The following is a 51,046-nucleotide window of genomic DNA, read 5'->3' as shown; positions in this document are numbered from 1 at the left end:
GCGTCGGGTTTGAGCTCGGTCACCTTGTGCACCATGAAGCCCTTGGTGAGCTGAGGCTGATAGGCAGTCCAGCGCTTGGAGCCGCCGCGATGGAATATCCAGCGATGGGCTTCGAGCCAGGCAAAAAGCTGGTTTGGCGAAATCTGGAGGTGCTTAGCGGCATCGCTGATGCAGATCGAACCGCCTGCCGCCGCGAGGCGATTAATCGCCGCGACCTTGGGGGCTTGGAGTTCGAGCACGCCTATCAGGCGCTGGGTTTCCTTGGCCTGGTCTGCGGCTAGCTGGAGCGCGTCGGCGTAATTGGCCGGGATGCGTGGAGCGCCCTGCTCTTCCAGCTCGCGCCAGCGGCGAACGACTGCCATACGAAGTGGTGCGCTGTAACCGGTGAGCAGGCAATCGGTGTGCTCACGGTCAAGCAGGTACTCAGTTTGCTTGCGGTTCATCCCGTCCAAATAGATGCGCGCAAATTTGCTCACATCTTCTTTGAGGTCGGCGGCCATCGTTTGAATGTCGCGCTTCACGTCCGGGTGCCGCTTGCCGGTCAGATCGGCAATCTCGCGCGACGACATGACCTGACGCGTCATTACTTGAGGTAGCCGTAGAACTGACGAATCAGTCCGGGTATTGCTCTGGGGGTTCTTGGTGTGCATAATCGGACCTCACAAGTGTTGTTGAAGAAGCCGGTCTAGCCACCGGCTTTTTTACTGCCTGCGATTTAGGCCGCTTTGATCGAAACCTTGAGAACGTGCAACGCCTTCTCTGCCTCGGCGATCTCGCGCATGATTCGCGCCCGCTCGACTTGATCAACGCGACCGTCAGCCATTGCGCGGTGCGTCTCCACCGTCACTTCGGAAATTTCCAGGGTTACGTGCCCCAGCGCCTGGTGAACATCGATCGCGGCGGGCTGTTCCTTAGCTACCAAGTCAAAGCCGAACCCGGCGGCGAGCGCCATCAAGGGGCGCATGTCCTGGGTGTGCAGCAGAATCCCGAAGAGGTGCTCAATGGTCAGGTGGTGAGCTGCGTTGTCCGGGTTGGAGCGCTGCAGCAGGCTCACATGGGCAAGACACATCTTCCCGGCCAGTTCCTCTGCGCCGCTCTCTTTCACCGTCGTGTGGCAAGCCCGCAAGAAATCTTCCATTCGTAAACCCTCAAATTTGTTTCAGTGGCTGCGTGCCACCACACGTTGCAAAATGTTTCCACACCTAGCGCCTATGCAGCGCCGAGCAGGACCTTGTGAGCCAGGCACAGCAAATCAGGACGAAGTCCAGCGATGGTGATCTCTCCACCCGAAGCATCCTGCAAGCGCTCGGCAAGCTCGGCAGAGGCCTTGCGATGACCGCCGGCGAGCTGCCAGAGGTGCCCAACAGTGGTGTTTGCCGCAGCTGCAACTTCTTTACGGCGCGGCGGAGGAGCGGCAGCAAGCCATTCACGCAGGTGGTGATTCATAGGGATCTCCTAAAACATAGGGGAAATTTAGCTTAGGGCTAATAATAGAGCAAGGAATATTTAGCTTTGAGCACATTTAGCATTGAGCTAAACACTGGCATCCTTGCGCGCATGGACATATATGCAATCCGCAAGCAGCAGCTGATCAACCTCATTGGAAACCAGAAGAAAGGCGCCTGCGCTGAACGCTGGGGGATGGCTCCTGCGCATTTGAGCCAGATCCTGTCTGACAAGACTGCGAAGAACCTAGGCGATGACGTGGCGCGCCGTATCGAAGCGGTTGAAGGGCTACCGAGAGGATGGTTCGACGCACTTGGAGAAGCTGGCTTGGGGGCACTTGCTCCTCAAGCTCAAGCAACCAGCCAAGCCGGCGACGAGATTCAAAATTCGACGGCAGCGGAGCTGGTCAAGAAAATGCTGGCAAAGGTGAGGGGGCTGTCGTTAGAAGCTCGGGATCGGATCGTGGCGGCGGCTGAAGAGCCAGACGAAAGTTCGTCGAGCATCCTGCCTGCCAACTTTTCCAGCCTGCGACCTACCAACGATGAGATCGTCATCCGCCAGTACGACATCCGGGCAGCGATGGGCCATGGACAGGTGCCGCCGGATTACACCGAGGTAGTGCGTAACCTGGTTGTGAGAGAAGAGATCCTTCGCGAGAAGGGTGTCAGCTACACCTCAAAGACTGCACTGGCCATGATCAGTGGCTGGGGCCAGAGCATGGAGGGAACCATCAACGATAAAGACCTAGTGATCGTCGACAAAGGCGTGCAGGACTTCATCGGGGAAGGGATCTACGTACTGACTTGGCATCAAGAGCTGTACATCAAGCGCGTAATGCGCCTGGACGAAGAGAACTACCGGCTGATCTCGGACAACCAGCATTATGAAAATCAAACTGCTCGGATCGATGACGTGACAATTCACGCAAAGGTCTTGCTAGTTTGGAATGCTAGAAAAGCTTAGCGGATTCGTAGTTGCAAAACGAAAACATAAAATTTCAAAAACCGAAGAATGGATTTCGTATGAAGAAGCCACGGACAGATTTTCGAGCAAGAGCATTGCGGAAAGAATGGAATGCTTACTGGCGGATTTTTCGTCCGAGAGGACGATCTTCGAGAACACGTTCGAATTGGGTCAGCGTACACCACGCCCCGGAAGAGTTCACCGTATTCAACGACTCTCGAGACAAGCTTCTCCCCTTCATCGAGGAGCTACGTGAAAAAGTAAAGTCTGGATGCAGATATCTGATAATAGATTTTTCTAAAACAGCGCGATTTATTTCTGGAGGAGCAATTCTTTTTTATGCAGAAATAGACAGGCTTCTCGACCTTCACCCAAAACTTAAAATTTCCTGCCGCCAACCATTCAATACCAAGGCTGCACATGTACTAAAACAAATTGGTTTTTTTAGTAGAATCGGGAAAAAAGTAACCTTGGCTCCCTGCCCACATGAAGATATTCTCAACTGGAGAGTAGCAAAAGGGCATGAGGTAATCGGGGAGAAATACGACGTCATTCTGGGCAAATATGACGGCGTCATCACCGAAGCATTACAAGAAGAGTTATATGAAGGCATTACAGAAGCAATGACGAATGCGAGACATCATGCTTATATAGCGCCCAGAAAAGACGGGATACGGTCTCCTAAGGACTACCGGCCATGGTGGATGTTTTCCCAAGAAAAGGATGGAATGCTGTCGGTGGTGTTTTGTGACTTAGGTATCGGAATCCCCAACTCGCTTCCCTACAGCGACGACGCGGGATGGCAAAAATGGTATCTGATCATGTCCAGGCTGGGGCTGAGCACTAAGGGTGATGCAAAGCTCATCCAAGGGGCCATCAGACATAGCAAGACCCGTACACGCGAACACAACCGGGGTAAGGGCCTAACCCAGATCGTTGAAACGATTGAAGCTAGCGATGGGGGGAGCGCTATAATTCTTAGCAACAGAGGCTGGTATCAGATCCAAAAAGGAAAAGAAACCTTTGGCGACTATGACCGGTCTATCAATGGAACCATTATTTCTTGGCAGATGCCGCTTGCGGCGAGGCTTGAAAAATGACTGACATCTTCTTAGCAAAGCAATTCTCGCGCCACCCTGCCGGAAGGTATAAGACAGATGGCCCTTATAGCGGCGAGCTATTTAGGGAGGAGCATCTTATACCTGCGATACGAAACAGACAGAGAGTGGTCGTGCATTTGGATGGAGCCCGAGGCTACGGTTCGTCTTTCCTGGAGGAAGCATTCGGAGGTTTAGTCCGACTATACTCGAAAGAGCTAGTAGATTCCTTTGTGATGATTGACTCACGAGATTCAAACCTTGTCAGTCGAATTAAGCTATATATGGAAAATGCGAAGGGCAAAGATAAAGTACGCAAAACAGCCAAATGGTTTGGGGCTTGATCAATGGATACACCAAGTGGAGGCGTGCCCGTACAAGGAATTACCTGGTTTAACCTTACAACTTGGATATTGGTAGTTGCCGGCTGGATCATTTTAAACTGGCAGAATAATCGTCGAGAGGAACGCAAAGAGATTAGAGCTGCCCTTACCTATTTAGTGACTGAAATTTCGTCACTGGAAAAAATGAGCATTAAGTATCACAAGTCAACACAGCGTAATGAAAAAATCGAATTAAAGATATCATCGTTAGAAAAAAAACTAAGCGAGCATCTATCGTATTTACGGCTCCGCAACTCGGCATACACGGCAGAATATTCTGCCTTTGTAGACTCTATTATGCTTGAAAACTTTCAGTCAGCTGCTTTTACGCAGAAGAATGGAAATTCTGAATTCATCGAGCGCATTCGTGATAATGCAAGCGAACTAGAATCGGCTCTTGAACTTGAATTCAGCAACTTATTTAGAGGTAGCTTCGCAACCAGACTTACATCCTCTGTAAAGCATACATTAGAGCTTAGAGGGGCGATTCCAAGCGTCTTAAGGTTTTTGATATCACAGCAACAGGCGATTATCACCCTTTTCGCTTATATATTTTTGGCGTGCTTTTTTGGCTATGTGTTGTCTTTAGTGCCGGCCAAGCCATAACGAGGTCAGTTGCATCATGCACCTCGCGAGTAGCCCGCATTACAGCGGGCTTTTTTGTGGGTGTCAGAAAGGCGCTGCTTCCTCCAATGCCTCGAATTCCTCGCGCACCTGGACCCGCGGATCATCTTCTGATGGGGCCTCCCACTTCAGTGTCACCGAAGATTCCTCATCGTTGAACACCATCTCGATCCCGTCCACTTCCGCGATCGCGCCCATCACCTCGTCCCATTCCCGCTCGCCGTCAGTCTCCAGCCTATGGATTGTTACCCACATCTGATCCTGGGCGATTGGGTGGTTGATCATGCTCGCAACCCTTAGGTTTAGGCACTCCAAGCTAGACATTATCACTCGCTCTTGGGGCTTGGTTTTTTGCGACTTTCCCATAATCCTCTCCTTAGTTGCTGTATACATGTACAGTGTTTGCGAATATTAGCCTCCTGCTAAGCGATGCCACAACCCCCAATTGGAGCGATCACGGCAAATTCGCCGCCGGACCGAAAGCTTCACTTCAAGCTAAATTATTTAGCTCCGAGCTGTTGACTATCTTTTAGCTCAGGGCTAAATTAATTTCAACGCCAGCGAATCTGGCGCCAGCGGCGGAAGCTGCGGCGCTCTTTAAAAAACAGCAGCAACAAATCAACAGACCGCATTGCCTCTACCGGCGACCGGCGATCAGACAGGTGAACGAGGAAAGCCTGCCAACGACAGGGAGAACCCTGGACGGCTGATCGATGACGAAACGTCAGAACCGCGCGAATGACCCAGCAAGCAATGCGCCCCGCCACCCCGGCGGCAATGGGAAAGATTTCACTGGCTGGCCTTGGCAACAGGGCCAGACGGGAAATCAACCGCTCTGGAGGGCACCAGCATGAACATCAGAGGTTTGGATAAGGCAGAGGTCTTGGCGGCACTCTTCAATGCGTCACGCCAGCAAGGGATAAGCTTTTTGGATTCTCGCGGCCGTCGCGATATGACAAAAGAGCGGGCAGCGGGAATCCTAAAAATTACCGAGGACTTCGATTACCTGGAGGGCCGAGTGATGAAGATCAGCCTGGTTCGCGACGAAGTCGAAACCCGCCTTTACGACCGCGACAACGGGCAAGGCGCTGCCGAACGTGCCATCGCGCATCTGGTCGCGGCGCGAGACAAAACTGATGCCGCTGGAGTAGCGATGCTCGCGCCGGGGCCGGGAGCAGCCACTTCACGATCTCGCGCGGGGGCAAGAGCCAGCACTGACATCAGCTTGGATCTGACCAACCCGCTGAACCCGCTGAGCCCATTCAGCCCGCTCAACACGACGTTCGACAACTCGCCTCAAACCTCGTCGGATCACTGCTCAAGAGGTAGCCACACCAGCAGCGACTACGGGTCGAGCAGCTCATCAAGCGATAGCTCGTGCAGCTACTCAAGCGACAGTAGCTCTTCCAGCAGCAGCTACGACTGAAAACGCATGTCGACCTTGGATGCCACCAAGCACATCACGCTCGAGCTGGAACATCCCGCAGGCTCGATGAAGTTCGACGGCGACCTCGCCGAGGGCCTGTACCTCGCAGCACGGCATCTGAACGGGCAAGAAAGGCTGGAGCTGATCCAGCGCATGCAAGACAGTCAGGCCGAACTTGAAGCGTTTGGCCGATAGACAACAGCACCAGCGTCAGCCTGACGAAAACTGCCCGATACCTGGAACGCTCTAACGCTGACAAGGCTGCATCGGAAATCCCCCGACCTGTAACGTACGGGAGGCTTAAGCCGAACAGAGCGATTCATGGCGACCTCTGATGCGGACAAACCATCATGACTTGACGCTGCCCCGCGCCGCTAAGGGATGGAGCCAAGAGGAATCTTATGCTCCCAAGTCTCACGGAAAGTGTCCTGTACGCAACACCACTTAATCCAAGCCGAGCCGCAGTCCCCGCAAAACATCGGGACGCCAGTCAGGCTTAGAAGTCGAATCACAGCACCACTACGCTCCATGCGCCGTGAGTCCGGCGGTGCAACGCCAAACTCTCCGGGTTTAACCAGCTCCACGCACAGGTAACAGAGCACGATGGCACTTCCCGACGATGAGGTTTGAGAAGAATCGATCATACATTTCCGCAGTGAGGGCATCTAGCTGTCAATCCGAAAGCCAGGCATTCCTCACCGCCTGTTCTCCTCTGCCCATCCGTCCGATCGCTTTCACGTCATTTATTTGAAAAGTAGCCACTGCCAACCAGTGAGCGCAAAACGGAGGATTTGCAGCCATGTAAACGACATTGATCCGGCCTACCGCATCAGGCGCCGCCGGCGAGCAAGGCTCACGTAGGGAGGCCTCGTGAACCAGCGAAACGAAAGCCCCACGTCGATGGGGCTTTTTTCACCCAGCGTTTACCCGTCAGCACTCTCCCCTGCGCCCAATCGGCCTATGTCAGGCGGCCAGAGTGCTGACGAGTACACGCCCGAACGGAGAAAAGAACATGCATCAACTCATTCAGCAGAAAAGGGACACCCTAACCGCGATTCGGGCACGCGCCCACCTCGCCACAGCTGAGCTTTACGCCATGATCGGTAAGGAGCCACCCGTTCAAAAGATTCGCTACCAGGTGGCCGCAAAGAGCGCCAATGCCTGGCACATCGTCGAGATCACCAGCGGCAAGGTCGTTGGGTTCCGATTCAGCTACAAGGAGGCATCCAATTACGCCCAGCAGCTGGAGTCACGCGCCGATGGCGTGGTAGTGGAGCTGTCGCAGGCGGTGCTGCAGTGATCGGCGAGAGCGTGCCGGACGAGCACAAGCAGGCGATCGCGCAGCTCGCCGCCCAGATCGATCACTTCCTCGCCACCGGCCACCGGATCCAGCATATCGAGCAAGGCGCCAGCGCCAACGCGCCGCTGCTCGGCACCACGAATCATCTGGAAACGCTCAAGGCCAAACGGGCCAAGCGTGCACCGCGGATTCGGGCGCTCGCCAAGGACGGCCTTAACGCCCGCCAGATCGGCATGAAGATCGGCGTCGATACCCGCACCGTCGCACTCACAGCGCGAGAGCACGGCATCACATTCACCGCGGCCACCTGATGCGGCGTCTGCTCAAGTGCGCCAATCAGCGCCGGCGCCAGACCTGGCTCAACATGCCATCGCACCAGATCGGAGATCCACCAGATGGAAAAGACAGCAGCGGCGAAGCACTCAGCGGACTACCGTCGGCGCCAGAAAGAGGAGAAGGAAAAACTGGGGATCGAAACGCTGGAGGTCGATGTGCCAGTGGGCACACGGTCGGGCATGAGCACTGCGATGAAGGATCACGGCTACAAACAGATTCAGGAGCTCTGGCAGGATCTGGCGCTGGCGTTTCTTTCGATGCCGTTCGAAGAACAGGCTCGGCGACTGCGAAAACCTGACGCGAAAGCTTTCGTAGTGACGCCGAAACAAGCGCGTCAGTACGATGAGAAAGCCCGGGCTGAAATCATTAAAAACCGTGGTGATGAGATCATCCGACCGGTTATTTAACTACGGCCCGTCCTAGGGTTGAGGTGTAAGACGTACAAGCATAGCGCTCTGAAGTAATGCAGTTCTGCAGAGCAGCAGGTCATCTTGTGAGGCGCCCGCGAGAAACTCCTCAAGCAGTTGCCCGTGCAATAGCATTTTCTGTCTCGGCGTAAAGATCATTACGTAGAATATCAACAGTTTTTCATCTGCGGACATCTGCGCGAATACTGCTCGCAGTGCGAAACTTGAACTTTCCACACTCTCCGCTTTGTCAATTGCAAACCAAAGTACGTAAAGCATAGATTCAACATAGCTTGCAACTCCAGACCAGTACATACGTTTCCAGTTTAAGAACTGCGGATACAAAGCTTCATACATCAGGTGGTCGTTCACTGGTTCGACTTTGTACAGGTAGTTTTCCTGAAGCCGATTGAGCGAATGCGCTACAGCGCGGTGACCAACAAATTCAGGTCCCGGATGCTCGGCAATCGATGAAGTTACAAATTTTATAGAAGCCACCGCATCGTGACTCAAGGAAAGTAACTGAAACAGACGCGAGTCAAAGAGCTGTTCACGATGCCTTTTTTCGGCTTTATCGCTCTCTTGCTGCTGTGATTGGAGTGTGAAAATCAGACCTAAAAGCGCGCCAAACGAGAGTATAGGATTGAGGACCCCGCCAAAATAATCACCAAACTGACCCCATACGTCCCGAGAAGAGGATATTGGCCCATAAAAGTGGAAAGCGTAGAACAACCAAACGCCGATTATAAGCACGCCGGCAATGCCAGCGAATACTGGTACAAGCCTTGACTTCGCAATACGCATCCTACATCCCTTTCATAATTGATAGTCACCGCCCCACACATAGCCCACCACCAACCTATTAGCCACCCGAGCGACTACATCAATCGCCCAGTTATGCACTCGTAACATCAGCACGCAAATGTCACTCAGGCATGACGCGGGCAGCGACGATCAGACCTGCAGCGCGTCAACCGCCACCTCAATTTCGTTGATCGCCATCGGCACGTGCTCGGCGTCATACGCGCGGTACATCAACAGCTCATCAGCTGCCGCCTCTGACAGCTCGTCGAGGCTCAGCCCCTGTTTCCGGGCCACGTTCATAACTGCCTTCAGCGCCAGCAACAGCGCCTTTTCCCTGTCTTCGCTCATGACCGTATCCCTTCCTCTGGAGCGGTTAGCGTAGGCCATTATCCCGCTGACAGCGGGCTTGGCTTCACCAGGGTGGCAGCGTATCAACCGCCATCTCAATAGCAACTGCGGCCTCAGTCACGTCATTCGAGTCATACCGTTTCTCTCTGACCATGAGCCGAATAGCCGCCTCGGTCAGCTCGTCCAGGTCCAGACGCAGATCCCGAGCTGCACCTAGCACCCCTTTAAGCGCCATCCGCAAAACCTTCTCGCTGTCTTCGCTCATGGCCGCATTCCTTTTTTGGGGAGAGCTAAGCGTAGGCCATTTTTCCCATCGCATGGAATCGAACCATGAGCCAGCAGCATCAGATTCTGGTGGGCGACTGCATTGAGATGATGCGGACGCTGCCTGACAAGTCGGTTCACACCTGTGTGACCAGCCCGCCCTACTTCGGCTTGCGCGATTATGGCGTCGAGGGTCAGATCGGCCTGGAAGAAACGCCCGCCGAGTTCATCGCTCGCCTTGTTGCCGTGTTCCGCGAAGTCCGGCGAGTGCTCCGCGACGACGGCACGATCTGGGTGAACATGGGTGACAGCTACGCCGGCAGTTGGGGAGCGCAGGGCAGGCCTCAAGGTGACGGCCAGATGTCCGGGCGCAGCGTGACGTCCGCCCGACAGATCAATGAACACCCGCGATTCAAGTCGAGCACCGGCGTGCGCGGCCGTGAGATGGGAATGAAGTCAAAGGACCTGATGGGCATGCCCTGGCGCCTTGCGTTCGCGCTGCAGGACGATGGCTGGTATTTGCGGCAAGACATTATCTGGAACAAGCCGAACCCGATGCCTGAGAGCGTGCGGGACCGGTGCACCAAGTCGCACGAATACATCTTCCTGGTGAGCAAATCGAAGAAGTACTACTTCGACCAAGCGGCCATTCTCGAGCCATGCTCCCCGAACACCCACGCGCGGTTGTCCCAGGACGTCCAGGCTCAGATCGGTAGCGAGCGGGCTAACGGCGGCACGAAGAGCAACGGCAACATGAAGGCGACCGCGCGAAAGACCAATGGCGTGGGCTGGGGTCATGGCACCGATGCCGACGAGCGACAGCGCGGTAGGGTCAAGGATAACGAGTCGATGAATTCTGCCCTTGCGATCATGCCGAGAGAGCGGAACAAACGGTCGGTCTGGACTGTGGCCACACACAGTTTTAAGGGCGCCCACTTCGCCACCTTCCCCCCTGACTTGATCAGGCCATGCATTCTGGCGGGCGCGCCGCGCGGCGGCGTCGTGCTGGACCCGTTCGGCGGCGCCGGTACCACGTCGCTGGTTTCGATGCAGGAAGGCCGTCGTTCGATCATCTGCGAGCTGAACCCTGATTACGCAGCCATGGCTCGCGCTCGCATAGAGGCTGCCTGGCTGGATGGCGCAGCACAGATGGACGTCTTTCACGACGCACACCCTGCTGCGTAGTTGGCGACCTCAATCAATTGAACAGCAATCTGCATTACTGCTGACGCCACGCCCAGCGCGCTGCTGATTAACAGCACGATATCAGATGCGTTTTTCATTTTTAGAACGCTCAATGACGAGGAAGCAAAAGGCTTCCCCTGCTATAGCGCGCCAATTGATCCCCCTTTCCACAACTTTGAGTCACGCCACTGGCGAGGATTAGCCATGTCTGCCTACAAAATGTCCGGGACGACGGTCGTCAGCTTTTCGGGCGGCCGGACCAGCGCCTACATGCTGCGCCAGGTGCTGGACAGCAACGATGATCTGGGCGATTTGATCGTCACGTTCGCCAACACCGGGAAGGAGCACCCCGCCACGCTGGATTTCGTTCAAGAGTGTTCGGAGCGCTGGGGCGTGCCGATTGTTTGGCTTGAGTACAGGGACGATGAGCGCGGCTTCGCAATCGTGAATTACGAAACCGCCAGCCGCAACGGGCAGCCGTTCGAGGACCTGATCAGGAAACGCAGCTACCTACCGAATCCAGTTACACGGTTCTGCACCATCGATCTGAAGATCAGGGTCATCCACAAATACCTTCGGATGGTTGGCTGCTCCACCGAAGAGACGCCGGTGGAGATGATGACCGGCATCCGCGCGGATGAGCCCAGGCGAGTAGCGAAGATCCGGTACCGCAAGACCACCAGCGAGAGCAAGCACGCAACTATGGTGATGCCGCTGGCGGATGCCGGAGTGGGAGTTCAAGACGTAACGGAATTCTGGAAATCTCAGCCTTTCGATTTGAGGCTACCGACCATCAATGGCCGGACCCTTGAGGGAAACTGCGACCTGTGCTTTTTGAAAGGCGCGAAGCAGGTTTACTCGATCATCGCCAGCGACAGGAATAAGGCCGAATGGTGGGCCCGCATGGAGCGAACCGCTGTGTCCAGCACCAGCGTGACCGGTGACGGCGCGCTGTTCCGCTTCGACCGACCCAGCTATCAGCAGATGCTCGACTATTCCGACACCCAATTCGACATGTTCGCCGACCACGGCGAGGCTATCGAGTGCTTTTGTGGAGATTGAAATTAATTTCAAAAAACTGTGCCCTACCCCCGAAAAAGGTGGCCTAGGGCTTACCACTATGAAGATGCAGGCATGTCGCCTGTTACCCAATAGTGAGATGACATATGCGTAACCACGAATACACCTCTACCGAAGTTTTCTCCGCTGGCCTGTGTTGGGGCGCCATCGCCCTGAAGTGTATTCAGCTCAAATTCGGCATCCTTTAACTGAGTAAGACGCGAGCCCTACCAGGGGCTCGCGTTGACCCCGAGCTGCGGGCCGCTCAGTTCACTGATTAGGTGCGATGCAAGAGAAACCCGGGCCCTTTCCAAAGTTTCAGCTCTGCGACCGGCCGTTCTAGGTTGAAGATATGCCCATTGTCAGTGGGACGCTCGTCATAGGTGGCCCTACCTGAGTTAACTTCCCAAGAGCACGCGCAGAAGGCCACCCCGTCTACGACGTCAAGTATGACCAGCCAATGGTCGCCAGCGTCAATGGACGCAATAGCGACCTTGCCTGAGCTTATTCCAGCCGTGATATCGCCAATTGTGAGCCTAGGCAATGTTTCTATAGCCACAGTTGATCGAAGGCTTCGCGCAAATGAACCTGCGAAGACTGAGAGCGTATCCGGAAATCGATCAAGTTTTCCCGTGCCGAAACCGTCAAGAAACTCTGTGGTTTCGAACGGCATGCCGTTTACCGCTCGTTGCCAATCTGCTCGGGAAATGCCCTTTCCTGTGACAGCGCGTATCGCATTCGCAACGCTGTAGAGGAAACAAGCCCCATCGAATTCGCCCTGCGAATAAATCTTCCGCTTCGCCATTAACTTCTCCCTAGATTTCCGAACGCCAATTTTGGCGAGGAGCTTCACATGTCCGCAAATCAGAAGAAACACCCCTTCGATTTCAAAACTCAGTACGGCCTTGGCTTCGATCCGCAAGACGACGAGATCGTCGTGGACTTCTTCTGCGGCGGTGGCGGCGCCGGTACCGGGTTAGAAATGGGCCTCGGCCGCAAGGTCAGCGTGGCGAAGAACCACAGCGCCAAAGCGATCAGCATGCACACCATCAACCACCCGGGCGCCAGGCACTTCACCACCGATGTGTTTGACGGCGATCCGGACACCGAGTGTGGCGGCAAGGCGGTGGGCTGGTTCCACATGTCGCCGGACTGCACCCACCACAGCCAGGCCGCCGGCGGACAACCGCGTAAGCGCGAGATCCGCAACCTCTCATGGATCGGCCTGAAGTGGGCAGGCAAAAAAAAGCCTCGAGTCATCAGCTTGGAAAACGTGAAGCAGATCCTGCAATGGGGCCGGCTTATTGCGAAGCGCGACAAGGCTACCGGTCGCGTCATCAAGCTGGGCGGCGCGATCGCCGCACCTGGCGAGGTCGTGCCGGTAGACCAGCAGTTCCTGATTCCAGATCCAAAGCAGCGCGGGCGCACTTGGCGCCGATTCGTTGCCCTTCTTGAAGGCATGGGCTACGTCGTCGAATGGAAGGTGATCAGGGCCTGCGACTTCGGCGCGCCCACCAGCCGGGAGCGGCTATTCATGCTCGCCCGCTGCGATGGTCAGCCGATCGTCTGGCCGGAGCCGACCCACGCCAAGAAGCCGGCCAAGGGCCAAAAGCCCTGGCGCACCGCCGCCGAGTGCATCGATTTCTCCGATCTGGGCAAAAGCATTTTTGGCCGCAAGAAGGACCTGGCCCCCGCTACTCTGCGGCGCGTAGCGAAAGGCATGAAGAAATTTGTCATCGACAACGCGACACCCTTCATCGTGCCGATTGCCAACTGGTCAGGCGAAACGGTGCAGTCAGCCAATCAGCCGCTGCGCACCGTCACCTCCTATCCGAGAGGCGGGGCTTTCTCAGTTGTCAGCCCGGTGATTGCGCCAGCCACTCATCAGGGCAGTGACCGTATCAACGATCCACTTGAGCCGCTGCCGACAGTGACGTGCGCCAACCGCGGCGAGCTCACGCTGATCAGCCCCACGCTGATTCAGACCGGTTACGGCGAGCGGGACGGTCAAGAGCCGCGGGTACCGGGATTGGATCAGCCCCTTGGCACTGTGGTCGCCGGCGGCGTGAAGCACGCATTGACCAGCGCTGTTCTGGTAGGTGCTGGCGGGCCGGAGTATGCCGGGAAGCCGACACCTGCCGACCAACCCGTTGGCACCCTTCTCGCGCAGAATCACCGGGGCATTGCTGCAGCATCACTTGTCCACCTCGGCAATGGTGACAGAGCCGGATCCGCGCCGCGCACGGCTGACCTGCACGACCCGCTCGGCACGATCATGGCATCGGGAGGCAAGTACGGCGTAGCCGCTGCGCACCTGGTGAAGTTTCGTTTCGACGATGCGGGGAAGCCGCTGGACGAACCATTGCCTACGATCACCAGCGGCGGCAATTACCAGCGCCCGGCCGGCGCGGCTCACGCAATGGGCATCGCCACAGCTCATCTGCTGCATCTGCGCGGCAACTGTGACGCCCGTGATTCCGCCGACCCGCTCCACACTGTCAGCGCCGGCGGGACACACCACGGCCTGGTCACCGCTTTCATGGAGCGCCAATTTGGCGCCAGCGTCGGCCAGCACCTGGATGAGCCAGCGCCGACCATCACGGCGGGCGGCGGAGGCAAGAGCTCGTTGGTCAGCTTCGAGCTTTCGCCCGAGCACGAAGAAGGCGCGCTCCGAGTTGCTGCTTTCCTGATCAGCTACTACGGCACCGAGAACATGAGCGGCTGCGACCAGCCCGCGCCGACGATCACCACAAAGGATCGCCTCGGCCTGGTCACCGTTATGGTGAAGGGCACGCCGTACGTGATCGTCGACATCCGGCTACGAATGCTGCAACCGGCTGAGCTGTACCGGGCGCAGGGCTTCCCGACGGACTACATCATCACGCACGGCGCCGACGGCAAGCCGTTCACAAAGACCGAGCAGGTCCACATGTGCGGCAACAGCGTCAGCCCACCGCCGATGGCCGCCCTCGCCCGCGCCAATGATCCATGGCGTACCAACGTTCAGCACCAGGTGGCCGCATGAAACGCATCTACCTCAGCAGTCCAATGACAGGCCTGCCCGGTGAGATCTACCCGGCATGAAAAGGACTCGCAGGCATTCCCATACAGAGATCACCTCGCCCGAAGAGATCCCTCGCGTGGCAACGGTTCTGGCTTGGCCGAGGCAACTAGTTGTCGCTCAAGACCAAAGAGCTGCTTCGCCCTCTCAACCGCCCAGTGGGTGGCCTGCGTCATTGTCTCGCCCGGTCGAGAGTCATACACCTCTTCCAGGAGTAGTGGGCCATCTTTCCTGTAGACGCCCAAAAAAAGCTGCGTGCCCTGTTCTGCAGTGTGCCGAACCTGGACATTGATGAACGTGCCGTCGGGCAGGCGCTCGTCGTGATTTCTCACATGGAGATCCACAGACGCCCAGTCCCAGAAATCCTTGCCACGTATGCGCATAGCAACTCCTGAAATTTTCGAGAGTATGCAGCTGCGGTTACAGAAACGGAACAGTGCGCCTCAGTCTTTATTGGCGCGGATATCTGGCGCCAGTAAGACTCCCGACTCTTGCTCTCTGTGCGACTGAGAATGCCCGATCCGGAGCTAAAGCAGCTGCTTCCGCCAGCTTGGTTGCCAGAGCCCAGTGTCGCGCCTCACGTCCGAGGGGACACCCTTCTGACTCCCAAATAAGATGGGCCAGAAACCTGACTTCAGATTGGTCATCCATGATTTCGGCCCACCTGAATCCCGGATTCGACATTAGTCATAAGCGCCGATTGCTCTTCGAGCGCAGATTCGAGATCAACTATTTTCGCGCGATGCTCCGCAACCGCCGCTTCCCAATGCTCACTCCCAACAAGACTCAGCACAACCATCTTCATAAGCTCGATGTTTGCAGCATCCAGCGCCAAGAGGCGCTCATGCAGTTTGAATCGAATAGCTTCATAGGCGCACATAGCATCCCCTTCGCGGTGAATTAGCAGCACAAGTTCAATTCAGATTCATACCTAAGCAACTGATTCGCAGATACCGATAGTCGGTATCGCCTCAATCATCCAATCCCTATTGCCTGCTGCGTATGCGGCGAGGAGACATCTGTGCGCTTGAAAAAGTTGGAGCGCGAGCAGGTCCGCATGAAATACGGCGGCCGCTGCGCATATTGTGGCATCGAACTTGGTGACCGTTGGCACGCCGACCACATGCAATCCGTCCGGCGCGGAACAAGTCACCGCTGGGAAGGAAACGCCGAGCGTCCGCAGAATCACAACCTGGACAACATGATGCCAGCATGCGTGCCGTGCAATCTCAGCAAGTCCCAAATGCCTCTGGAGGCATGGCGGACTTACCTGGTGGGCCACGTCAACAGCCTCAACCTCTACCACCCCATCTATCGACTGGCGAAGGCGTACGGCCTGATCGTCGAGACAGCGGCGCCGGTGGTGTTCTATTTCGAGAAGGCGGCGCCATGAGTAAGACAGTGATTCTGACCGGCAAGGCAGTGGTCAGCTTCCGCAAGGTCATGACCAGTGTCGATGACGCTGAGGTTGAAGAGCTGCTGGCGAACAACGACATGCGCGAAGACCAGATCATTGATGACGATTTGCTCGACATCGAGTGGATTCATGACGACGTAGAAATTCAGGTGTCCCCATGACCGCGATCAAAGAACGCCCGATCCTGTTCTCGGCGCCGATGGTGCGCGCCATCCTGGAAGGCCGAAAGACGGTCACGCGCCGCGAGGTGAAGAAACCGGCAGCCCTCGATTGCCTTGCTGCCGGTTTCGAGCCTGCCTTTCTGGCGCTGCCCGGCAATGCGGACCTTTGTCCCTATGGTCAGCCCGGCGAACGCCTGTGGGTGCGCGAGACATGGGGCGTCATCAGTCACGACTTCGACGAGCATGGAAACATGGTCGATTGGAAGCCTGATCGACCGGCGTCGGCAATTCGCGAAATGCGCTTCGGCCAAGGCTATTGCTCAGGACATGTGATCTATCGCGCCGACGGCGAGGCAGCATGGGCCGGTGACGACGACGGTGGCGGCGATGACCGCTCCTGCTGGAAGCCAAGCATCCATATGCCTCGTATCGCGAGCCGCATTCTGCTGGAGATAACGGGCGTGCGCGTCGAGCGCCTGCAGGCCATTTCCCGAAGCGATATCCGAGCGGAAGGCCTGGAATGCCTGCCAGAACTGGCGAGTGACGACGTGTCGCTCAATTACCGCGACTGGTACCCAGCCGCATGGCGGGAGCTGTGGACGTCTCTCAACGGCCCCGGCGCCTGGGATGCGAACCCTTGGGTCTGGGTCGTCGAGTTCAAGCAGGTGGCAGCGTGAGCCGGTTCATCGCCGTGATCCACGGCTGGCACGTCGACAGTAACGGTTTCAACGTGCACGAGCTCAAGGCCGACAACACCGAGGACGCCAAGCGGGAAGCGTGCTGGCTCAATCACCAGCGCAGTGCCACCTTCGACCGCTGCGCCTACGTGGTGGTCGAGATCGACGACCGTGAACACCTCCCGCGCCAGCTCACCTGGCGCGAGCGCCTGACCGGCAAGATTCAATAATCTCCTCCCCATCTATCCACATGCCTGCCGGTGTACGGCGGGCGAGGAATTCCTATGTCTGCAGTTCAACGCTTCCACGAAGCCGCCAACGACGCGCTGGTCAAACTCAGCGAGCACTGCCTTCCCGGTGCGAAATTGGCGCTTGTGATCTACACCCCGAGTCAGCCGGAGCGCGACATCGTCATTGAGGACCAAGGTCTTGATCGGGATGAGGTGGTCAGCGCAATACGCCGGCGCGGCCTGAGCATCGATGGCGACAACGCCTACAAGCGCGATCTGTGCGACAGAATCGCTGGCGCCATGGCGCTCGGATACCAAAACACCAACCACCCACCCGAAGGCCATTGGGCGAAACGCTTCTGGGATATGGGTCGGGCCGAGGGTGAGATGCGTCAAGAACTGACCGCTGCGCTCCAGCTGACTCGCGAAAACCTCCGCGCCTGCCAGGCCACGATCCATTACGCCGGCGGCTTCGATCCGGCCTACGTGAACGACGCCCAGGCCGCGATGAAGGTTGCCGACGAAGTTCTGGCGAAGTATCCGCCGCTCAACCCCGCATAGACCCCGGATAGGGAAGAGGCATCCCATGAAGCGTGAACTGATCAAGATCAGCGAATTTCAGCGGCGGCGCTGGGGCGAAAACGGGACACCCCCCTGCCCCCAGGCAATCCGCAACTACATCCGAGACGGCAAGCTTCCAGGCGAGCAGATCGGCAAACTCTGGTATATCGACTGGGCGGCATTCAACAAAGCCGCCGGCAACGACCTTGTTGCGATGGTACTGAAAGGAGCTGCATGATGGTCCCACGGCCGCGCAACAAGTCGAACAAAGGCTTGCCGCAGAACCTTTACCTGGATGACCGGCGCGGCACATACCGGTACCGCCGCCCTACTGATGGGAAGTGGTTTCAGTTCGGCACCGACCGGGTCAAGGCCGTGGATGCGGCCAAGCAGCTGAACCTGGCATTTATGCAGGGCGCCGACCTGGTCGGCGTGGTACTGGGCGAATCAGCTGAATTGTTCACCGCTTTCCTGGATGATTACGAGAAGAATGTTCTGCCGCCGCGGGAGCTGTCGAAGGGAACGCTTGGGCTTTACGCCGTGCACTTTCGCAGATTCCGTCGTGAGTTCGAAGGAAAGGCTGTCGATCAGATCTCGATCCGCATGATCGCCCAAATGCTTGACCTGCTGACGCCGCGCACGGCCAACCAGTGCCGGGCGCTGCTGATCGACATCTTCAATCACGCGGCGGCTAAAGGGCTGTGCCCCGACAACCCGGCGGCGAGCACAATCAACCGCATCGAGAAGAAAACACGCAAACGGCATACAGTCGACGGCCTCAAGGCAATTCGGGAGAAGGCACCCGCCTGGCTGCAAAACGCGATCGACTTGGCGCTTATCACTGCTCAGCGGCGCACCGATATTCTCGCGATGAAGTTCGAAGACGTGAAGGAGGGCTATCTCTACGTGGTTCAGCAGAAGACTTCAAAAGCCAGTGACGCAGCGTGGATCAGGTTCAGGGTGACACCCGAGCTGCAGCGAGTGATCAGCCATTGCCGTGACAACGTCGTTTCCCCTTTCTTAGTGCACCGCAGACCTGATCGGAAGAGACAAAAGCAGGCTGAGACCAAAGAGCACTGGACCAAGGTTGAGGAGCGTTACTTGACGCGCGCATTCAAGGACGCCAGGGAGGCAGCAGATTGCTACAAGGGATGGAAGGAAGAGGAGATGCCAGGCTTCCACGAAGTCAGGGCACTGTCGCTGCACCTGTATAGGAAAGCCGGGAAAGATGGGCAGAAGATCGCCGGGCACGCCAGCGGGGAGATGACCAAAAACTACCAGAAGGAGCACGCCGAGGTGATCTGGTCAGAGGCCATTCCGGACCTGGATATCAGCGAAATCGCCGGATAGTTTTGCGCCAGTTTTGCGCGGGTTTTGCGCAAGCCAGAAACGAAAAAGGGAACCAAGCCGCTAAGTGGCTGATTCCCTTTACAAAATATGGTCGGGACGGAGTGATTCGAACACTCGACCCCTAGCACCCCATGCTAGTGCGCTACCGGACTGCGCTACGCCCCGACTAGGCGTTACTCACTGCTACTTCTGTGTTGCGGGTTCTTGCGAAAGCGTCGAGGAATATACCCTAAGCTTTTGAATGATGGAAGTATTTCGGCTCACCGCGCGAAATTGCTAACGCAGCACGACCAAGACATCTTCCAGCTCCACAATCATCTGTTTGATCAGCTGCTTGTACTGCAGCGAATCATCCTTGACCTCATCGCTGGACATGCGCAAACGCGCGCCGCCAATGGTGAAGCCTTGATCGTAAAGCAACGCACGGATCTGACGGATCATCAGCACGTCCTGTCGCTGATAATACCGGCGGTTTCCGCGACGCTTGACCGGGTTGAGTTGAGGAAACTCCTGCTCCCAATAACGCAGAACGTGCGGTTTGACCGCGCAGAGCTCGCTGACTTCACCAATGGTGAAGTAGCGTTTGCCGGGGATAGGCGGTAGCTCGTCGTTATGACTTGGTTCCAGCATAAGCCTCAACTCGGGCCTTCAGTTTCTGCCCTGGGCGAAAGGTGACCACACGGCGAGCGGTAATCGGGATTTCTTCCCCTGTCTTGGGGTTCCGGCCCGGTCGCTGGCGTTTATCGCGCAGATCAAAATTGCCGAATCCGGACAATTTGACCTGCTCGTTATCTTCCAGAGCGTGCCTGATTTCCTCAAAGAACAGCTCGACCAGTTCCTTGGCTTCTCGTTTGTTCAGGCCTAGCTCTTCGTACAGACGTTCGGCCATCTCAGCTTTCGTCAGAGCCCCCATACGCTACATCCTTAACGTGGCGTTTAACCTTGCCTCTAGCGAGGTGAGAATTTGCTGCGTCGAAGCGTTTACCTCATCGTCGGTAAGAGTGCGCGATGGATGTTGCCAGGTCAAGCCGACTGCAAGGCTTTTTCTAAGCGGATCAATGCCTTTACCCTGGTAAACATCAAACAGCCTGAGGTCTGTGAGCCATTCCCCTGCATTTTCACGAATAACGTCTAGCACGGCAGTCGCCGAAACTTCACGATCGGCCAGCAGCGCCAGGTCGCGACGCACTTCCGGGAAGCGTGAAAGCTCGTGGAATTTTGGCAGGCGCCCAACGGCAACCTCCGCCAGCACCAGTTCGAAAACGAACACCGGACGATCAAGCCCCAGGGTCTTCGACAGTTCCGGGTGCAGCGCGCCGATGTAGCCGACTTCTCGCCCGTCACGCTCGATACGCGCGGTCTGACCCGGGTGCAACGCGGGATGGCTTCCGGGTACGAAACGGAAATCATCCTGCGCACCGGCGAAGCCCAGTACTGCCTCGACGTCAGCCTTGACGTCGAAGAAGTCGACGACATCGCGGCCCTGCGCCCAACCCTCCGGCAGACGGCTGCCACAGATCACACCGGCCAGCATCGGCTCTTGCTTCAGGCCTTCCAGTTGACCGACGAATCGCAGGCCGCTCTCGAACAGACGGACGCGATCCTGCTGGCGATTGAGGTTATGTTGCAGCGACTTCACCAGACCCGGCCACAGGGACGAACGCATCGCCGACATGTCAGCCGAGATCGGATTGGCCAGCAACAGCGGCTCAACGCCCGGAGTGAACAGCTCGAACCATTTCTGATCGATGAAGCTGTAGGTGATTGCTTCCTGATAACCGCGAGCTACCAACAGACGACGCAAGGCCGGCAGATCGCTCTGGGCTTCGGCACGCGGTTGCGGGGCCAGACGCGCCTGCGGGTAACGAACCGGCAGACGGTTGTAACCGTGAAGGCGGGCCAGTTCCTCGATCAGATCGACTTCGAGGGTGATATCAAAGCGATGACTTGGCACTTCGACGCGCCATTGCTCGCTGGCGTGAGGCGCGACGGTGAGACCGAGCGCGGTCAGCAAGCGCTCGATTTCCGCGGCGTCCATCTTCATGCCCAGCATCTGCTCGATACGCTCGGCACGCAGAATGATCGGCTCAACAGAAGGCAAGTGCTGATCACTGACGGTCTCGATGACCGGACCGGCTTCACCGCCCGTGATTTCCAGGAGCAGGCCAGTGGCACGCTCCATGGCTTCGCGGGCCAGTTGCCAGTCAACGCCGCGTTCATAGCGATGGGACGCGTCGGTGTGCAGACCATACGAACGCGCCTTGCCGGCAACGGCAATCTGATCGAAAAACGCGCTTTCAAGGAAGATATCGCGGGTCGTCACCGACACGCCGCTGTGCTCGCCACCCATGACACCGGCGATGGCCAGGGCACGCTGGTGGTCGGCAATGACCAGGGTATCAGCGCGCAGGCTGACTTCCTGACCATCCAGAAGCACGAGCTTCTCGCCCTCCTCCGCCATGCGCACGCGAATGCCGCCATTGATTTCGGCAAGGTCGAACGCATGCAGTGGCTGGCCCAGCTCAAGCATCACATAGTTGGTGATGTCGACTACTGCGTCGATGCTGCGGACATCCGAGCGACGCAGGCGCTCAACCATCCACAACGGTGTAGGCCGTGACAGGTCGACATTACGAATCACACGGCCCAGGTAACGTGGGCATGCCGCAGACGCGATCACGTCCACCGGACGCACTTCATCGTGCACGGCGGGAACCACTGGCACCTGCGGGCGCGTGACGACTGCGTCGTAGAGCGCACCCACTTCACGGGCCAGACCCGCGACCGACAGGCAGTCGCCACGGTTGGGCGTCAGATCGACTTCGATGCTCGCGTCGTCCAGCTCCAGATAAACGCGCACATCCTGGCCCACCGGCGCATCGGCCGGCAGCTCCATGAGGCCGTCATTGCCCTCGCCCACCTGCAACTCGGCTTGTGAGCACAACATGCCGTTGGACTCGACACCCCGCAGCTTGGCTTTCTTGATTTTGAAGTCGCCCGGCAATGCGGCGCCGATCATGGCAAACGGGATCTTCAGACCGGGGCGCACGTTTGGCGCGCCACACACAACCTGAAAAGTCTCGGCACCGTTGCTCACCTGGCAAACGCGCAGCTTGTCCGCGTCCGGGTGCTGCTCGGTGCTCAGCACCTCGCCCACCACAACACCGCTGAAAACGCCCGCTGCCGGGGTGACGCTGTCTACTTCAAGGCCGGCCATCGACAGACGAGCAACCAGCTCGTCACGGGATACTTGCGGGCTAACCCAGCCGCGCAGCCATTGTTCACTGAATTTCATCCTGCTCTCCTAAAGAATTCGTTACGGGCGACCTAGCGAAATTGCGCGAGGAACCGCAAGTCGTTGTCGAAGAACAGGCGCAAGTCGTTGACGCCATAACGCAGCATCGCCAGACGCTCTACGCCCATGCCAAAGGCGAAGCCCTGGAATTCTTCCGGATCGATGCCCGACATGCGCAGCACGTTCGGGTGGACCATGCCGCAGCCCATGACTTCAAGCCAGCCGGTCTGTTTGCAGACGCGGCAGCCTTTGCCGCTGCACATCACGCATTCCATGTCGACTTCAGCCGAAGGCTCGGTGAACGGGAAATACGAGGGACGGAAACGCACTGCCAGCTCTTTTTCAAAGAACACGCGCAGGAATTCCTCGATGGTGCCTTTCAGGTCGGCGAAGTTGATATCGCGGTCGACCAGCAGGCCTTCGACCTGATGGAACATCGGGGAATGGGTGATATCGGAGTCACTGCGATACACACGGCCGGGGCAGACAATGCGGATCGGAGGCTTCTGCGATTCCATGGTGCGGACCTGAACCGGCGAGGTATGGGTGCGCAGCAGCATGTTCGCATTGAAATAGAAGGTGTCGTGCATCGACCGGGCCGGGTGATGGCCTGGGATGTTGAGCGCTTCGAAGTTGTGATAATCGTCTTCGACCTCAGGGCCTTCGGCAATGCCGTAGCCAATGTGGGTGAAGAACTGCTCGATTCGTTCCAGAGTGCGGGTAACCGGATGCAGACCGCCAGTGGTCTGGCCACGGCCAGGCAGGGTCACGTCAATGGATTCGGCCGCGAGCTTGGCCGCAAGATCAGCCTCCTCGAACGTCGCCTTGCGCGCATTGAGAACCTCTGTGACACGCTCTTTGGCTTCGTTGATCAGCGCGCCGACTTTTGGACGCTCATCAGCAGGCAGATTCCCCAGGGTCTTCATCACCTGAGTCAATTCGCCCTTCTTGCCAAGGTACAGAACCCGGATTTGCTCCAGGGCATTGATATCTTCAGCGCTTTGCACGGCCTCAAGTGCTTGAGAGACCAGCGCGTCCAGGTTTTCCATGTACAGACTCCAGATACAAAATAGGGGAAGAGCTTACAAGGCTCTTCCCCTATTTATGACGTTTAACACCGAACCCCGAACGGGGTCCGGTGATTGCCGGGGACTTAGGCCAAAGTGGCTTTAGCTTTCTCGACAATCGCAGCAAACGCCGCTTTTTCGTTCACTGCCAGATCAGCCAGAACCTTGCGGTCGATCTCGATCGACGCTTTTTTCAGGCCAGCGATGAAACGGCTGTAGGACAGACCGTTAATACGCGCACCAGCGTTGATACGAGCGATCCACAGAGCGCGGAACTGACGTTTTTTCTGACGACGGTCACGGTAGGCGTATTGGCCAGCCTTGATTACCGCTTGCTTGGCAACACGGAATACGCGTGAACGCGCGCCGTAGTAGCCTTTAGCAAGTTTCAGAATTTTTTTGTGACGCTTACGGGCAATGACGCCACGCTTTACACGAGCCATGAGTTAATTCCTCTGTTCTTGATCAAAATTAGCAAAGGCGCAGCATGCGCTTGACTTTTGCCACGTCGGACGGATGCAGCAAGCTGCTTCCACGCAATTGACGCTTACGCTTTGTCGACATTTTGGTCAGGATGTGGCTCTTGAAAGCGTGCTTGTGCTTGATGCCATTCGCGGTTTTCAAAAACCGTTTAGCTGCACCACTTTTAGTCTTCATCTTTGGCATGTTCGGATACTCCGCATTCAGTTGATAAACATAACCGCAAGGCCTGCCGTGCCCTGGTGGTTATTTCTTCTTTTTCGGGGCGATGACCATGATCAGCTGGCGTCCTTCCATCTTAGGATGCTGTTCGACCGAGCCGTATTCGAGCAGGTCAGCTTCAACCCGCTTCAACAGCTCCATCCCCAGCTCCTGGTGGGCCATCTCACGACCGCGAAATCTCAAGGAAATCTTGGCCCTGTCCCCGTCACTCAGGAAACGTACCAGGTTGCGTAGTTTTACCTGGTAATCCCCTTCCTCCGTCCCTGGACGAAACTTGATTTCTTTAACCTGGATCTGCTTCTGATTCTTCTTGGCGGCAGCAACCTGCTTCTTCTTCTCGAAGATCGATTTGCCGTAGTCCATCAGTTTGCAAACAGGGGGTACTGCATCGGCGGAAATTTCCACCAGATCCAGCTTGGCCTCTTCAGCCTTAAGAAGCGCGTCTTCAATTGACACAATCCCAAGCTGCTCACCCTCAGCCCCAATTAAACGAACCTCACGTGCCGAGATATTCTCGTTGATCGGGGCTTTCGGTGCAGCTCGTTTATCTTGTCTCATTTCACGCTTAATAATAATTACTCCGAATCTTGGCGACCACGCCGGGAAACCGCTTGTGCAAGGAACTCCGAGAACTGGGCGACCGGCATCGAGCCAAGGTCTGCGCCTTCACGTGTACGCACAGCGACAGTTTGTGTTTCAACCTCCCGATCCCCAATCACCAGGAGATACGGAATTTTGAGCAACGTATGCTCGCGGATTTTAAAGCCGATCTTTTCATTTCTCAAGTCGGACTTGGCACGGAATCCGCTTTGCGCCAATGTTTTTTCCACCTCAAGGGCAAAATCAGCCTGTTTATCAGTGATATTCATGATCACTGCTTGAGTTGGAGCAAGCCACGCCGGGAAGGCGCCTTCGTAATGCTCGATCAGGATTCCGATGAAGCGCTCGAAGGAGCCAAGGATTGCGCGGTGCAACATGACCGGGTGCTTGCGACCGTTGTCTTCCGACACGAATTCGGCGCCCAGACGGATCGGCAGGTTGAAATCGAGCTGCAGAGTACCGCATTGCCAGACGCGACCCAAGCAATCCTTGAGAGAAAATTCAATCTTCGGACCATAGAACGCGCCCTCGCCCGGCTGCAGATCGTACGGCAGACCAGCGCTGTCAAGGGCTGCAGCCAGTGCGGACTCGGCGCGATCCCATAATTCATCGGAACCGACACGCTTCTCCGGACGGGTCGAGAGCTTCATTTCGATGTCTTTGAAACCGAAATCGGCGTAAACGGCCATGGTCAGCTTGATGAACGCGGCGGATTCAGCCTGCATCTGCTCTTCGGTGCAGAAGATGTGCGCGTCGTCCTGGGTGAACGCCCGCACGCGCATGATGCCGTGCAGCGCACCCGAGGGCTCGTTGCGGTGGCAAGCGCCGAATTCGGCCAGACGCAGCGGCAACTCGCGGTAGCTTTTCAGGCCCTGATTGAATACCTGTACGTGGCACGGGCAGTTCATCGGCTTGATGGCGTAGTCGCGGTTTTCCGACTCGGTGGTGAACATGTTCTCGGCGTAGTTGGCCCAGTGGCCGGACTTCTCCCACAGCGAGCGGTCGACGACCTGAGGCGTCTTGATCTCGAGGTAGCCGTTCTCGCGCTGGGTCTTGCGCATGTACTGCTCGAGAACCTGGTAAAGCGTCCAGCCGTTCGGGTGCCAGAAGACCATGCCCGGCGCTTCTTCCTGGGTATGGAACAGGCCCAGACGCTTGCCGATCTTGCGATGATCGCGTTTTTCGGCTTCTTCGATGCGCTGAATGTAAGCAGCCAGCTGCTTCTTGTCGGCCCACGCCGTGCCATAAACGCGCTGCAACTGCTCGTTCTTGGCATCGCCGCGCCAGTAGGCGCCGGACAATTTGGTCAACTTGAATGACTTCAGAAAACGCGTGTTCGGCACGTGCGGACCGCGGCACATGTCGACGTATTCTTCGTGGTAATACAGGCCCATCGCCTGCTCGTTCGGCATGTCTTCGACCAGACGCAGCTTGTAGTCTTCGCCGCGGGACGTGAACACCTCGATCACTTCCGCGCGCGGCGTGACCTTCTTGATGACGTCGTAATCCTTTTCGATGAGCTGCTGCATGCGCTGCTCGATCGCCGCCATGTCGTCCGGGGTAAAAGGACGCTCGTAGGCAATGTCGTAATAGAAGCCATCATCGATGACCGGGCCGATGACCATCCGGGCAGTCGGATAGAGCTGTTTGACGGCATGGCCCACCAGGTGCGCGCAGGAGTGACGAATGATCTCCAGGCCTTCTTGATCTTTGGGGGTGATGATTTGCAGGCTCGCATCGGTATCGATGATGTCGCTGGCATCAACCAGTTGACCATTGACCTTGCCGGCCACGGTGGCTTTGGCCAGGCCTGCGCCAATGGAGGCTGCGACCTCGGCAACGGATACCGGGTGATCGAAAGAACGTTGACTGCCGTCGGGAAGAGTAATAGTTGGCATGGCGCCTCCTCTCCTAGTGGTGACCCCTACCAAAGGTCACGTGGGTGGGATAGAGCCAGTACGCGATTCGGTGGTATGCCTGCCTCACAGTGGCAGGAGCCCGAAGGCCAACCTGAAGACCGAACCAGAGTGACTGGAACTTACGAAATCGACAGACTTGCAGCAGGGCAACGGGGCCCCGCGAGACGCGAGCTAATCTGCAGGCGCGCATGCTATCACAGGGTGACGGCAGGGTCAGCTAAACGGTAGAGGGCGGCTTATGCCGACGGCAACCGCATCGGGCGTTGCCAGGTCCACGGAACTGGTGCGCATTGAAGGCCTCAGATTATCGGTAGTACACGTTCAAGGCCTGAAACCTCAACGGCCCAACGACAAAACCGACATAAAGGAATCCACCATGAAGCTTCTACGCGTTGCCGCCCTCCTCGCCCCGCTGGCCCTGACCCTGCCCCTCAGCGCTCATGCCGCGATGGACGCGAAGACCAAGACCAGCTACATGAATGAATGCACCACCGCAGCCACCCAGAGCAATCCGTCGATGGACGCCAGTGCAGTCAAAGCGCACTGCGAGTGCGGCGCTCAGCAGATCAACCAGAACTTCTCGGACAAAGAGATCGCGTCGCTGAATGACAAAACGACGCCTCCCAGTACCGATATGACCTCTCGCCTGCAGGCTGCAGTGAGTAAAAACTGCCTGAGCGGCAAAAAATAAAAAATTTACATTTCCTTGATGCCCCCGACCGGGGCGTAAAGGAACGCCCATGGGGCGATGCCCTGAAGGCCGTGAATTCAGCGGGTTTCAGGGCCAATGGAAGGGTTGACGGCCACACGAGCCAATGGGGCTGAAAAGGCCCGAAGTGCCCATTTGGGGCGTTATATCGAAGATGTTGACGCAAAGTTCTAATTGAAAAAGTCCAGCATTCACACAATTCGACTATGATAGCGCTCGTGTGCCCAGTTGGCCTGAGCAACACAGCACTACTGAAAATTATGTTCCTGGAGATACACCATGTCTAATCGCCAATCCGGCACCGTAAAATGGTTCAACGATGAAAAAGGCTTCGGCTTCATCACCCCACAGGGTGGCGGCGACGACCTTTTCGTACATTTCAAAGCCATTGAATCCGACGGTTTCAAAAGCTTGAAAGAAGGCCAGACTGTTTCCTTCGTGGCTGAGAAAGGCCAAAAGGGCATGCAAGCTGCTCAGGTTCGCGCGGAGTAATCCCAGCGATCTGAAAAAACCCCGTCACTGACGGGGTTTTTTTATGCCTGCGATTTCATCTTGCGGTGACGTTACCCGCAATTGACGCGGTTGACCTTCCCGGAATCATCGGTGTTCAGGTTCAGACGGTCCGAGCGGTATTCCAGTGTCACGATGTCGTTGGGCCCGAGCACTCTGGCTGTCTGCGCGCCAGCCTTGGCCTTCGCCTGATCCAGCAATGCCGCTGAAGCTGGCTTGCCGACGGCGAACTGCACCGCTGCCGCATCACAACGGGCATAGCCACCAGCGGAACTGACCGGGGAACTGGCGGCGCTGTCCTCAGGCTGGCTCGAAGACTCCGACGTGCTGCTGCAACCGGCCAGCAGCGCTGCAGCGAGCACCAGACCTGATGATGCGTATTTCCAGGGCATACAACCTCCTAACATTTATTCAAAGCTGAACCTCTGCGACAGCGGTCGAGCGGCTTCGTTTCGCCGCGTCCGGGCCAGGCCATACAAGCGCGCCCCGTCGCAGGCAGCGCAGGAGTCTGCCCCAGGCATCGTCTGCCGGGCGCAATCAATCGTGACAAAACGTTAAAGCCGTGCCCGCAGGACGCGCTGCACAGGACGAGCGCGACTCAATAGACGTCGACGTAGTCCGTGGTGGGGTTGGCCCAGTTATCGCGAAGGGCGTTGTAGATCTGCGTCACCCAGACCGCATCGCTGGCCGCTACCGGGCCGACGCACCCTGACCCGGCAGCCCAGGTTTCCAGGCGAAACAGCAGTCCGCCGATGTCCACGCCGCCCACCGCGTCGCTGGAGATCCAGGCATGGCCGTCGCGACTGACGCGCAACTGATTGTGCACGCCATCCCGCGCCGCCGCGATCATTTGCCGGACCGCGTCGTGGGTAAAGGAAACGGGGTTATTGAGATCGATAGACACGGTGTGCACTCTGGTTGCTCTGCGCCACGTAGCGGGATGCCACGGGGCGCAGCACGGCTGATTTACTTCAAAAGGCCGAGGCGCTGGGTCAGCAGGTCAAAAAAGCCCTGGGCATCGCCATTTTCCACCCAGAACACATTTTTGTTCTGCGCGAGGGTGTCGTACCAGTCGGCAATGGTCTGGCCGTGGGTGACGCCTTCACGGTTGTCGATCACCAGATTGACTTGCCGGCCGCTGAACAGCTCCGGCTTGATCAGCCAGGCGATCACGCTCGCATCATGTACCGGCCCGCCGGGCAGGCCGTAATGGACCATGTCAGCCTTGACGTACTCGTTGAGAATGTCGCTGACCAGCTTGCCGGCCTTATTGTTCAGGCCATCGATCTGCTTGAGCCGCGCTTCGCTGGTAAGGATCTTGTGGGTGACGTCCAGCGGTACGTAAGTCAGCTTCACACCGCTGGCCAGCACCACTTTCGCCGCATCGGGGTCGGCGTAGATATTGAACTCGGCCACCGGGGTGATGTTGCCGCCGTTGAAATGGGCGCCGCCCATGACAACGACTTCCTTGATGCCCTGGGTGATCTCCGGCGCCTGAATCAGCGCGAGCGCCAGGTTGGTCTGTGGCCCAAGCATGGCGATGGTGATGCTGTGGGGCGCAGCTTTCTTCAGGGTGTCGACGAGGTATTGCACGGCATTGCCTTCAGCCAGCGGCTGCTTCGGCTCATGCACTTCTACGCCGGGCAGGCCTTCCTTGCCGTGGATGTTCTCGGCGTAGATCGGCGTGCGCACCAGCGGCCGGCCTGCACCGGCGTACACCGGCACCTCTTCGCGACCGGCCCATTCCCGTGCCAGCCGGGCATTGCGCGAGGTCTTATCGATACGCACGTTGCCCGCCACGGTGGTGATCGCCATGACATTGAGTTCTTGCGGCGACGCCAGCGCGAGCAGCAAGGCGACAACGTCGTCAGCGCCCGGGTCAGTGTCGATGATCACGTCGCGCTTTTCGGCGGCATGCGCCGACGTGGCAGATAAAATGGCCAACAGCGCGGCACTCCTGATCAGTCCGGTGAAAAAATGATGATGCGTCTTCATGGGAACTCCTTGTTCCTGACTGCTCAATCGGAAAGATGAGCGTTAAAAAACCACGCCTGCTACCAGCGCGATGTTTGTGTACGGCTGGCATTCGCCGGTGCGGATGATAGCCCGGGCGCCACGGCTGAGGTGTTTCAGCGCGTCATGACTCATCAGGCGTTGCTCGCCCAGGTCGCCCGAGGCGTGCAATGCAGTGACGGTGGCCAAGGCGGGCGGCTGTTTCGACAGCATCTCTTCGGCAAGGACATGACTCTCGACCTGCATTTCAGTCAGCACCACGTTGAGCACGCTGACGAAGTCAGGCACACCGTGGGTCAGCGCCAGATCAATGAGTTCGACGCCCGCGGGCACAGGCATCCCCGCATCGACGATCATCAGAATGTCGCCGTGGCCGAGAGACGCAATGGCGCGGGACAAGGCGATGTTAAGCAGTGGCGTTTTTTTCATGATGAATGCCCTTGTGCTGCAGAGGCCTGAACCTCGGCAAACGTAGGAATGGAAGGCTGCGCGCCGGACCGGGTCACAGACAGCGCCGCCGCGACCTGACCGAAGCGAATGGCTTCAGATTCAGACTTGCCATCGGCCAGCGCCGCTGCAAAACCGCCGACAAAGGTATCGCCTGCCGCCGTGGTGTCAACGGGTTGTACCTTGGGCGCCGGGAAGTGCTCGGAACGCGTTTTGCTGGCAAACAAGGCGCCCTGCTCGCCCAGCGTGACGATGACTTTGCTGACGCCCGCCGCGAGCAACGCCGAGGCAGCGGCGTCTGCGCTGGCCGTGCTGTCCACGGGCAGACCGGTCAATGCGCTGGCTTCGCTTTCATTGGGGATCAGGTAGTCGATCCAGGCAAACCATTCGGCCGGCAGCGGACCCGTGGCCGGTGCGGGGTTGAGGATGACGGTCTTGCCCAGTTCGTGGCCGCGCTTGAGGACCTGGCCGACGGTGTCCAGAGGCACTTCAAGCTGGCAGATGATGACTTCGGCCTGAGACAGCAAGGCATCGAAGCTGTCCACCACGGAGGCGGTGACGTGGCCATTGCCGCCGGCCACGATGACGATGGCGTTCTGGCTGCTGTCATCGACGACGATCAACGCGACGCCGGTGGACTCCCCGGCGACGCGGGTCACCGCCTGACAGTCAATGCCTTCGGCCAGCAGCGCAGCGCGAAGTTGTTCGCCGTAAGCGTCATCGCCGACGCAGCCGACCATGGCGACACTGGCGCCCAGTCGCGCCGCCGCCACGGCCTGATTGGCACCCTTGCCGCCCGGCACGGTGACGAACGACTGCCCCGCCAGGGTTTCTCCGGCGCGCGGCAAACGCGGCGCGCGCGTCACCAGGTCCATGTTCAGGCTGCCCACTATCACTACTTTTGCTTGCATGACGTTTACTCTTCAGAACGCTTTCAGAACACTGTTTTGGACCGGGCAACGCGCCCGGCTCAACGAAGCTGGGTGAATGCCCGGGGTGGAGGCGCGGTGGATTCGCGCAGCACAATGCTCGGTGCAACGATCAGGTGTTCGACAGGGGTTTCGCCCCGCGCCGAGATCCGCCGCAGCAGCACTTCGGCCGCGCGCTCGCCCAGTTGCAGAATGGATTGGCCCACGGTGGTGAGGGCCGGGTAAACGTATTGGCTCATCTGGATGTCGTCGAAGCCGATGACCGACAAATCCACCGGGACCCGTACGTTACGTTCGGCAGCGGCGCGCAACACACCGATGCCGACCATGTCGTTGGCCGCAAAAATCGCCGTCGGCGGATCCTGCTCCAGCAGTTTGACCGCTGCGCAATAGCCACTGTGGCCAGTGAAATCGCTTTCCACCACCCAGCTTTCCGGGACGTCGACCGCGGCTTCCTGCATTGCACGGTAATACCCCGCCAGACGCATCTTCGCTACGCTGGTCTGTACCGGGCCGCAAATACAGGCGATGTGCCGGTGTCCGAGGGACAGCAAATGGGCCGTCGCCAGATAAGCGCCGAGCTCGTGATCGATGCGCACCAGATCAGCCGTGACGCCGTCCAGGTCGCGGTCGACGATGACCAGCGGTGTGCGCACCGCCGACAAACCCTCAAGGACGCTGTCACCGCCGCCAACCGACGACACGATCAGGCCGTCGACACGTTTCTCCAGGAGCACGCGCAGGTAGCTGCGCTGCTTGTCGGGGTTGTCATCGGAATTGCAGAGGATCACGCAGAAGCCGTTACGCTCGCAGTAATCCTCGATGCCCCGAGCCAGCTCGGCGAAATACGGGTTGATGCCGTTGGGAATCAACAGGCCGATGGTCGCCGTGGCCTTGGCCTTCAGCGACCGCGCGACGGCGCTGGGCACGTAGTCGAGCTGCACGATGGCGGCCTCGACCTTCTTGCGCACGGCTTCGCTGACCGGTCGGGTGCGGTTAAGGACATGGGACACCGTGGTGTAGGAAATCCCGGCAATCGCCGCTACGTCCTTGATGGTTGCCATGTCAGCCGCGCCGCCGCGCGCGATTGCTGCGGTAGGTGTCGAGGACCACGGCGACGACGATGACCGCGCCGGTGATGATGCGTTTGGTTGGCTCGGTCGCGCCGATCTGCGCCAGCCCTGCCGCCAGTACCGAAATGATCAGCACGCCGAAGAAGGTGCTGATCACCGAGCCGCGCCCACCCATCAGGCTGGTACCGCCGATGACCACCGCCGCAATCACTTGCAGCTCAAGGCCTGAGCCGGCGTTGGGGTCGGCGGCTTCCAGGCGTGAAATCTGGAACAGCGCGGCGACGCCCGCCAGCAGCCCCATCAGCGAGAACACCAGGATCTTGTACGGCTTGGGGTTGATGCCCGCCAGACGCACCGCTTCTTCGTTGGTGCCGATGCCGATCAGGTAGCGGCCGAAAACGGTGCGCGTCAGCACGGCCTGGGCCGCGAAGATGACGATCAGGGCGATGACGAACGACGGCGAAATGCCGAAGGCGAACGGGTTGGAGAGCCATGCAAATGAATCACCGATGTACGCAGTGCGTGAATCGGTCAGCTGATACGCGACGCCCCGTGCCATTTCCAGCACGCCGAGGGAAACGATGAAGGAGGGAATGCGCCACGCCACGGTGATCGAGCCGGTCAGCGTACCGGCCGCCGTTGCACAGGCGATGCCCAGCAACGCCGATGGAAACACGCCCCAGCCCCAGCCGAGCATGGCGACACTGACCGCCGACGCCGCCAGCGCCAGCACCGAACCGACCGACAGGTCGATGCCGCCGATGATCAGAATGAACGTCATGCCGACCGCCAGCACCATCAGGTCGGGAATCTGGTTGGCCAGGGTGCTGAAGGTTTCGTACGAAAGGAAATGATCGCTGAGCAACGAGAACAATACGATCATCGCCAGCAAGGCGCCTGCCAGCCCCAGGTAAGTGCCCAGGCCGAAGTAGTTGCCGCTGCGCTTGCCCGGAGACGGCAGCGCGGCAGGAGTAGTAGAAGTTTTCATCAGTCGATCCTGGGCGCGGCTTCAGACAGCAGCGCATCACGTTTTTGATAGCCCGCGAAGGCAGCGGCAAGCAGTTCGTCCTGGGTCCAGGTGTCGCGCTCGAAGGTGTCGATCAGGCGCCCGGCGGACAGCACGCCGATGCGGTCGCAGATCAGCATCAGCTCGCGCAGATCACTGGAAACCACTACCAGCGCCCTGCCCTGACGGGTCAGTTCGCCCAGCAGCGCGTAGATGTCGAATTTGGCGCCGACGTCGATGCCGCGGGTGGGCTCGTCGAATAACATCACATGGCAGTTACGCTCCAGCCAGCGGCCGATCACCACCTTCTGCTGATTGCCCCCCGACAACTCCGACACCAGTTGCGTGGGGCTGGAACTGCGGATGCGCATGGCTCCCACCTGGCGCTGAGCCAGAGCGATCTCCGAATTACCGTTGACCACGCCGGCACTGGAAATGGCGTCCATGTTGCCCAGCGCGATGTTGGCGCTGATCGATTGCGACAGCAGCAGGCCCTCGCCTTTGCGGTCTTCGGTGATCAAGGCAATGCCATGACCCACGGCGTCCACTGGCGATTTGATCTGCACACTGCGCAACGGACTGCCGACCTCGATGCTGCCGCTGTCTGCCACGTCGGCGCCATAAATCAGCCGCAGCAACTCGGTACGCCCGGCGCCGATCAGACCGGAGATCCCGAAGATCTCCCCAGCCCGGACATCAAAGGACACGTCGCGGACCTTGTCGGAGCGATTCAAGCCTTTGACCGATAGCGCCACCGCGCCGATTTTTCGCTCGCCCAGGTCAATGTGCTCGCCCAGTTCGCGGCCGACCATCAGCGTGACCAACTGCTCGCTGTTGTAATTGGCCATGGCATCGACGCACACCAGCTTGCCGTCACGCAGCACAGCGATGCGCTGGGCAACACGGGCCAGTTCTTCCAGGCGGTGGGAGATGTAAATGATGGAAACGCCACGGTCCTGCAGGCGGGTGATCTGCTCGAAGAGCATTTCCACCTCGCGCGCCGTCAGCATTGCTGTCGGCTCGTCGAGGATCAGCACGTGGCAGTCGCCGATCAGGTTGCGGGCGATTTCGACCATCTGCTGATGGCCGATCCCCAGTTCGCTGACCAATGTGTCCGGGTCGATGGCCTCGAGGCCGACCTGGGCCATGGCCTTGATCGCGTCCTCGCGCAGCTTGCGGCGATTGATGAATCCTGCGCGGCTGGGCAGATTGTCGAGAAACAGGTTTTCCGCCACCGACAGCGTCGGCAACAGATTGAGTTCTTGCATGACCATGCGCACGCCAAGCTTTTCGGCCTGGGTGCGACTGGCAGGCTGGTAGGGCTGCCCCTGAAATTGCATCTGGCCGATGGTCGGGGTGACCAGACCGCCGATGATTTTCGACAGGGTGCTTTTGCCGGCGCCGTTTTCGCCGGTCAAGGCCAGCACTTCCCCGCGCATCAACGTCAGGTCGATGTCGCCGAGTACGGGTTGGGCGTAGGTTTTGCCAATACCACTGACAGATAGAACAGCGGCCTGAGCAGACGCTGACATAACGATCTCCACGCGCCTGCCCTCACGGGCAGGCGGTACATATTTGAAAAACTGCTGAGGTGAACAGTGCCGGGTGAAAACCAGAGCGGCTTATTGCGGCTTGGTGACCAGCTCGACCGGGGTTTCGATCACGCCGTTGGTGATCTCGAGCTTCTCGCCCTTGACCATCTTCAGGGCGGTATCGATACCGAACACGGCCTGACGCGCAGCGAACTGGTCAGCGGTGGCCAGAATGCGGCCGTCCTTCAGCATCGGCTTGATGGCGTTGATGTTGTCGTAGCCGACGACTTGAACCTTGCCCGCCTTGCCCGCCGCACGAACGGCGGAGACAGCGCCCAGCGCCATGCTGTCGTTACCGGCCAGCAGCGCTTTCAGATTCGGGTATTCGTTGAGCATGGCGGACGCGACGGCGTTGCCCTTGTCGATTTCCCAGTTACCGGACTGCGTGGAGACGATCTTCATCTGCGCAGCGTCCATCGCGTCCTTGAAGCCCGCGGTGCGTTGCTGCGCATTGGTGGTGGTCGGCACGCCTTCGATGATGCCGACTTCATCACCCGCTGCCAGCTGCTTGGCCAGGTAGTCACCCACCAGCTTGGCGCCCTTGCGGTTGTTCGGGCCTACGAAAGGCACTTCCATGCCCTTGCTTTTCAGCACATCAGCGTCGAGCTGGTTGTCGATGTTGACGACTTTGATGCCCGCATCCATGGCCTTTTTCAGGACCGACGCCAAAGCCTTGGAATCGGCCGGGGCGATGACCAGCGCGTCGACTTTCTTGACGATCATCTGGTTGACGATGTCGATCTGCGCCGCCGTGTCGGACTCGTTCTTGATCCCGTTGGAAATCAGGTCGAAGTCAGCGGAATGCTCTTTCTGATAGACCTTGGCGCCGTCTTCCATGGTCAGGAAGAATTCGTTGGCGAGGGATTTCATCACCAGCGCGACGGTGGGCTTTTTCGCGTCGTCGGCAAAGGCGGAAGAGAGAGGCAGGGTTGCAGCGCAAGCAGTAAGCATGGCAACAGCAAGAAGGCGTGCAGCGAATGGCAGCTTCATGGAATCACTCCGACATTATGATTGTTGTTATCGGCAGCGTTTACGCGTCATGGGAAGGATCGACGGAATCGCAAACGTTTGCGTGAGCGAAACTATGGGAATCGTTTAGGATTTTGTCAACTCTGCAAAGCAAGGGAATCTAGGGATGGGCCGGTATGGCCCGGCTCCTCCGATCACCGTTGCAGTGCTGATGGCCTGCACCCCGAATCGGAGGATAGAAAGGAAATTGAATAGTTACGCGCGTTCCTGATAGGCGGTTGCGCGGCGGCCGGCCGAATGCAGTTTCAAGTCATCCTTCAACCTGGCAATCAGGTTGGCAATGGCACGGCTGGAGTTGAGCGAACTGACCGGAATACCCGCCGCGAGCAAATCTGCGTGGCCCCTTTCCCGATCAAAGATTTGCACCATTATTTGATCCTGGGCATCAATGGTGCATTTGCATTTGGCAGGCAGAAAGCCTGATTCGACGATATGGCAGAGTTCAAGTGTGGACATCATGGCAAATTTCCTTATTTGGTTATGCACGGTGGATATCGCACAGGGGCAGCAATTCCAAGAGTTTCTCAAGAATGGGACGAACGGGCATGACCTAGATCAAGAGGTCTTCGTCCATGGAAGGTTCGACGAGGTTGACGCTGTGACCCCGATCAGACCGGCACTGCACATACGGCCTGTTGGATGGCGTAAATGGCGCGGGTTTGAGGAGGTGATCGATGCGACAAGCCAGTAAGCTGGGCGCCTTCAAAATGGCCATTCGCCAATCTCCTTCAGCGGCAGTGAACTAATCACGCCCGCGGCGGCCAGAGGGGCTCGCGCTGCAATATGGCAGTCGATGCAGAAGAAAGATTTCTACCGTATTTGGAGCACATGATGGGTCGGGCAAACAACGAGTTTGAGTTCTGGTGGGGCACTTCGGGGCCTTGGGTCGAGCCGCCGAATGTGCGCCGCAACGGCACCAGCGGTGTGCAGCGCGTGGTGCACGATGGCAAGACGCTTTACGTCAAACGCCAGACCGGCCACCTGTTTCGCAGCCTGCGCTACCCCACCGGCCGCCCCACTGCACTGCGTGAAGGCATCGCGCTGACCAAGCTCGAGGAACTGGGCGTTAACGCGCCACGACCTGTGTTCTACGGCGCACGCAAAGTTGCCGGTGTATGGCAGGGCGTCCTGGTGACCAAGGACCTGGGCGGCTTCATCGACCTCGACACCTGGTATGCCCAGGGCGGCGCGAGCAGCCTGAGCGTCGAGCAACATCAGCGTCTCTTCAAGCGTCTCGCTGAAACGCTGGCGAAGATGCACCTGGGCAAATGGCAGCACGGCTGCATGCGCTCCAAACACATCTTCATCAAGGCGACCGTCACCGACACGCGCTTTGACTTCGAGCTGGCGCTGCTGGATCTGGAAAAATCCCACGGCCGGATCACTACCCTGGGCGCCGCGCGTCACGACATCCCCCAGCTCAGAAGGCATTCGTTCTGGGACGAGTCCCAGTGGCAGTACTTCCTGTCGTGCTACGAGCAAGCCATCGGCCGAGCCATTTAAGCGCGGCAGCAAAGGCAGGCAGGCCCCTTCACGCGCAGCAGAACCCGGCGTGAGGAGCCTGGCCCGTCAAGGGACGTAACCCGCCTGCTCGCTGATCCATGCCGGGGCTGTGCGCTCGTTGATCACCTGCGCCACTTTCGACGCGATGTCAGCGCGGGTGAACGGCTTGGCCAGCACGTCGAAACCGGCAATCTGCGTTGCCGATTCACGGGTGTAACCCGTGACCACGAGCACCGGCAGCGCAGGCAAGACCTCGCGCAGGCTCACGGCGAGCTGTGTGCCGCTTTTTTCCGCCATCAGCTGATCAGTGATGAGAACGTCCGGCCGCAAGCCGGCGCTGACCATGTGCTCGGCGGCGGACGGCGACGCCGCTTCGGTCACCTGATAGCCCAGGTCACGCAGTTGCAGCGCAACGGTGTAGCGGACCAGTTCCTCATCGTCCACCACCAGCACGTGAAAAGGGTGGTCCGCGCCAGGCGCTGAGTCGCCCTCGCCTTCTGCCGGTGTCAGCACCTGCGCACTGGAAACCGGCAGCCAGATGTCAACCCGCGTGCCGAGACCCGGCGCGGACTGAACATCAAAACCACCGCCGGATTGCAGGGCCAGCCCCTGCACCATCGACAACCCGAGGCCGGTGCCCTTGCCGACGCCCTTGGTTGAGTAGAAAGGCTCAACGCAGCGTTGCAGGACTCCCTCGCTCATGCCGCTGCCGTTATCCGAGACCGTCAGCCTGACGTAGCAACCCTGTGCGGGCGCCGGACCCAGCCCCGGACTGCCGGCCACCACTTCAGGTCGCGCACTGATTTTCAGGTAGCCGCGTTCGGCAATCGCGTCACGGGCGTTGACCGCGAGGTTGAGCACCCCCAGTTCAAGCTGATGGGGGTCAATGAGAATGTTGGGCAGATCTGCAGGAATCTCGACAATCACTTCGATGGTCGGGCCGAGCGAGCGCTGGATAAGGTCACGCATGTCGTTGACCAGACTGTCCAGGGCCACGACTTGGGGTTTGAGCGTCTGCCGGCGGGCAAAGGTCAGCAGACGGCCCACCAGAATCCGCGCGCGATCCGCCGCCTGCAGCGCCGCGTCGATCAGCCGATGGGAGCGATCATTGCTGACCGGCTGGCGCCTCAGCAACTCCAGCGACGTCATGATAGGCGTCAGCAGGTTATTGAAGTCGTGGGCGATGCCGCCGCCCAACTGGCCGACCATCTCGATCTTGCGCGACTCGTGCAGCAGCGCAATGGCCGCTTCGCGCTCGGACACCATGGTAGCGACGCGCTGTTCAAGGCTTTCGTTGAGTTCGATCAGTTGATGTTCCGCGCCGACCCGCGCCGAGATGTCCACGCACACGAACAGCAGCCCGCTGACCTGCTGCTGGGCATCGAGCAGCGGCGTGACGTGGGTCTGCACCCAGACCACAGAGCCGTTCGCCCGCACATGGTGCTGGGTCAGTTCGAAGGGCGCTTCGGCGGTCAGAAAGTTCTCGTAGAACATCGGCTGCGCGCCGGCTGCCAGATCCTTCTGCAATTCAAGGATCGAACGGCCGGCGATCGCCCGGCGCTGCAGACCCATGATGTCGCAGTAGCGATCATTGACCTGCTGAAACACGCCTCGGTGATCACACAAGGCAATGCCGGCACCCGCCTGCTCGAACATCCCGGCCAGTTGCGCGGAACTGGCGTGCAGCGCCGCTTCAGCCCGCGTATGGTTGATCCACTGCCAGCCCAGCTTGGCTGTTTCCTCGATGAGGTGGATGTCGTGGGGACTACAGACCCGCTGCCCTTCGAACTCAACGGTAAACACGCCGGCCAATGTGTCATGGCGCATCAACGGGACGTGCACGGCCAGACTCGTTGTGACGGTCGATTGAGAGGCAGGGGCGTCAGGGTTGGCGCGAACGGCGTCGCCCTTCACCAGCGCTTGCACGGTAATGCCTTGGTGCAACGCAGAACAGGTGTCATGACTCACGGAGATCAGCCCTGATCGGGCCGCCACCTCACCCTCACGGTATTCACGGAGAATGACGAAATCGCCCCTCTCCTCGTCCGTTTCCGCAATATGGACGCGGGCGGCGCCCAGCTCTTGTCCGATACGCCGGATCACGTCTGCCTTGATCTGCTCGGGGTCGCGAATGGAGGGCAGCGCCTGGCCCAGTTCAAGCAGCAGCGCCTGACGACGCTCGAAATGCACACGCTCGGTGGTTTCGGTGACAACGCAGAGTACACCGCCGACGGATCCGTCGTTCTGGTGCACTGCAGAGTAGGAGACGTCGAAGTAGACGGTCTCGCCGTAGCCATGCCGTTCGATGTAGAACGCACGGTCCTTGGCAGCAAACGTTTGCCCGGTTTCCCGCACACCGCGCAACAGTGGCTCAAGGTCGTCCCACAGTTCGCGCCAGTTCTCGATCGCAGGCCGACCAAGGGCGCGGGGATGCTTCGAACCGATGCTCGGTGCATAGGCATCGTTGTAGAGCGCGACAAATTCGGGCCCCCAGAAAAGCACGATCTGCGCCTGCACGGGAAGGATCGTGCCCATCAGGGTTTTTAGACCGTCGGGCCAGTCGGCGGGCACGCCAAGGGGCGAGCCATCCATCAAGGGGGACTGAAGCAGATCACCGACCGCACCGCCGTTGGCTAGAAAGCGCAGGGGGGCTGCGCTGAACCCGGTGTTGGGTGGGCTATCCATAATTAGGGCCTGACAGGAAATATCGTGAGCAGATTGCATCGCTTAGAGCGACGGCGATGCAATGGCGTTCCATTCAGATCGGGATGAGTTTGCACACACATGGCCCGGTAGCCGTAACAGCCGGGCCCTGACGCGACTCAATCCTCTTCTTTGACGGTAGCCACCTCGTCAGCGCGCACGCGGATGGTTTTACCGGAGATGTCTTCGAACTCATAAAAACCGTCTTTGCTCTTGGTTTTCGGCGCGTCCTTGGTCACGTACTGCGTACCGTTCTGCAGAGTAATGACAGTCGACGTTGAGCAGCCGGCCAACGCTGCACAGCAGGCGAACGCGACGGGCATCAGCAATGATTGGATTTTCATAAAGTCTCCTGAGGGGTGTGGCTCGGGCGTGGTGCGCGCAAGCGATCAATCGTCATCTAGCAGATCAGATCAACGTGATCGAGTTTGGTTCGCCATCTGCACAATCAGCCGAAAAATCAGCAACTTGGGTGAAAGCAGGTTTTTGTCCGATCCGCTGTTGCGAAACGTCTGACACTCAAATACTGTATGCGCATACAGCAAGCAGGAGGGTCGCTTCGTGTCTGACACCGACGTATCAACGGCAGCATCGCCAGGGCACTACGAGCGCATGGCCGTGCGGGTCCAGAAGATCATCAACTCGCAGAGTGCGCAGAAAGCCCGCGCGGCGCTGATTTTCAGGCTCCCGGACGAACTCGAAGACGACTGGAAACAGTTGCTGGAAGAGATCGACGAGAACGACAACGTGACCCTGGCCTGGCGGGACGACGGCGGCGTGCAGATTTTCTGGACGGTGCCCAAGGAAGATTAACCTGCAACCCGAACCCACCTCGATGAACGACCCAGTTGGATAACATGCTCAGATTTTGTGCTGCTCTGCTTTTGGCTTTTACCTTCCTGCAAACCGCTTACGCTGACGTCAATATTGGCACCTGGAACCTGGAGCACTTGAGCGTGCGCCCGAACAAGGACTTCGAGGGCATCGCCAAGGTCGCCCGGAAGGTCGACTTTCTCGCCGTTCAGGAATTGATGAGTGAAGACGCGCTGGACGCGCTGGCCAAGGAGCTGACCCGGCAGACCGGCAAGCACTGGAGTTCGATGGCCTCCCATGCCGTGGGCCGCTCGTCATACAAGGAAATGTACGGATTCGTGTGGCGGGACGATGCCGTTGCGTACGAAGACGGTGCCGTAAGCTACCTGGACCGCAGCGACACCTTCGAGCGCGAGCCCTACTCCGCACAATTCCGCTCGCTCAAGGACGGCAAGACCTTTGTCGTGGCCACCGTGCACATCCTCTACGGCAAGAACCAGGCGGACCGCGCTTCGGAAATCGTCGCGCTGTCCAACTACTGGACCTGGTTGCAGGAAACCTACCCCGGCAACAACCAGATCATGCTGATGGGCGACTTCAACACCCCGCCCAACTCGCCGGCGTGGGACAAACTCGACACCAGCGCCAGGCCGCTGGTACTGGAAGGCGCCAGCACGCTGTCGACCAAAGATGGCAAATTCGCCAACCTCTACGACAACATCTTCATCAGCAAGCAGTCGGCGATCCGGGTGAACAAGGTCGAAGTGTTCGATTACCCGAAATTCCTCGGCCTGACCCACGCCAAGGGCCGTGACAGCGTGTCCGACCACGCGCCGATTTTCCTCAGCGCCAACCTGAGCGGCGGCAACGGCGCAGCCAGCGCGTCTGCCGTCACCGCGCAAGCCCGCCCCCCTGCGGGCAATCCGATGAAACCCGCTGCGAGTGCCGGTGGCAGCCCGGCCAACCTGACGCTGGCGATTCGCGGCAACAGGAAGACCATGGTTTACCACCGCCCGGACTGCCCTTCGTACAACGCGATCGCCGAGAAGAACCGGGTGGAGTTCAACAGCCCGGCGGCGGCAGAAGCGCAGCATTATCACTTGGCAGGCAATTGCCATTGATCCGCAACGGCGCACGCTGATCCCCACTCAACTCGCCTGCCACACAGTGGCAGGCGAGACTGCCCAGAACGGGCTGACTTCCCGACTCATTTACGCGCCAGGTCGTGCTGAATGCAGCCCTCGTAGTAGGTCTGCTTCACAGCGGCGGGCTTCAGCTTCGAGGGGCTTTTGTAAGTCTGCTCCGTGATGCCCAACGCCATCTTGCTCATCCACGGTTTGGCGAACTTGCGGCTCTGCAGCTTTTTGCGCGCGCTGTAGAGGGTCGTCCCAGAGAGTTTGGACTGCTGCGCCGCCCCCGCGACCCCCGCTCCCCATTTGCAGACCTGCAGGTCGTTCTTGCTGAGGTCCTTGGCGTGCGCGGTGACGGACACCGCTGCCAGAAAAGCCGCCACCACGGCCAAGCCCACACTGCGCATACACATTTCATCCCGGAATTAATTGATAAAAAAGGATTTTTCCAGAAATGGCAGCCGGCGCGGGCCATCAATATGCCTTTTTCGCACAAAACATTTCCGGCGCTGCCAGCGGTCACTGTAACGGGCTGATCCGATCCCCGGCAGCCCCCTCGAAAACGCCCTTTTCATCCGTTCAATTCGTCTGGATATAGGGGCAATATCCATATCGATATGGCACATGGCCGCCCATCGGCGAGGGATTTTAAACGCTCAGGGAGGTGTGCAATTCTGCGCCGGCTGGTCGCCTCGCAACCCGATTGCGGACGGCCCGTCTCGGGTGGAGATGCATTACGGTCCGAGGCCCATTGAGAGTTGATCAGCCTGTATCGATCTCGAAATGAAAAGACAGCAATGCCGATGCAGTCGACGCGCAGGCTGTCCGGTACATCAAGGAAGCCCTTATTCACCCGGCGTCACTGCACGCCCCCCCCCTACAGGCCAGGACAATGAATGACTACAAGGATTTTGTAATTCATTACCGCTTTCAAGGTGAGCCGCGGTACTTCAATCATCACGGCAACCCTCTCTGCGAAAGTGAGGCGCTGCATTTTGCGACCTTGCACGCCGGGGTGGGCGCAGTCGAGGGCCACATTTGCGCAGGCCCGGTGAAACTGGCGCTGCTTTGCGCGGAAGGCCTGGGCGTCACGCAGGTGCGATGGAAACGCACCTGATCGAGGAAAACTGCAAACAAACCCTGATTCACGCGGTCGGAATTTACAAGCAGCGCTCATCACACCAGCAAAGCGAGGTAAACATGACCATCGACAACGCATTGAAACAGGAAGTCCTGACCCGATTGCTGCACGCCCACCCGGCAGGCCTGGGCAAAGAAGTACTGGACAACTACAGGGGGGAGAACGCAGTCGCAGACACTCTGGAGCATTTGCAGACGGCGGGCTTGATCCACGACGGCTGCGTCCATCGCGTCAGTGAGGGGGATCGGTCTCTGAAGTACCCCATCAAACTCAGTTCTTCGGGTGTCGAGGCGGCCAAGCAACTGGAGGTGGAGCAGTCCCGGCACTAAGCGCGTGCGCGTGCAATAAAAAAACCGGCCAAGGCCGGTTTTTTCAGGTAATCGATAAAGTGGTGTTCTCCCCTGGTGCTGCCTGCACTGGACATCGTAAGCCTGTCAGGACGCAGCACCACAGGGGAACGAGAAGGAGCCTACAAGCTGAGTCTCGTTTTCGTCACGCCCCGTATTGTGACTTCATGCGTCCAGCCCTCTCCCCAGCCTCTGGCTTAACGCCTGCGCTCAGACCGCCGGGTAGTCACCGGTGCCATCTGGCCAAGGGGTCAGCAGCTCGAACCCCGTCTCGGTCACCGCCACCATGTGTTCCCACTGCGCCGACAACGACTGGTCGCGGGTGAGCACGGTCCAGCCATCCTCCAGCACGTAGGTGCCCGGCTTGCCGGCATTGATCATGGGCTCAATGGTGAAGACCATGCCGGTCTTGAGTTTCAGCCCCTTGCCCGCCGCGCCGTAGTGCAACACTTGAGGTTCTTCGTGGTACTTGCGACCGATGCCATGTCCGCAGTATTCGCGCACCACGCTGAAGCCTTCACGGTAGGCCACAGTCTGGATGGCGTTGCCAATGTCGCCCAATGTCGCGCCGGGCTTCACCGCGTTTATCCCCGCCAGCGTGGCTTCGTAGGTGGTTTCGACCAGACGGCGGGCGAGCGGGCTGACCTCGCCGACGTAGTACATACGGCTGGTATCGCCGTGCCAGCCATCTTTGATGACGGCGACGTCGATGTTGACGATGTCGCCGTCTTTGAGCACATCTTCCGCCGACGGAATACCGTGGCAGACGACCGTGTTGGGCGAGATGCAGGTGGTTTTGGTGAACCCGTGATAGCCGACGTTGGCGGGGATCACTTTCAGCTCGTTGACGATGTACGCGTTACAGATGTCATCCAGCGCTTGAGTGCTGATGCCCGGCTTGACGTGCTCTGCGATCATCGCCAGTACGTCTGCCGCCAGACGCCCCGCCACACGTAGCCCGACCAGGTCGGCTTCGGTCTTGATGCTGATGCTCACTGGGACACCGCCCTGGCCGGTGCCAGATCCGGTACAAGGTCGCTGGCCTGAAGGCTCAACACGGCGCCGCCGGACGTTTCAGCGCGAATCAGCAATTGGCAGATCTCGCTGTAATTCAGACCGGGGTGCAGCTCGGCGAGCATGCCTACCCGCATCCAGTGCTCGGCCTGAGCATTGATCGAGCGACTCAAGGCCGCGCTGGCGCAACGAATGTTGGCGTGCATCTGTTCGGAAATTTTGACCAGTCCCATAGCGACCTCTCGAAGAATATACGGAGCATATACGTTCCATATATTTCATCGCAACCGGCCTTGGTCATCTGCTACGCAGAACGCGACCCTATGCAGAGCACGACCTTTTACGCAGAGCCGGAAAACTCAGTCGCGCACTCGGAGAGCGACGTGGCCAGCTGCGAAATCGCCTCGCGGTCGTCTTCGCTGAGCGCCCGGTAATGAGTAATGACCGCCCGCTCCGCTTCGTTCAGTGTGTCGGTGGCGATGGGGGTCCGCTCGCCCGACAGCACGTACATGACGTCGATGCCTTTTTTGCCCAGGGCCGCGAGGTAATCCGAGCGTGGGATGCGTTCACCGCTCTCGTATTTACCTTGTGCGTTGGCCTCTACCCCTCCGATGGAGCCGAAGTCCTGTTGCGACAGCCCGAGCCGTTTGCGTTCTTCTTTCAGACGTGAGCCGAGATCTTTCATAAACGAGGGTCCTGAAGTTGACTATGTTCAAAGAGCAAGACCCCATTGGTCCGAGGGAGTTGCGCCCTTGGGCTCATTTGGTCAATCTTCCGAATTGACGGCTCAAGGAATCCCCTTCGTGGCCGATAGGTTCTGATGTACCGCTATTCTTTTCGAATGGCCGCCCGATTTCTGTAGTTCGGAGAACCAGACAATGATTTCTTTCTTACTGGGTTGGTTGGCGCTGTCCGCCGTAGGCACATTGATTGCCCTGGCGGTGATTCGCACTGGTAAAATGCGCCAGCCTGACGCGGATGAAACGGTGTCCGGTCAAATACCCGTCCCGGTCCTGGTGCGATTCAAACCCTGAATCAGCCCCTGTCGTCTTGCCGGGAGCAACCCCTTACATCACTCCCCTGCGAGCTGCGCCTGTTCAGCCGCGTAGCCGCTGGCATTGCCCGTGGCATATCCCGATGCGAAGCCACTGCTGGCTGGCACAAACGCAAGGTCGGCCTGATTGGCGCTGAACTGGCGAAGTCCGGATGCCAGGGCTAGAAAATCCTCACGCTGCATCTCGTTGCCCCATACGCTGCTGAACGACGATTCGTTTTTCTGGGCGGTGAAGTCCTGAAGGGTATTGGCTTGATTGGTTTGCATGGCTGCTCTCTTCTTCTCGATACTGTTTAAACATACAGTATTTTCAACGCCCCTCGAACGCAAGTCCTGTCGCGACGAATGGTCACTCGGATAACCCCCGGCAGTGTGGACGTCCGAACCGACTTCCCCACCTTCTCAGGCACTGGATCGTAACCGGTCGCTTAAACCCGGGCGAGCGCTTCCAGCCGATCAAGATCTTCTGCGGGCAACACAATTCCATCTTTCAACGAACGCTCCCGTTGGCGATAGCGGCGATCACCCGGCATCCGCTGCTGACCAACGCCGTGCATCTGCCTGACCAGCTCTTCGCTGCGCTCGGCAAATGCCTGACCGCCGCCCTTGTCCGGATCGATAACGATGATCACCTGACCGGTCCAGGGGGTTTGCGCCCCGGGAGACTTCGACATATCAAACTCGAAGGAGAAATGGCCGCCGGTGAGCGCGGCGGACAACAGCTCCACCATCATCGACAGCGCCGATCCCTTGTAACCGCCGAAGGGAAGCAAGGCGCCGCCGTCGAGAATAGCTTTCGGGTCTTCGGTCGGCTGGCCATTGCGATCGACGCCCATCCCGGGCGGGAGCATGCGTCCCTCTCTGGCGGCAATCTGCACGTCACCATGGGCGATGGCACTGGTGGCCATATCGAAAACGATGGGCTGACCGTCGGCGCGGGGCGCGGCGAAGGCAATAGGATTGGTGCCAAACAAAGGCTTTTGCCCATCGTGGGGCACGACACAGGTCATGCTGTTGACCACGCTCAACGCCACCAGCCCCTCCTGGGCGAACGGCTCGACGTCCGGCCACAGCGCGGCAAAGTGATGAGAGTTACGAATGGCCAGAATGGCAATCCCTGCGCTTCGCGCCTTGTCCATGACCAAAGCCTTGGCCGCCTGCATCGCCGGCTGGGCAAAGCCGCCCATGGCATCAACGCGCACAAACGCTGCGCCGACGTCCTCGACCTTCGGCTCCGCCCGGCCGTCGACCCAACCCGCTGCCAGCGACGACAGATATCCCTTGATGCGGAAGACGCCATGGCTGTGGGAGCCATCGCGCTCGGCGGCCGCGCAGTTGGCGGCCAGCACGTGCGCCACCTCGGGCGAGGTGCCATGGCGCACGAAGATCTGGCGCAGCAGCTCGGTCAGATCGGCAAAGGAAATCGTCCGGGTGGTCTGGCTGTCGTGGGTTGAAGGCATCTGAAGCTCCGTTGTGATTATTGGACGTGGAAGCGAAACAGAGAAGGCAGGCGCCTGGAGACGCTCGTTCTGCAGAGTACTGCGCGGCCACAAGCGGGTAAACTGCGTGCCTCGCGCAATGGCCGCCCTGACCTCAACCGAACGAGGACCGCTCGATGGATTCGCTGACCGCTGATAGCCAGATCGTGAATTGCCACACCGTCGTCCTCGGCGCCGGCATTGTGTGCTGACGCCCATGGCGCGCGGGATTCGCCTCACCACCGGCGTCGAGTTCGCCGCACCAGACGCGCCCATCAACGAGATCCAGCTGCGCCGCTGCGAAGCCATCGCCCCAAGGCTCTATCCGTTAGGCGAGCGGCTGGACGATGAACCCAGGCTGGGTCGCCGGCCGTGTTTGCCGGACATGCGCCCGGTCATCGGGCCGGCGGCTTCCCACAAAGGGCTGTGGTTCAACTTCAGGCACGCCCACCATGGTCTGACCCTCGGCCCGGTCACAGGCCGACTGCTGGCGGAAATGATGACCGGCGCCACGCCGTTTACCGATCCGGCGCCTTACAGCCCCAAGCGGTTCGCGTAAACCGCCGCGCGCTGCACAGCGCTGATTACTCCGCCTGCAAGCGCTTCTGGAAGAACAGCCGCTGGTGCCCGGGCGGATAATCATCCAACTGGCCAAACTGCTCATAGCCGCGCTTGCGATAGAACTCGGGTGCCTGGAAATCGAAGGTGTCGAGCCACACGCCGACGCAGCCCCGTTCGCGGGCGAGGTCCTCGGCCATCGCCATCAACTGGCTGCCCATGCGCTGGCCCCTCGCCTGTTCAGGCACCACGAGCAGTTCAATGAACAGCCAGCTGTAGAGGATTCGGCCATGCAGACCACCGAGCACGGCATCGGTCTGTTCGTCGCGGACAAACAGGGCAAATTTCTCGGATTTGCCGTCGCCCGCCATGGCAGCGTTATAGGTCCTCAGTGGCTCGAGGATCTGCAGGCGTTCTTCTTCGGAGGGGTTGGACTTGAATTCGATCCGGACACTCATGCATCGCTTCCTGCTGACGTAAATGGGGAAGTGCAAGGTTGTCGGATATGCGAGGGGGAGTAAAGCTAAGAGGGGTTAAAGCGAAGAAGTGGCAACAGATTCAGTGAGGATGGATGTGGAAGCCCGGGGGCTCCCACACGCGCTCAGGCGCAGAGTCGATCAGTCTTTCTGATCGCGCAGGACATTACCGGAGGTGCCGTCGATGCGGAATTCGTACGTCAGGCTGTCCGCTTTGCGGCCTTCGCCTTCCCAGTAGCCTTTGTCGTCGGCTTCGATGCTGTAGATCTCTGTGTAGCCTGCCGACTTGGCTTTTTCGATCGCTTTTTCGATGGTGATCCAGCCAGCGCCCGGCTTGTCCGCCAAGGCGAACTGTGCAGTGGTCAGGGCAGCGGTGGCGAGAACGGCAGCGGTAAGTTTCTTGATCATGATTGAACTCCATTTCCCTTTGCGGGCTTTTTGAATGCGATTTTTTGGAGTTCCTGACCCGAAAAATAGTTCATCCGGGGTTTTGTAACCGCTTGATGCTGCCGGATAAATGCCGCCATGAAGGCCGCGTCAGCGAGGCACCGATCAGATCCGATCAGCGCTTGACCTTGCGCCGCAGCACGCCGTTGAGCACCACCACGACGACGGCGACAAAGATCGCGATGTATTGAAAGGTCTTTTCGCTGAGCACGCCGGTGTTCTGCAGATGGGAAAGGCCAAGCATGATGGCCAGAACGCTGAGGGCGATGATGATTGAGTAAATCAGACGCTGTTTGTTGGTCATTGCGGGATTCCTGAAAACCGGTCGAGATGTGGGGCGCAGTACACATATGCGGACATGGTACCTGCTCGCATCGATGCTGACACGCCCGCATCAGGGCGGCGTCGAGGCTGCGACGAAGCGTCTCGGCCGCTGATGCCCGTCACTTTCACGTGGTTTAATACGCGTACTTTCAGTCGCTTAAGCGTTTAAGGGCGGTAGGACGGGTCTGCCAACGACGCAGAATTCTCCCTCCGCACTCATTCAACAAGGAGTTCCCAATGCCCCATGAAGGCAGCCTGTTGCAGGCCGCAGTCGTGTTCCTGCTCGCCGCCGTTCTCACGGTTCCTCTGGCCAAACGCCTGCAACTGGGCGCCGTGATTGGCTACCTGATCGCGGGTGTGATCATCGGCCCGTCTTGCCTCGCCCTGATCGGCGATCCGCAAAGCGTCGCCCACATCTCCGAGCTTGGCGTGGTGCTGCTGTTGTTCATCATCGGCCTGGAGTTGTCGCCGCGACGCCTGTGGACCATGCGCAAATCGGTATTCGGTGTCGGCATGGCACAGGTGCTGCTCACGGGGGTGGTCATTGGCGCGGTCGCCTTGCTGGGCTTCAATCAGCCGCTCAACAGCGCCGTGGTGCTCGGCCTGGGGCTGGCGCTGTCGTCGACCGCCTTTGGCTTGCAGAGCCTGGCCGAACGCAAGGAGCTCAATGCGCCCCACGGTCGCCTGGCCTTCGCCATTCTGCTGTTCCAGGACATCGCGGCCATCCCGCTGATTGCGCTGGTACCGATGCTGGCGGGCGGTTCACACGATGCCGGTTCCGGCGATTCCCTGCGTCACGGCCTGCAAGTGCTCGGCGGTATCGCCATTGTCGTGGTCGGCGGTCGTTACCTGTTGCGTCCGGTGTTCCGCATCGTCGCCAAAACCAAACTGCAGGAAGTCTCCACCGCGACCGCGTTGCTGGTGGTGATCGGCACGGCGTGGCTGATGGATCTGGTGGGCGTGTCCATGGCGCTGGGGGCGTTTCTTGCTGGCCTGCTGCTGGCTGATTCCGAATACCGCCATGAGCTGGAAGCGCAGATCGAGCCGTTCAAGGGTCTGTTGCTGGGACTGTTCTTCATCAGCGTCGGCATGGGCGCCAACATCGGCCTGCTGATCAATTCGCCGTTCACCGTGCTGGGCCTGACGCTGCTGCTGATCGGCCTGAAATTGCCGCTGCTGTTTTTCGTCGGTCGTCTGGCGGGCGGCCTGGGCAAGCAAAGCGCGCTGCGCCTCGGGCTGGTCCTGGCCGCGGGCGGTGAGTTCGCTTTCGTGGTGTTCAAGATCGGCCGCGATCAGGGCCTGTTCGATGCCGCGCTGTACGACACGCTGGTGCTGACGATCACCCTGTCGATGGCGCTGACGCCGCTGTTGCTGCTGGTGATGTCGCGCTGGCTGAAACCTAAGCCGGTGGTCAAAGAAGTACCGCCCGAGTACAAGGAAATCGAATCCGACAACCCGCGTGTGGTCATCGCCGGCATGGGCCGGATGGGGCAGATCGTTGCGCGTATCCTGCGCGCCCAGAATATCCCGTTCATCGCGCTGGACACGTCGGTGGAAACCATCGAGTTCACCCGCAGTTTCGGTAATGTACCGGTGTTCTACGGCGACCCCCTGCGCCCGGAAATCCTCCGCGCCGCGAAAGTGGATCAGGCCGAATACTTCGTCATCGCCACCGACGACCCGGACACCAACATCAAGACCGCCGAACTGGTGCGCAGGTTGTATCCACACATGAAGATCATTGCCCGGGCCCGTAACCGTCAGCACGTTCACCGCCTGCTGGATCTGGACGCCGAGGCGGTGCGGGAGACGTTCTATTCAAGCCTGGAGATGACCCGCCGCACCCTGATCGGGCTGGGCCTGAGTGAAGCCCAGGCGGCTGCGCGGATTGATCGATTCAAGCGTCACGACGAACAAGTGCTGAATCGCCAGCACCTGATCTACGACGATGCCGCGAAGGTCATGCAAAGCGCGCTGGAAGCCCGGACTGAACTGTCCGAGCTGTTTGAGTCCGACCGGATGGACGAGGAAGCGAGTGATGCGCAGCCTGCGTTGAAGGCTAAAAAAC

68 protein-coding genes and 1 tRNA gene (2 of these 69 running past the window's edge) are annotated in these 51,046 nt (G+C 58.8%); 28 read left to right on the top strand and 41 right to left on the bottom strand.

Annotated elements, in window-relative coordinates:
- From SLW75_RS09840 to SLW75_RS09830, 3 genes are all read right to left on the bottom strand, one after another.
- Positions 1–569: the 5' portion of a phage antirepressor KilAC domain-containing protein gene (locus tag SLW75_RS09840; RefSeq protein WP_410934338.1), read on the bottom strand. The gene continues 94 nt to the left of window position 1, outside the view; 569 of the gene's 663 nt are visible here — the first part of the coding sequence; its start codon is at positions 567–569; the stop codon falls past the left edge of the window.
- Positions 570–715: 146 nt separating this feature from the next.
- Positions 716–1,138 (bottom strand): phage regulatory CII family protein, encoded by a 423-nt coding sequence (locus SLW75_RS09835; RefSeq protein ID WP_369304811.1) that lies wholly within the window; start codon positions 1,136–1,138, stop codon positions 716–718.
- Between the two features lie 71 nt (positions 1,139–1,209).
- Positions 1,210–1,446 carry a hypothetical protein gene (locus tag SLW75_RS09830; protein ID WP_037010812.1) on the bottom strand — a complete coding sequence of 79 codons (237 nt, stop codon included), beginning with the start codon at positions 1,444–1,446 and terminating at the stop codon, positions 1,210–1,212.
- Between the two features lie 111 nt (positions 1,447–1,557).
- Between SLW75_RS09830 and SLW75_RS09825 the strand changes: the two genes are divergently transcribed.
- From SLW75_RS09825 to SLW75_RS09810, 4 genes are read left to right on the top strand one after another with little or no spacing between them, the layout of a single operon-like run.
- Entirely contained in the window at positions 1,558–2,409 is an 852-nt protein-coding gene (locus tag SLW75_RS09825; RefSeq protein WP_410934387.1) for a helix-turn-helix transcriptional regulator, read from the top strand.
- Positions 2,410–2,420: 11 nt separating this feature from the next.
- The gene (locus SLW75_RS09820; RefSeq protein ID WP_410934337.1) at positions 2,421–3,509 is read left to right on the top strand and encodes a hypothetical protein; all 1,089 of its coding nucleotides are present in this window, start codon (positions 2,421–2,423) and stop codon (positions 3,507–3,509) included.
- Positions 3,506–3,850, top strand: a complete 345-nt coding sequence (locus SLW75_RS09815) for an STAS-like domain-containing protein (RefSeq protein WP_410934336.1) — start codon at positions 3,506–3,508, stop codon at positions 3,848–3,850. Before SLW75_RS09820 ends, SLW75_RS09815 begins: the two co-directional genes overlap by 4 nt.
- A gap of 3 nt (positions 3,851–3,853) precedes the next feature.
- Entirely contained in the window at positions 3,854–4,495 is a 642-nt protein-coding gene (locus SLW75_RS09810; RefSeq protein WP_410934335.1) for a hypothetical protein, read from the top strand.
- A gap of 63 nt (positions 4,496–4,558) precedes the next feature.
- Here SLW75_RS09810 and SLW75_RS09805 read toward each other — a convergent pair whose 3' ends face one another.
- A complete protein-coding gene (locus SLW75_RS09805; protein ID WP_410934386.1) occupies positions 4,559–4,837 on the bottom strand; it encodes a DUF1654 domain-containing protein in 279 nt (92 codons plus the stop codon).
- A 526-nt stretch (positions 4,838–5,363) separates the two neighbouring features.
- Between SLW75_RS09805 and SLW75_RS09800 the strand changes: the two genes are divergently transcribed.
- From SLW75_RS09800 to SLW75_RS09780, 5 genes are all read left to right on the top strand, one after another.
- On the top strand, positions 5,364–5,939 hold the full coding sequence (locus SLW75_RS09800; RefSeq protein WP_410934334.1) for a hypothetical protein: 576 nt from the start codon (positions 5,364–5,366) through the stop codon (positions 5,937–5,939).
- Between the two features lie 6 nt (positions 5,940–5,945).
- Positions 5,946–6,134 (top strand): hypothetical protein, encoded by a 189-nt coding sequence (locus tag SLW75_RS09795; protein WP_410934333.1) that lies wholly within the window; start codon positions 5,946–5,948, stop codon positions 6,132–6,134.
- A gap of 817 nt (positions 6,135–6,951) precedes the next feature.
- Positions 6,952–7,239, top strand: a complete 288-nt coding sequence (locus tag SLW75_RS09790) for a hypothetical protein (protein WP_410934332.1) — start codon at positions 6,952–6,954, stop codon at positions 7,237–7,239.
- A complete protein-coding gene (locus SLW75_RS09785) occupies positions 7,236–7,550 on the top strand; it encodes a hypothetical protein (RefSeq protein WP_410934331.1) in 315 nt (104 codons plus the stop codon). Before SLW75_RS09790 ends, SLW75_RS09785 begins: the two co-directional genes overlap by 4 nt.
- Positions 7,551–7,634: 84 nt before the next feature.
- Entirely contained in the window at positions 7,635–7,982 is a 348-nt protein-coding gene (locus tag SLW75_RS09780; RefSeq protein ID WP_410934330.1) for a hypothetical protein, read from the top strand.
- Positions 7,983–7,994: 12 nt separating this feature from the next.
- Here SLW75_RS09780 and SLW75_RS09775 read toward each other — a convergent pair whose 3' ends face one another.
- From SLW75_RS09775 to SLW75_RS09765, 3 genes are all read right to left on the bottom strand, one after another.
- Positions 7,995–8,786 carry a hypothetical protein gene (locus tag SLW75_RS09775; protein ID WP_410934329.1) on the bottom strand — a complete coding sequence of 264 codons (792 nt, stop codon included), beginning with the start codon at positions 8,784–8,786 and terminating at the stop codon, positions 7,995–7,997.
- A gap of 150 nt (positions 8,787–8,936) precedes the next feature.
- Positions 8,937–9,134: a hypothetical protein gene (locus tag SLW75_RS09770; protein ID WP_410934328.1), complete on the bottom strand. Its 198-nt coding sequence runs from the start codon at positions 9,132–9,134 to the stop codon at positions 8,937–8,939.
- A gap of 64 nt (positions 9,135–9,198) precedes the next feature.
- A complete protein-coding gene (locus tag SLW75_RS09765; protein WP_410934327.1) occupies positions 9,199–9,399 on the bottom strand; it encodes a hypothetical protein in 201 nt (66 codons plus the stop codon).
- Between the two features lie 65 nt (positions 9,400–9,464).
- On the opposite strand from SLW75_RS09765, the gene SLW75_RS09760 reads away from it, so the two are divergent.
- Both SLW75_RS09760 and SLW75_RS09755 read left to right on the top strand, forming a co-directional pair.
- Complete coding sequence (locus SLW75_RS09760; RefSeq protein ID WP_410934326.1) at positions 9,465–10,583, top strand: DNA-methyltransferase; 1,119 nt, start codon at positions 9,465–9,467, stop codon at positions 10,581–10,583.
- Positions 10,584–10,787: 204 nt separating this feature from the next.
- Entirely contained in the window at positions 10,788–11,645 is an 858-nt protein-coding gene (locus tag SLW75_RS09755) for a phosphoadenosine phosphosulfate reductase family protein (RefSeq protein ID WP_410934325.1), read from the top strand.
- Positions 11,646–11,919: 274 nt separating this feature from the next.
- Here SLW75_RS09755 and SLW75_RS09750 read toward each other — a convergent pair whose 3' ends face one another.
- Positions 11,920–12,447 carry a hypothetical protein gene (locus SLW75_RS09750; protein ID WP_410934324.1) on the bottom strand — a complete coding sequence of 176 codons (528 nt, stop codon included), beginning with the start codon at positions 12,445–12,447 and terminating at the stop codon, positions 11,920–11,922.
- A gap of 48 nt (positions 12,448–12,495) precedes the next feature.
- Between SLW75_RS09750 and SLW75_RS09745 the strand changes: the two genes are divergently transcribed.
- The gene (locus SLW75_RS09745) at positions 12,496–14,667 is read left to right on the top strand and encodes a DNA cytosine methyltransferase (protein ID WP_410934323.1); all 2,172 of its coding nucleotides are present in this window, start codon (positions 12,496–12,498) and stop codon (positions 14,665–14,667) included.
- Positions 14,668–14,756: 89 nt separating this feature from the next.
- Here SLW75_RS09745 and SLW75_RS09740 read toward each other — a convergent pair whose 3' ends face one another.
- The 3 genes from SLW75_RS09740 to SLW75_RS09730 all read right to left on the bottom strand — a co-directional run bounded on the left by SLW75_RS09740 (position 14,757) and on the right by SLW75_RS09730 (position 15,583).
- The gene (locus SLW75_RS09740) at positions 14,757–15,086 is read right to left on the bottom strand and encodes a hypothetical protein (RefSeq protein ID WP_410934322.1); all 330 of its coding nucleotides are present in this window, start codon (positions 15,084–15,086) and stop codon (positions 14,757–14,759) included.
- 67 nt (positions 15,087–15,153) lie between these two features.
- A complete protein-coding gene (locus SLW75_RS09735) occupies positions 15,154–15,354 on the bottom strand; it encodes a DUF2934 domain-containing protein (protein ID WP_410934321.1) in 201 nt (66 codons plus the stop codon).
- Positions 15,347–15,583, bottom strand: a complete 237-nt coding sequence (locus tag SLW75_RS09730) for a hypothetical protein (protein ID WP_410934320.1) — start codon at positions 15,581–15,583, stop codon at positions 15,347–15,349. Before SLW75_RS09730 ends, SLW75_RS09735 begins: the two co-directional genes overlap by 8 nt.
- Before the next feature lie 141 nt (positions 15,584–15,724).
- Here SLW75_RS09730 and SLW75_RS09725 point away from each other — a divergent pair, with 141 nt between their 5' ends.
- The 7 genes from SLW75_RS09725 to SLW75_RS09695 are packed head-to-tail and all read left to right on the top strand — an operon-like array spanning position 15,725 to position 19,099.
- A complete protein-coding gene (locus SLW75_RS09725; protein WP_410934319.1) occupies positions 15,725–16,096 on the top strand; it encodes an HNH endonuclease in 372 nt (123 codons plus the stop codon).
- Positions 16,093–16,281, top strand: coding sequence for a hypothetical protein (locus tag SLW75_RS09720; protein ID WP_410934318.1), 189 nt, complete (start codon positions 16,093–16,095; stop codon positions 16,279–16,281). Before SLW75_RS09725 ends, SLW75_RS09720 begins: the two co-directional genes overlap by 4 nt.
- Positions 16,278–16,958: a hypothetical protein gene (locus SLW75_RS09715; RefSeq protein ID WP_410934317.1), complete on the top strand. Its 681-nt coding sequence runs from the start codon at positions 16,278–16,280 to the stop codon at positions 16,956–16,958. Before SLW75_RS09720 ends, SLW75_RS09715 begins: the two co-directional genes overlap by 4 nt.
- Entirely contained in the window at positions 16,955–17,188 is a 234-nt protein-coding gene (locus SLW75_RS09710) for a hypothetical protein (protein ID WP_410934316.1), read from the top strand. The genes SLW75_RS09715 and SLW75_RS09710 overlap by 4 nt, the downstream gene beginning before the upstream one ends.
- 54 nt (positions 17,189–17,242) lie before the next feature.
- Complete coding sequence (locus SLW75_RS09705) at positions 17,243–17,749, top strand: hypothetical protein (RefSeq protein WP_410934315.1); 507 nt, start codon at positions 17,243–17,245, stop codon at positions 17,747–17,749.
- Positions 17,750–17,774: 25 nt separating this feature from the next.
- Positions 17,775–17,987: a hypothetical protein gene (locus SLW75_RS09700; RefSeq protein WP_282372619.1), complete on the top strand. Its 213-nt coding sequence runs from the start codon at positions 17,775–17,777 to the stop codon at positions 17,985–17,987.
- Positions 17,987–19,099, top strand: a complete 1,113-nt coding sequence (locus SLW75_RS09695; protein WP_410934385.1) for a tyrosine-type recombinase/integrase — start codon at positions 17,987–17,989, stop codon at positions 19,097–19,099. Before SLW75_RS09700 ends, SLW75_RS09695 begins: the two co-directional genes overlap by 1 nt.
- Before the next feature lie 88 nt (positions 19,100–19,187).
- On the opposite strand, the gene SLW75_RS09690 is transcribed toward SLW75_RS09695, so the two are convergent.
- From SLW75_RS09690 to thrS, 9 genes are all read right to left on the bottom strand, one after another.
- Positions 19,188–19,264: transfer RNA gene (locus tag SLW75_RS09690), tRNA-Pro, on the bottom strand.
- Between the two features lie 111 nt (positions 19,265–19,375).
- A complete protein-coding gene (locus tag SLW75_RS09685) occupies positions 19,376–19,729 on the bottom strand; it encodes a MerR family transcriptional regulator (RefSeq protein WP_065991534.1) in 354 nt (117 codons plus the stop codon).
- Complete coding sequence (gene ihfA / locus SLW75_RS09680) at positions 19,710–20,012, bottom strand: integration host factor subunit alpha (RefSeq protein ID WP_002553164.1); 303 nt, start codon at positions 20,010–20,012, stop codon at positions 19,710–19,712. The genes SLW75_RS09685 and ihfA overlap by 20 nt, the downstream gene beginning before the upstream one ends.
- A 3-nt stretch (positions 20,013–20,015) precedes the next feature.
- Positions 20,016–22,394: a phenylalanine--tRNA ligase subunit beta gene (pheT, locus tag SLW75_RS09675; RefSeq protein ID WP_410934314.1), complete on the bottom strand. Its 2,379-nt coding sequence runs from the start codon at positions 22,392–22,394 to the stop codon at positions 20,016–20,018.
- 32 nt (positions 22,395–22,426) lie between these two features.
- Entirely contained in the window at positions 22,427–23,443 is a 1,017-nt protein-coding gene (gene pheS / locus SLW75_RS09670) for a phenylalanine--tRNA ligase subunit alpha (protein ID WP_410934313.1), read from the bottom strand.
- A 104-nt stretch (positions 23,444–23,547) separates the two neighbouring features.
- Positions 23,548–23,904, bottom strand: a complete 357-nt coding sequence (rplT, locus tag SLW75_RS09665; RefSeq protein WP_007905879.1) for a 50S ribosomal protein L20 — start codon at positions 23,902–23,904, stop codon at positions 23,548–23,550.
- 28 nt (positions 23,905–23,932) lie between these two features.
- Positions 23,933–24,127: a 50S ribosomal protein L35 gene (rpmI, locus tag SLW75_RS09660; protein WP_003442181.1), complete on the bottom strand. Its 195-nt coding sequence runs from the start codon at positions 24,125–24,127 to the stop codon at positions 23,933–23,935.
- 60 nt (positions 24,128–24,187) lie between these two features.
- Positions 24,188–24,739, bottom strand: a complete 552-nt coding sequence (infC, locus tag SLW75_RS09655) for a translation initiation factor IF-3 (protein WP_172613086.1) — start codon at positions 24,737–24,739, stop codon at positions 24,188–24,190.
- Positions 24,739–26,661 carry a threonine--tRNA ligase gene (gene thrS, locus SLW75_RS09650; RefSeq protein WP_192131284.1) on the bottom strand — a complete coding sequence of 641 codons (1,923 nt, stop codon included), beginning with the start codon at positions 26,659–26,661 and terminating at the stop codon, positions 24,739–24,741. The genes infC and thrS overlap by 1 nt, the downstream gene beginning before the upstream one ends.
- Positions 26,662–27,058: 397 nt before the next feature.
- Between thrS and SLW75_RS09645 the strand changes: the two genes are divergently transcribed.
- Positions 27,059–27,373 (top strand): hypothetical protein, encoded by a 315-nt coding sequence (locus tag SLW75_RS09645; RefSeq protein WP_065991530.1) that lies wholly within the window; start codon positions 27,059–27,061, stop codon positions 27,371–27,373.
- Between the two features lie 297 nt (positions 27,374–27,670).
- Entirely contained in the window at positions 27,671–27,883 is a 213-nt protein-coding gene (locus SLW75_RS09640; protein WP_065991529.1) for a cold-shock protein, read from the top strand.
- 71 nt (positions 27,884–27,954) lie between these two features.
- Here the strand turns inward: SLW75_RS09640 and SLW75_RS09635 are convergent, their stop codons facing one another.
- The 10 genes from SLW75_RS09635 to SLW75_RS09590 all read right to left on the bottom strand — a co-directional run bounded on the left by SLW75_RS09635 (position 27,955) and on the right by SLW75_RS09590 (position 36,449).
- A complete protein-coding gene (locus tag SLW75_RS09635) occupies positions 27,955–28,293 on the bottom strand; it encodes an I78 family peptidase inhibitor (RefSeq protein WP_065991528.1) in 339 nt (112 codons plus the stop codon).
- A 206-nt stretch (positions 28,294–28,499) separates the two neighbouring features.
- Positions 28,500–28,805 (bottom strand): hypothetical protein, encoded by a 306-nt coding sequence (locus SLW75_RS09630; protein WP_065991527.1) that lies wholly within the window; start codon positions 28,803–28,805, stop codon positions 28,500–28,502.
- Positions 28,806–28,867: 62 nt separating this feature from the next.
- Positions 28,868–29,896, bottom strand: coding sequence for a nucleoside hydrolase (locus tag SLW75_RS09625; RefSeq protein WP_410934312.1), 1,029 nt, complete (start codon positions 29,894–29,896; stop codon positions 28,868–28,870).
- Between the two features lie 42 nt (positions 29,897–29,938).
- Positions 29,939–30,343, bottom strand: coding sequence for a D-ribose pyranase (gene rbsD / locus SLW75_RS09620; protein ID WP_369318093.1), 405 nt, complete (start codon positions 30,341–30,343; stop codon positions 29,939–29,941).
- Positions 30,340–31,272, bottom strand: a complete 933-nt coding sequence (rbsK, locus tag SLW75_RS09615; RefSeq protein ID WP_410934311.1) for a ribokinase — start codon at positions 31,270–31,272, stop codon at positions 30,340–30,342. The genes rbsD and rbsK overlap by 4 nt, the downstream gene beginning before the upstream one ends.
- 59 nt (positions 31,273–31,331) lie before the next feature.
- Entirely contained in the window at positions 31,332–32,354 is a 1,023-nt protein-coding gene (locus tag SLW75_RS09610) for a LacI family DNA-binding transcriptional regulator (RefSeq protein ID WP_410934310.1), read from the bottom strand.
- A gap of 1 nt (position 32,355) precedes the next feature.
- Positions 32,356–33,351, bottom strand: a complete 996-nt coding sequence (locus tag SLW75_RS09605; protein ID WP_065991522.1) for an ABC transporter permease — start codon at positions 33,349–33,351, stop codon at positions 32,356–32,358.
- Complete coding sequence (locus SLW75_RS09600; protein WP_410934309.1) at positions 33,351–34,901, bottom strand: sugar ABC transporter ATP-binding protein; 1,551 nt, start codon at positions 34,899–34,901, stop codon at positions 33,351–33,353. The genes SLW75_RS09605 and SLW75_RS09600 overlap by 1 nt, the downstream gene beginning before the upstream one ends.
- 90 nt (positions 34,902–34,991) lie before the next feature.
- The gene (locus tag SLW75_RS09595) at positions 34,992–35,951 is read right to left on the bottom strand and encodes a sugar ABC transporter substrate-binding protein (RefSeq protein WP_065991520.1); all 960 of its coding nucleotides are present in this window, start codon (positions 35,949–35,951) and stop codon (positions 34,992–34,994) included.
- Between the two features lie 234 nt (positions 35,952–36,185).
- Positions 36,186–36,449: a DUF1652 domain-containing protein gene (locus SLW75_RS09590; protein ID WP_369318096.1), complete on the bottom strand. Its 264-nt coding sequence runs from the start codon at positions 36,447–36,449 to the stop codon at positions 36,186–36,188.
- Positions 36,450–36,821: 372 nt separating this feature from the next.
- Here SLW75_RS09590 and SLW75_RS09585 point away from each other — a divergent pair, with 372 nt between their 5' ends.
- Positions 36,822–37,493, top strand: coding sequence for a lipopolysaccharide kinase InaA family protein (locus SLW75_RS09585; protein WP_410934308.1), 672 nt, complete (start codon positions 36,822–36,824; stop codon positions 37,491–37,493).
- A gap of 66 nt (positions 37,494–37,559) precedes the next feature.
- Here SLW75_RS09585 and SLW75_RS09580 read toward each other — a convergent pair whose 3' ends face one another.
- Positions 37,560–40,178 (bottom strand): PAS domain-containing protein, encoded by a 2,619-nt coding sequence (locus SLW75_RS09580; protein ID WP_410934307.1) that lies wholly within the window; start codon positions 40,176–40,178, stop codon positions 37,560–37,562.
- Positions 40,179–40,315: 137 nt separating this feature from the next.
- Positions 40,316–40,540 (bottom strand): YgdI/YgdR family lipoprotein, encoded by a 225-nt coding sequence (locus SLW75_RS09575; RefSeq protein WP_410934306.1) that lies wholly within the window; start codon positions 40,538–40,540, stop codon positions 40,316–40,318.
- A gap of 268 nt (positions 40,541–40,808) precedes the next feature.
- Here SLW75_RS09575 and SLW75_RS09570 point away from each other — a divergent pair, with 268 nt between their 5' ends.
- Complete coding sequence (locus SLW75_RS09570) at positions 40,809–41,009, top strand: DUF1654 domain-containing protein (RefSeq protein ID WP_065991514.1); 201 nt, start codon at positions 40,809–40,811, stop codon at positions 41,007–41,009.
- Positions 41,010–41,053: 44 nt separating this feature from the next.
- A complete protein-coding gene (locus SLW75_RS09565; RefSeq protein ID WP_410934305.1) occupies positions 41,054–42,130 on the top strand; it encodes an endonuclease/exonuclease/phosphatase family protein in 1,077 nt (358 codons plus the stop codon).
- A gap of 86 nt (positions 42,131–42,216) precedes the next feature.
- Here the strand turns inward: SLW75_RS09565 and SLW75_RS09560 are convergent, their stop codons facing one another.
- Positions 42,217–42,546: a hypothetical protein gene (locus tag SLW75_RS09560; RefSeq protein ID WP_065991512.1), complete on the bottom strand. Its 330-nt coding sequence runs from the start codon at positions 42,544–42,546 to the stop codon at positions 42,217–42,219.
- A 485-nt stretch (positions 42,547–43,031) separates the two neighbouring features.
- On the opposite strand from SLW75_RS09560, the gene SLW75_RS09555 reads away from it, so the two are divergent.
- Positions 43,032–43,256, top strand: a complete 225-nt coding sequence (locus SLW75_RS09555) for a DUF6555 family protein (RefSeq protein ID WP_410934304.1) — start codon at positions 43,032–43,034, stop codon at positions 43,254–43,256.
- Between the two features lie 83 nt (positions 43,257–43,339).
- Complete coding sequence (locus SLW75_RS09550; RefSeq protein ID WP_369318100.1) at positions 43,340–43,609, top strand: hypothetical protein; 270 nt, start codon at positions 43,340–43,342, stop codon at positions 43,607–43,609.
- 228 nt (positions 43,610–43,837) lie between these two features.
- Here SLW75_RS09550 and map read toward each other — a convergent pair whose 3' ends face one another.
- The 5 genes from map to SLW75_RS09525 all read right to left on the bottom strand — a co-directional run bounded on the left by map (position 43,838) and on the right by SLW75_RS09525 (position 47,155).
- Positions 43,838–44,623 (bottom strand): type I methionyl aminopeptidase, encoded by a 786-nt coding sequence (gene map / locus SLW75_RS09545; RefSeq protein ID WP_410934303.1) that lies wholly within the window; start codon positions 44,621–44,623, stop codon positions 43,838–43,840.
- Complete coding sequence (locus tag SLW75_RS09540) at positions 44,620–44,874, bottom strand: ParD-like family protein (protein ID WP_065991509.1); 255 nt, start codon at positions 44,872–44,874, stop codon at positions 44,620–44,622. Before SLW75_RS09540 ends, map begins: the two co-directional genes overlap by 4 nt.
- Before the next feature lie 107 nt (positions 44,875–44,981).
- Positions 44,982–45,326, bottom strand: coding sequence for a helix-turn-helix domain-containing protein (locus tag SLW75_RS09535; protein ID WP_065991508.1), 345 nt, complete (start codon positions 45,324–45,326; stop codon positions 44,982–44,984).
- Positions 45,327–45,713: 387 nt separating this feature from the next.
- Positions 45,714–45,962 (bottom strand): hypothetical protein, encoded by a 249-nt coding sequence (locus SLW75_RS09530; RefSeq protein ID WP_410934302.1) that lies wholly within the window; start codon positions 45,960–45,962, stop codon positions 45,714–45,716.
- Positions 45,963–46,123: 161 nt separating this feature from the next.
- Complete coding sequence (locus tag SLW75_RS09525) at positions 46,124–47,155, bottom strand: Ldh family oxidoreductase (protein ID WP_410929176.1); 1,032 nt, start codon at positions 47,153–47,155, stop codon at positions 46,124–46,126.
- Positions 47,156–47,345: 190 nt separating this feature from the next.
- Between SLW75_RS09525 and SLW75_RS09520 the strand changes: the two genes are divergently transcribed.
- Positions 47,346–47,732, top strand: coding sequence for an NAD(P)/FAD-dependent oxidoreductase (locus tag SLW75_RS09520; RefSeq protein ID WP_410934301.1), 387 nt, complete (start codon positions 47,346–47,348; stop codon positions 47,730–47,732).
- A 25-nt stretch (positions 47,733–47,757) separates the two neighbouring features.
- Here SLW75_RS09520 and SLW75_RS09515 read toward each other — a convergent pair whose 3' ends face one another.
- The 3 genes from SLW75_RS09515 to SLW75_RS09505 all read right to left on the bottom strand — a co-directional run bounded on the left by SLW75_RS09515 (position 47,758) and on the right by SLW75_RS09505 (position 48,958).
- A complete protein-coding gene (locus SLW75_RS09515; protein WP_410934300.1) occupies positions 47,758–48,189 on the bottom strand; it encodes a GNAT family N-acetyltransferase in 432 nt (143 codons plus the stop codon).
- Positions 48,190–48,348: 159 nt separating this feature from the next.
- Positions 48,349–48,615 carry a PepSY domain-containing protein gene (locus tag SLW75_RS09510; RefSeq protein WP_065991503.1) on the bottom strand — a complete coding sequence of 89 codons (267 nt, stop codon included), beginning with the start codon at positions 48,613–48,615 and terminating at the stop codon, positions 48,349–48,351.
- A gap of 154 nt (positions 48,616–48,769) precedes the next feature.
- Complete coding sequence (locus SLW75_RS09505; RefSeq protein WP_065991502.1) at positions 48,770–48,958, bottom strand: hypothetical protein; 189 nt, start codon at positions 48,956–48,958, stop codon at positions 48,770–48,772.
- A 257-nt stretch (positions 48,959–49,215) separates the two neighbouring features.
- Between SLW75_RS09505 and SLW75_RS09500 the strand changes: the two genes are divergently transcribed.
- A protein-coding gene (locus SLW75_RS09500) for a monovalent cation:proton antiporter-2 (CPA2) family protein (protein WP_410934299.1) crosses the window boundary here: on the top strand, positions 49,216–51,046 show its 5' portion. Its footprint extends 5 nt past the window's final position; only the first 1,831 of its 1,836 coding nucleotides appear in the window; its start codon is at positions 49,216–49,218; its stop codon lies off the right edge, out of view.

Origin of the sequence: Pseudomonas sp. W5-01 (assembly GCF_046540435.1) — a bacterium.
In the GTDB taxonomy this organism is placed as follows: domain Bacteria; phylum Pseudomonadota; class Gammaproteobacteria; order Pseudomonadales; family Pseudomonadaceae; genus Aquipseudomonas; species Aquipseudomonas graminis_B.
The sequence above is the reverse complement of the archived record's forward strand: the minus strand, read 5'-3'. Positions and strand labels throughout refer to the sequence as shown.

What these genes read in the sequence shown, in the direction of transcription:
- SLW75_RS09755 (WP_410934325.1), top strand. Translation starts at nt 10,788, where the DNA reads ATGTCTGCCTACAAAATGTCCGGGACGACGGTCGTCAGCTTTTCGGGC.
- SLW75_RS09525 (WP_410929176.1), bottom strand. Translation starts at nt 47,155, where the DNA reads ATGCCTTCAACCCACGACAGCCAGACCACCCGGACGATTTCCTTTGCC.
- SLW75_RS09515 (WP_410934300.1), bottom strand. Translation starts at nt 48,189, where the DNA reads ATGAGTGTCCGGATCGAATTCAAGTCCAACCCCTCCGAAGAAGAACGC.
- pheT (WP_410934314.1), bottom strand. Translation starts at nt 22,394, where the DNA reads ATGAAATTCAGTGAACAATGGCTGCGCGGCTGGGTTAGCCCGCAAGTA.
- SLW75_RS09810 (WP_410934335.1), top strand. Translation starts at nt 3,854, where the DNA reads ATGGATACACCAAGTGGAGGCGTGCCCGTACAAGGAATTACCTGGTTT.
- SLW75_RS09835 (WP_369304811.1), bottom strand. Translation starts at nt 1,138, where the DNA reads ATGGAAGATTTCTTGCGGGCTTGCCACACGACGGTGAAAGAGAGCGGC.
- SLW75_RS09770 (WP_410934328.1), bottom strand. Translation starts at nt 9,134, where the DNA reads ATGAGCGAAGACAGGGAAAAGGCGCTGTTGCTGGCGCTGAAGGCAGTT.
- ihfA (WP_002553164.1), bottom strand. Translation starts at nt 20,012, where the DNA reads ATGGGGGCTCTGACGAAAGCTGAGATGGCCGAACGTCTGTACGAAGAG.
- SLW75_RS09585 (WP_410934308.1), top strand. Translation starts at nt 36,822, where the DNA reads ATGGGTCGGGCAAACAACGAGTTTGAGTTCTGGTGGGGCACTTCGGGG.
- SLW75_RS09695 (WP_410934385.1), top strand. Translation starts at nt 17,987, where the DNA reads ATGGTCCCACGGCCGCGCAACAAGTCGAACAAAGGCTTGCCGCAGAAC.
- SLW75_RS09830 (WP_037010812.1), bottom strand. Translation starts at nt 1,446, where the DNA reads ATGAATCACCACCTGCGTGAATGGCTTGCTGCCGCTCCTCCGCCGCGC.
- SLW75_RS09800 (WP_410934334.1), top strand. Translation starts at nt 5,364, where the DNA reads ATGAACATCAGAGGTTTGGATAAGGCAGAGGTCTTGGCGGCACTCTTC.
- SLW75_RS09635 (WP_065991528.1), bottom strand. Translation starts at nt 28,293, where the DNA reads ATGCCCTGGAAATACGCATCATCAGGTCTGGTGCTCGCTGCAGCGCTG.
- rpmI (WP_003442181.1), bottom strand. Translation starts at nt 24,127, where the DNA reads ATGCCAAAGATGAAGACTAAAAGTGGTGCAGCTAAACGGTTTTTGAAA.
- SLW75_RS09685 (WP_065991534.1), bottom strand. Translation starts at nt 19,729, where the DNA reads ATGCTGGAACCAAGTCATAACGACGAGCTACCGCCTATCCCCGGCAAA.
- SLW75_RS09610 (WP_410934310.1), bottom strand. Translation starts at nt 32,354, where the DNA reads ATGGCAACCATCAAGGACGTAGCGGCGATTGCCGGGATTTCCTACACC.
- SLW75_RS09825 (WP_410934387.1), top strand. Translation starts at nt 1,558, where the DNA reads ATGGACATATATGCAATCCGCAAGCAGCAGCTGATCAACCTCATTGGA.
- SLW75_RS09640 (WP_065991529.1), top strand. Translation starts at nt 27,671, where the DNA reads ATGTCTAATCGCCAATCCGGCACCGTAAAATGGTTCAACGATGAAAAA.
- SLW75_RS09740 (WP_410934322.1), bottom strand. Translation starts at nt 15,086, where the DNA reads ATGCGCATACGTGGCAAGGATTTCTGGGACTGGGCGTCTGTGGATCTC.
- rbsK (WP_410934311.1), bottom strand. Translation starts at nt 31,272, where the DNA reads ATGCAAGCAAAAGTAGTGATAGTGGGCAGCCTGAACATGGACCTGGTG.
- SLW75_RS09730 (WP_410934320.1), bottom strand. Translation starts at nt 15,583, where the DNA reads ATGTGCGCCTATGAAGCTATTCGATTCAAACTGCATGAGCGCCTCTTG.
- SLW75_RS09580 (WP_410934307.1), bottom strand. Translation starts at nt 40,178, where the DNA reads ATGGATAGCCCACCCAACACCGGGTTCAGCGCAGCCCCCCTGCGCTTT.
- SLW75_RS09795 (WP_410934333.1), top strand. Translation starts at nt 5,946, where the DNA reads ATGTCGACCTTGGATGCCACCAAGCACATCACGCTCGAGCTGGAACAT.
- SLW75_RS09760 (WP_410934326.1), top strand. Translation starts at nt 9,465, where the DNA reads ATGAGCCAGCAGCATCAGATTCTGGTGGGCGACTGCATTGAGATGATG.
- SLW75_RS09700 (WP_282372619.1), top strand. Translation starts at nt 17,775, where the DNA reads ATGAAGCGTGAACTGATCAAGATCAGCGAATTTCAGCGGCGGCGCTGG.
- SLW75_RS09605 (WP_065991522.1), bottom strand. Translation starts at nt 33,351, where the DNA reads ATGAAAACTTCTACTACTCCTGCCGCGCTGCCGTCTCCGGGCAAGCGC.
- rbsD (WP_369318093.1), bottom strand. Translation starts at nt 30,343, where the DNA reads ATGAAAAAAACGCCACTGCTTAACATCGCCTTGTCCCGCGCCATTGCG.
- SLW75_RS09625 (WP_410934312.1), bottom strand. Translation starts at nt 29,896, where the DNA reads ATGAAGACGCATCATCATTTTTTCACCGGACTGATCAGGAGTGCCGCG.
- SLW75_RS09595 (WP_065991520.1), bottom strand. Translation starts at nt 35,951, where the DNA reads ATGAAGCTGCCATTCGCTGCACGCCTTCTTGCTGTTGCCATGCTTACT.
- SLW75_RS09530 (WP_410934302.1), bottom strand. Translation starts at nt 45,962, where the DNA reads ATGCAAACCAATCAAGCCAATACCCTTCAGGACTTCACCGCCCAGAAA.
- SLW75_RS09555 (WP_410934304.1), top strand. Translation starts at nt 43,032, where the DNA reads ATGAATGACTACAAGGATTTTGTAATTCATTACCGCTTTCAAGGTGAG.
- SLW75_RS09535 (WP_065991508.1), bottom strand. Translation starts at nt 45,326, where the DNA reads ATGAAAGATCTCGGCTCACGTCTGAAAGAAGAACGCAAACGGCTCGGG.
- pheS (WP_410934313.1), bottom strand. Translation starts at nt 23,443, where the DNA reads ATGGAAAACCTGGACGCGCTGGTCTCTCAAGCACTTGAGGCCGTGCAA.
- SLW75_RS09750 (WP_410934324.1), bottom strand. Translation starts at nt 12,447, where the DNA reads ATGGCGAAGCGGAAGATTTATTCGCAGGGCGAATTCGATGGGGCTTGT.
- SLW75_RS09560 (WP_065991512.1), bottom strand. Translation starts at nt 42,546, where the DNA reads ATGCGCAGTGTGGGCTTGGCCGTGGTGGCGGCTTTTCTGGCAGCGGTG.
- SLW75_RS09600 (WP_410934309.1), bottom strand. Translation starts at nt 34,901, where the DNA reads ATGTCAGCGTCTGCTCAGGCCGCTGTTCTATCTGTCAGTGGTATTGGC.
- SLW75_RS09565 (WP_410934305.1), top strand. Translation starts at nt 41,054, where the DNA reads ATGCTCAGATTTTGTGCTGCTCTGCTTTTGGCTTTTACCTTCCTGCAA.
- SLW75_RS09575 (WP_410934306.1), bottom strand. Translation starts at nt 40,540, where the DNA reads ATGAAAATCCAATCATTGCTGATGCCCGTCGCGTTCGCCTGCTGTGCA.
- rplT (WP_007905879.1), bottom strand. Translation starts at nt 23,904, where the DNA reads ATGGCTCGTGTAAAGCGTGGCGTCATTGCCCGTAAGCGTCACAAAAAA.
- SLW75_RS09590 (WP_369318096.1), bottom strand. Translation starts at nt 36,449, where the DNA reads ATGATGTCCACACTTGAACTCTGCCATATCGTCGAATCAGGCTTTCTG.
- SLW75_RS09765 (WP_410934327.1), bottom strand. Translation starts at nt 9,399, where the DNA reads ATGAGCGAAGACAGCGAGAAGGTTTTGCGGATGGCGCTTAAAGGGGTG.
- SLW75_RS09805 (WP_410934386.1), bottom strand. Translation starts at nt 4,837, where the DNA reads ATGTCTAGCTTGGAGTGCCTAAACCTAAGGGTTGCGAGCATGATCAAC.
- SLW75_RS09645 (WP_065991530.1), top strand. Translation starts at nt 27,059, where the DNA reads ATGAAGCTTCTACGCGTTGCCGCCCTCCTCGCCCCGCTGGCCCTGACC.
- SLW75_RS09745 (WP_410934323.1), top strand. Translation starts at nt 12,496, where the DNA reads ATGTCCGCAAATCAGAAGAAACACCCCTTCGATTTCAAAACTCAGTAC.
- SLW75_RS09715 (WP_410934317.1), top strand. Translation starts at nt 16,278, where the DNA reads ATGACCGCGATCAAAGAACGCCCGATCCTGTTCTCGGCGCCGATGGTG.
- SLW75_RS09720 (WP_410934318.1), top strand. Translation starts at nt 16,093, where the DNA reads ATGAGTAAGACAGTGATTCTGACCGGCAAGGCAGTGGTCAGCTTCCGC.
- SLW75_RS09540 (WP_065991509.1), bottom strand. Translation starts at nt 44,874, where the DNA reads ATGGGACTGGTCAAAATTTCCGAACAGATGCACGCCAACATTCGTTGC.
- SLW75_RS09815 (WP_410934336.1), top strand. Translation starts at nt 3,506, where the DNA reads ATGACTGACATCTTCTTAGCAAAGCAATTCTCGCGCCACCCTGCCGGA.
- SLW75_RS09510 (WP_065991503.1), bottom strand. Translation starts at nt 48,615, where the DNA reads ATGATCAAGAAACTTACCGCTGCCGTTCTCGCCACCGCTGCCCTGACC.
- SLW75_RS09705 (WP_410934315.1), top strand. Translation starts at nt 17,243, where the DNA reads ATGTCTGCAGTTCAACGCTTCCACGAAGCCGCCAACGACGCGCTGGTC.
- SLW75_RS09570 (WP_065991514.1), top strand. Translation starts at nt 40,809, where the DNA reads ATGGCCGTGCGGGTCCAGAAGATCATCAACTCGCAGAGTGCGCAGAAA.
- SLW75_RS09505 (WP_065991502.1), bottom strand. Translation starts at nt 48,958, where the DNA reads ATGACCAACAAACAGCGTCTGATTTACTCAATCATCATCGCCCTCAGC.
- SLW75_RS09550 (WP_369318100.1), top strand. Translation starts at nt 43,340, where the DNA reads ATGACCATCGACAACGCATTGAAACAGGAAGTCCTGACCCGATTGCTG.
- SLW75_RS09780 (WP_410934330.1), top strand. Translation starts at nt 7,635, where the DNA reads ATGGAAAAGACAGCAGCGGCGAAGCACTCAGCGGACTACCGTCGGCGC.
- thrS (WP_192131284.1), bottom strand. Translation starts at nt 26,661, where the DNA reads ATGCCAACTATTACTCTTCCCGACGGCAGTCAACGTTCTTTCGATCAC.
- SLW75_RS09790 (WP_410934332.1), top strand. Translation starts at nt 6,952, where the DNA reads ATGCATCAACTCATTCAGCAGAAAAGGGACACCCTAACCGCGATTCGG.
- SLW75_RS09775 (WP_410934329.1), bottom strand. Translation starts at nt 8,786, where the DNA reads ATGCGTATTGCGAAGTCAAGGCTTGTACCAGTATTCGCTGGCATTGCC.
- SLW75_RS09735 (WP_410934321.1), bottom strand. Translation starts at nt 15,354, where the DNA reads ATGGATGACCAATCTGAAGTCAGGTTTCTGGCCCATCTTATTTGGGAG.